This is a genomic window from Nostoc sp. DedQUE09 (assembly GCF_034530915.1).
Classification (GTDB): domain Bacteria; phylum Cyanobacteriota; class Cyanobacteriia; order Cyanobacteriales; family Nostocaceae; genus Nostoc.
In genome coordinates this window covers 1-54,417 of the sequence record NZ_JAVRCE010000054.1, presented here as the reverse complement: position 1 = coordinate 54,417, position 54,417 = coordinate 1, and the positions used below count along the sequence as shown (strand labels likewise).

Below are 54,417 nucleotides of genomic sequence, written 5' to 3'. Positions count from 1 at the left end.
CACTCAGCACTCAGCACTCAGCACTCAGCACTCAGCACTCAGCACTCAGCACTCACCACTCAGCACTCACCACTCAGCACTCACCACTCAGCACTCACCACTCAGCACTGAGTTGGTAAACCTTTAGAAGGTGAAAGTTGTTCTCAGCGTACCGATAATTGCATCATCGTTATTGCTGTTTTGACCAGGAGAGGTCAACCAGATTACACCGGGGGTAATCGAGATGTTATCTGACAAGCGATACTTGTAAAAGCCTTCAAAGTGATAAGGTATATCATTACCAGTACCAGCAAAAACTCCTCCTCGGTTAAACGCATAAGGTTCTGCACCAGCAAAAATCCCTAAAACGTTACCCTTTTTACCGAAGTCAGGTAAAGCTACCCCAAGACCGTAGCTCCAAGCTTGATAATCATCATCAGCACCAAAGCCTGTGACATCGTGGTAAGAAACGAAGCCACTGACTGACAGTTTATCACTGGGCCTGAAAGCTGCTGATATCCCATAAGAATTACTGGAAGATCCGTTTAGGGTAGTTAGAGTGTTAGCTTGACCAGTACCTACGACGCGGTTAGTACTACCCAAACCACCACCTAGATCGAATAAATTACCACCCCCAGCACCATGATAACCGTGAACGTAGGTAGCACCTATAGATAAGCGATCGCCAACACTAAAGTTCAATTGTCCCAAGGCTGCATAGTTACCCTCTAACAAACCTTGATTTGCCACAGGATTATTAGCATTTGATGCCAAGTAACCTATAGTCAGTGAACTTGGTTTGAAAAAACTGCCACCCTTACCAAAGGGTAAAGTCAGTGCCGCACCTGCACCACCACCAATGCGATAAATCGGACTTTCAGAAGCAAAGGTAGACAAAGCACCATTACCGCCATCAAAGTCCTCAAAGTAAGGGTTGTTAGTGGCAACATAATCGCTATGAATACCTCCGGTGCCCGCAAAGTAAACTTGGGCTGGGCCTATGGGTACGTAATAAGCTAGCCAGTCGATAATGACACTATTGTTAGTAGTACTGCCGATTTGAAATGTTTGCGTACCTTCAGCAGTATCAATCGCAACACCATTATCCCCTACTTGTGTAAAGGCTAGTGCGTTCCCGGCTGCAAGACGGGTGTGTAAAACGTCTTTACCTGTGAAGCTGGTTTGCAAGTCTAAACGTACCCTATCTTGGAAGACAGTATTATTCGCATCGCCAGTGTTATTGCCAAAAATATCAGTGACGGCAAAAATAGCTTCACCCACCAATTTTGTGGTGGTAGAAAACTGATTAGCTTCAAGTTCCGCAGTCCGTGCTTCTAGAGAATCTACTCGACCGCGTAGAGTTGCCAATTCTGCCGAGAATTCCTCCTGCAAACGCTGGAGAGTCGCCAAATCCTGTTTTGTCACCAAGTCAGCAGTTGCTGTGGCAATCAGTTCATTAACTCGATCTAAACAAGCATTCAAACCTGCGGCAAACTCATAACGAGTCAGTGCCCGATTGCCACGGTAAGTACTATTGGGGTATCCTGCAATACAACCATAGCGCTCAACCAAAGATTGCAAAGCTTGGAATGCCCAATCAGTCGGCTGTACATCAGAAAATTGAGAAACTGATGTGACTTGAGACAGTGAAGTTTGATTTTTGCCTTCGTTGCTGTAGCGATTAACCTCTTCTAAAACCTTATTTTCATCAGTCTTTTGGGCAACCAATTGCTGCTTAACTTTTGGTTGCTCTGTTTGACTGAATATTGAAGCATTAGCAGCTATTGGTGCTTCTGTCTGAGCAGTTTTTGCCTTTATATCTTCAGAAGAACTTGCTACTTCAGCAGCAGCCATAGCCTTAGCGGAAACCAACACCGTCACTCCCAAAACTACTGGACTTAGTACCAGAGTTTTCCACAATAAATGAGACATTTTTATTTTCCCTTCCCAAAAAATAACCAAAATCAGTTGGTTCAAGAAAAAGAGAATAAGTAATTATTCTGCTTCTTGGGAATCTTATCAGATTGCTGTTACGTAAGCTATATATCGAAGAAAATTTTTACAGATAAGGAATTGTCAAGTTTTGCAGATAAATTATTTGCGAAAGATTGAGTTTATAATAAGGGGATTTCAGTCGTTTTTGTGCTATTTTCGGACTTTAGCTTCTTGTTTTTAACCCTGATTTGCGGTAGTTGCTTTTTATCTTTAAATTTATTCCTAAATCAAGAAAGTGTATTTGTATATGAAGTTTTGATTATAAATTAGTAATCTTTAATAGTAGCCAGTTTTGTGTCGGGATAGGCTACCCCAAACACATTTCCATCCTTCTTTAAGCCCCTGATTTAGGCAGATAATTTTTCATAACTATCAGCAGTTGTTGCTTCTAAGCCCAGAATGGAATACACGTCTGGTTCAGATGTTCCGTGCATCGTCAGAAGCAAAGCGTCGATTAAGGCTTTAGCTTTAAGCAGCGTTTCCTGAAACTCCATCTCTGGCTCAGAAAGGGCTATAATTCCGCCACCGATACCAATGGAGGTTTGACTGGGAGTCAAAACAGCAGTCCGAATCACAATATTCAAATCGGCTGAACCATTCAAGCCTAAAAAACCGATCGCACCTGAATATACTCCCCGCGCTTCTTGTTCCAAGCGATCAATAATTTGCATGGTGCGGATTTTCGGCGCACCAGTCATCGATCCTCCAGGAAATGCAGCTTGCACGCAATCTACAGCATGTAAATCTGAACGTAACCGCCCGCGTATCGTTGTCACCAATTGATGTACTGTTGGGTATGTTTCCACATCCATTAATTTTGGTACGTGGATGGTACCAACTTCACAGACTCGCCCCAAATCATTGCGTAACAGATCGACAATCATCAGATTTTCAGCTCGGTCTTTTTCGCTGTTGCGTAGCTTCTCACGGAGGACGAAATCGGCTTCGGGGGTTTCTCCTCGTGGTAGGGTTCCCTTGATGGGTTTAGTTTCTACCCATCCTTGGCGATCGATTCTTAGAAACCTTTCTGGAGATGAGCAAGCGATAGCTACGCTCGCCGCAGGCATCGCAATTTCACCAAAGCGCAAAAATGCAGCGTAAGGAGCCGGATTAATTTTACGTAATGTGCGGTAGAACGTCAATGGATCGGGGGTAGCATTGGTGTACAGCTGATTAGTCAGGCAAACTTGATAGGTTTCGCCTTCGTGAATTTCGTCTAAGCATTGCTGAATATCTTGAATATAATTTTGGTAAGTGCGACTCAAGCGGAACTTAACAGGCTGACAATTTTCTTGGGGTACAAGAGAAAAAAGAGAATCTAGAGTTTCGAGTTGTTGCTGGATATTATCAAACCAAGTTTCTACTTGTTCTGTTTGTCCTTTTTTGATTAATTGCAGCAAATAAAGGCACTGTTCTTGATGATCGATCGCAATCATGCGATCGGCAAGCAAAAAAATTGCATCAGGTAATGGTGAAGAATGCGCCAATGACGCTCCACATTCTGCCTTAAGTTCATAGCCAAAATAGCCAATAAATCCACAGTTAAAATCAAAAGGTAACTCATCAGATTGACAAAATCGACAGTCTATTTCCCGCTTCAAATACTCAAAAATACTTTCGGTGCGATGAGTCACAGTATCTGACTGTGTGATGATGAGTTCTTGCGTTTGGGTATGATATCGCACCAATAGACTGTTTGCTCCGCTGCCATCACCCATAAACGAGAAGCGAGATAGACCAGGCTCTACACGGCTACTATCTAGCCAAAAAGCGTTTGCTCTATCTCCAAACAACTGTACAAATATTTGTTCTGTATCTGGGCAGATATCTAATTTACGTGTATGTAATTCAAACTTCTCTTCCTGTTTTTGGCGGGGTTTATCCATAACAGGAGTAACAGATCCATATCCAATCCAATATTGCTTTTGTGGACTTCTTGACTCTGCCAATAAGCTTTCAAGTCCCACCCCTCCTGCCTCACTTCGACTCCTTTCGACTTCGCTCAAGGCAAGCCGCTCAGTGACCACCTGTCTCCTTGACGATTTCTCTGTAAATTGCAGCGTAATATCTCGAAAGTTTGCTAGTAATTTTTGTCCATATTCTGTACAGATAGACTCTGGGTGAAACTGTACGCCCCAAAAAGGTAGATGGCGATGACGCAATCCCATCACCAGTCCTGCTTCAGTCCAAGCAATTTTTTCTAGACACTCAGGTAGTTCATTAGCAACTAATAACGAGTGATAGCGCACCACAGAAAAATTACTAGGAATACCTTGAAATAATTCCGAATTATTATGATAAATTTTACTGAGTCTACCGTGTCGAACTTCCGGTGCATGAATCACTCTTGCACCATGTAGATAGCCAAGTCCTTGATGCCCCAGACAGACTCCCAGCAAGGGCACATCCACATTCTCAATTATCTGTCGGCAGACTCCAAAATCTTCTGACCTTTCTGGACGACCGGGACCAGGTGAAATCACAATGTTGTCAAATGCAATTTCTTTCAATTCATCCCAGTTAAGGCGATCGTTATAAATTACCAGAGGTAGTTTACCATTTACCTCTGCAAGCATCTGGTAAAGATTAAAGGTATAAGAGTCATAATTATCAATAATTAATGTTTGCATACATACTTAATTAACGACTGTGTAGAACATTTTTGCAATTAGAATAGCACCTAGATAATTTATCTGCTACTTTAAATTTTTCGGTTCTATCTTTGTTAATAAGTTATGTTGTCATGCACTTTGCGGTTCTTGATTTTGGTTAAGCTTGTCCTGACTGCCTGTAAAGTATCCTAGCATAAGGTATTTCCAACAAATAAATTATCTAATCTTGTCGGGTGGGAAGTATTCGACTCAGCCCTCACCTCGAAGTCCTGCTCACCCTGAATATGGAACAGGTAAGGACACCCATATCACAAGAAAATTGGGAATATTTTTTTATTTGGAAGTCCCTAAATCTCGTGTGCAAAACTCATTAGAATTTTTCCGGTGTAAACATTACAAAAAATAAATAGATGAAAAGCCCTAGTGTCACCAGTCCTAACAGTCCCAACCCCCAAGCTTGACTGCGGGAAAGTTGTTCGCCAGTAGCTGCATAGACTACAGGTGAAACCACTAGGTTGAAACCCATCGCCAAGAACAGATACAATGGTAGCTTTTGTCTACGCCATTGACACCAGATTTCAGTTATTTCTTCTAATACTTGAGATGCAGCGATGCCTGCGGCGAGCTTCTCTACGAGACGCTCCGCGAATGCTAACGCACGTTGGATCTGAATATGTTTCATAGTAAATTAAGACAAAGGTAGGATAATATAGGTGTTTTATAAAACACCAAATTAACCTAAATATGGATATTTGGTAATATTACATTTTAATAATTGCATCCAATATTTTGTAGCATTTTTTTGAGTTATTTCTATATCGCGCAAATTATGACCTTTGCCTATATTTAACATATAATATGTTAATTGTAGAGCTATAAATAAATAAGTTAAACCCAAAGGTTTTAAATGTTGCAAAAATAGGTGATATATAACTTGAAGTTTCTGTCTATGGCGAAAATGCATCCACCATTTTGTTTGATGTTCGGCTATACTTTTTTGTAGGCCTAATATAGCTTCAATCTCTATAAATTTATCTCTTACTTGATTATAAAACTTTATTTCTTTTTCAATGTTTCCAGCCTTGTATGATAAATCAGCATCGTCAGATAACTGATAAGCTTCACTAATTAAATGACCAACATTTTCTGCTTTTTGTTGGTCATATCCAAGTTTAATATATATTTCAGTTGCTGCTTCTGCTAATTCAGCAAATTTTTCAGCATCATGTAGCCAATATATTTTTGTTTGTAGTTCTCCTAAAGTAGAGGCTAGAGTATAATTCATCAATTTGGCTTTAAATATGCTTTCGATTATCTAATATCATGTCCGTATAATTAGTTATGATTTCCACAGTCATTGCACCCCACCCCCAGCCCCTCCCCGCTCTTCGGGAGGGGAGACAAAGCATAGCTTTGGCGGGGTGGGGTTCTTCGGGTTTAATAAGCAATCAAGCGGACATGATATAACTTAAAATTAAACACTAAAATCTAGCTTTTTGAGCATCTGAACTCAACTCGATCCAAAATTAGAAAATTAAGATTACCTAATGCTACTTTGATGTATTAGATTTAGCCGATCTTTTTACCCACCAAACTCATTAACTGCTTATCCAGTTCGATGAGGTAATCTCTACCGTAAGCTCCATCCTCTAACCCTGTAACAAGATGATTGGGAATGTCTTGAGTATATTTCCTCGCTACAAGAACCAGCAGCCAAAGCGTAGGCGTAGCCCGTCGTAGACATCGCTGCTACTGTATCTACATCCCCAGTAAAAGCGATACAATCTTGTAAAAGTTTGCTCATGCTGTCATTTCGCATCACCGCAGTAATCGCTGCTCTGACACTCATCCAGCCTTTAGACTTGACTTCACCTTCCCACGGTTTATTCCATCCAGATACATAACCTTCCAGAAACCGTCCTAATTTGCGTTTTGCTCCCAGTCGATAGATAAAATAATGCGACATTAAGGCAGCCGCAACGGCAGCATTGATCCCATCAGGTGTATTGTGGGTAATTGCCGCTTGAATTGTTGCCGCCTCAATCACTTTTTCTGGTGTGGGATAGATGCCAATGGGTACTGCACGCATTGCACCCCCGCTTTTGTCACTATCAAGGTTAATTTTGGTTAAAAACTCTTCCCCATCCTGAATTTCTCCCAGAAAATGGTAGAAGTTTCGAGCATAACCTTCTCTTCGATCGCGTTTAAAAGCTCTAACAAAACTATCGGCTAAAACTTCTGATATCCACGGTGCTTGAGCGACAATCACTTCCGCAATGGCAATACTCATCTGGGTGTCGTCGGTGTAGCTGCCAAGATTGAGTCGAAACCGTGGATGTTCAATGTATCGACTCAAATCGTTGTTAGCGATGGTTTCGTCTGCATATTCAAAACCTGCACCGCAGGCATCTGCGTAGGCGTAGCCCGCCGAAGGCATCGCTAACTCTAGCAGCATAAGGATATTAAACTAAAAACGGACGCGCCAGAAAAAAGCTAGAAACTGATTTAGCATCTACCGGCTCTCCCTCCAGAATAGCTTTTTCTAATTCTTCAGGAGTCATAAATACAGTTTCGATATCTTCGTCTCCATCTTGTGGGGGTGGTGTCTCCAGCTTTTCTAAATCTCGCGCCAGAAAAGCATAGATAATTTCATCAGAATAGCCAGGAGCTAAGAAAAATTCGCCTAACTTATCCCATTTATGGGCACTATAGCCAGTTTCTTCGGCAATTTCACGCTGTATTGTTTCTAAAGGCTCTTCCTTTCCTTCCAATGTCCCCGCCGGAAATTCTAATATCCGTCCCTGAATCGCAAAACGGTACTGGCGTACCAATATAAGTTTACCTTCCGCTGTCACTGGTACAGCTAGGGCACCGCCAGGGTGACGAATACATTCCCATTCTCCTTCCGATTTATTCGGCAAACGCAAGCGATTAACTTCAAAATCAAACTTGCGTCCTTTATGAAACAGGCGTTGTCTTAGCAGTTGTGGTAATTCTCTACCTAATGGCATAGTTAAATCTGATTATCTGTGAATACAGAGGCAAAATCAGTGTTCTTCTGCTTTTAAGGATGGTAATTTTAATTGTCCATCCATAAATGTACATCAGAACAGTCTACCTCTTTCAGCAGCTCTTTAATGACACACCCGGAAACTGGTTCTATCCAATCTGGGGCAATTTCTGCCAGTGGGACTAATACAAAGGCGCGATCCCGCATTCGTGGATGGGGAATTTGGAGATTTAGTGTATCCAATTTAATGTCATCATATAATAACAAATCCAAATCTAGAATTCGTGGTCCCCAACGTTCCTGACGCACGCGCCCAAATTGTTGTTCAATTCCTAACAAAATTTCTAATAACTGTTGGGGGAGTATTTCTACCTGTAATGTCACGCAGCCATTGAGGTAATCTGGCTGTGGTGGGCCGACAGCTTTGGTTTGATACCAATGGGATCTGGCTTCTAAAACAATACCTGGCGTTTGGGCTAAAGTCTCTATAGCTGCTTCTAAAATTGTCTGGGAATCGCCGATATTACTACCAAGAGCAACGGCGCTTCGTCTTAGCTCTGCTTCGTCGTAGCCTGGTGTAGACATTATACTTTCCTAAAATAAGCCGTTTTTGGGCTGTCTTTGCGGATACTTGTTAATAGCTTTGATATTCGCAGTAGTTATCAAAATTGCGGCATTTTTTACAAAACTAAATTAACCAAATTTAAAAAACATTATTTTATAGTGAATTTAGTTAATTATTGATAGGATATTATACTAACACAATGGTAGTGCTATAACCCCAAAGTTAATTGATGGTGGTTATATAGTTGCTTACTAATTTGAGCGAGGAACTGACGTGGGGAAGCTTACCTCCTGGTTCAAGCGAAGACCAACTAATTTGAGTGACTCTGGACAAGGAGGAACGAATGAGAGCTTACCACCAAAACATCTGGCGCAGACGAGGCAGTTACTGAGCAAAATGAAAATTTTACCATCTAAGATCAGGGTCAATCGGGCAACTGGCGCTAAACCACTCCATCGCCGCTTATGGTTTTGGGCAGGTTTAGGTGTTAGTGGTGGGATAGTTGCCTCGATCTATGGCATCAGTTTAATAGATCGGACTTTGCCAGATCAGTCCGAGCTGAATGCTGTGTTTCGAGAGCAAACACTGACCATTAAAGCTGCTGATGGCACTATATTACAACAACAAGGTGAAGCGACCAGAGAACAGCTAAAACTAGAACAAATACCAGATAATTTAAAAAAAGCTTTCATCGCCTCAGAAGATAGAAGGTTTAGGCAACACAACGGAGTCGATCTGCAAGGGATTGTCAGAGCGGGTTTGAATAATTTGCGATCGCAAGGTGTGGTAGAAGGTGGTAGCACCATCACCCAACAGCTAACGCGGATTCTGTTTTTAAAACAAGAGCAGACAATCTGGCGCAAACTTAAGGAAGTCCGCCTTGCTCAAAAAATGGAGCAAGAATTAACCAAAGATCAGATTTTAGAGCGTTACCTAAATCTGGTTTATTTGGGAGGTGGAGCTTACGGTGTGGCAGATGCCGCCTGGGTATACTTTAGTAAGTCGCCAGATCAACTTTCTCTGGCGGAAATGGCAACGATTGCTGGATTAGCTCCTGCTCCTAGCTTATACGCCCCAGACAAAAATCCCGAAGCGGCAAAACGGCGGCGAAACCTAGTATTGCTACGGATGCAAGAAGATAAAATAATTACGTCAGAGCAAAGGCAAGCAGCCGTTCAGGAGCCATTAGCCCTCAAAAGCAGTTCACCCAAGCGAGTCCAAGTAGAATCACCCTACTTTACCAGCTACATCCAAAAAGAATTGCCCAAGTACGTTTCTCCTAATGTGCTAAAAAGTGGGGGTCTGGTAGTAGAAACCACGCTAAACCCAAGTTGGCAAAAAGTGGCAGAAGAGGCAGTTGCAAAAACATTGCGAAATCAAGGACGCTGGGAAAACTTTAAGCAAGCAGCAATGGTGGCCATAGACCCCCGCAACGGTGAAATTAAGGCCATGGTTGGGGGAAAAGACTTTGGTAAAAATCAGTTTAATCGAGTTACCCAGGCACAACGGCAGCCAGGATCGACATTTAAAGGGTTTGTATATGCAACTGCGATCGCTACTGGCAAAAGCCCCTACGATAGCTACGAGGATGCACCCTTTGTCGTAGACGGCTATGAACCGAAAAACTATAGTGAAAACTTCCGGGGTTCAATGAACATCCGAGATGCCCTCACCCGCTCTGTTAATATTGTTGCGGTCAAGGTGTTGATTGATGTGGGATTTACACCAACGATTAAACTAGCCCATGATATGGGGATAAAATCTGAACTCAAGCCCACCTACTCCTTGGCTCTTGGTTCAAATGAAGTCAATCTGCTAGAGTTGACGAGCGCCTATGGCAGTTTTGCGACTCAGGGATTGCACGCAGAACCTCATGGTATTACCCGCATCCTCAACCGCCAAGGCAAAGTCATCTGGTCAGCTAATTTCAAGTCAAAACGCGCCCTGGACGCTGACAGTGCCGCCATCATGACTTGGATGCTACGCAACGTCGTTCAAGCGGGAACTGGTGGTGCTGCCCAATTAGCTAATAGACAAGTTGCAGGCAAAACCGGCACCTCCGACGAAGCCCGCGATTTATGGTTTATTGGCTACATTCCTCAGATGGTGACAGGGGTATGGCTAGGTAACGATGACAACCGCCCTACTTATGGCAGTAGTAGTAGTGCCGCTTACACTTGGCGCGAATTTATGGAAAAAGCGGTAGAGGGGATGCCTGTAGAAAAGTTTCCCAAACGACCCAAGTTAGACGGTCGCAAAGGCACTATCAAAGCCCAGTCCATCAAGCCCAAACAAGTGCTGAATCGTTCTATTGCCTCTAAAGATGATGACTCAGAAGGGGAAAGTGCGAGAAATTCTGATGATAGTGGTTCATATAGGAGACGTAGAAGAAGGAGGAGCTATTCTCAAGAAACACAGCAATCCAGCGATTATACTCCAAGACGGAGAAGGCGCGATCGCAGCGAATCAAGTTCTAGTAACTCCTCCTCAGAATCATCTACTCCACGGCGACGTTATAGAAGAGTAGAATCTGATTCACCCCGGTCTAGAAGAAGTCGGCGAGAGTTGCCTCCCGCAAACAGTTCTGGTTCTTCAGGTTCTTCATCGTCACAACCATCTTGGCGGGATAGACTTAGACCTTCTAACCAGTAATGAGAAGTGGGCATTGTTGAGACTATGCACGACTTGGTAGGGAGCAGGGGAGCAGGGGAGCAGGGGAAACAAGGGGACAAGGGGACAAGGTGACTTAAGTCAGAATTTACAACAAGTCTTTACCCTTGTCCCCAATTCTCGTTGTCCTCAAGTCGTCTTTAGTCAATCAGACTCAATCTCAGAAGTCAAAAGATAAAAACGCCCAGTTAAAAGTACTGCACCCATAAGTAGCCCTAGTATTAAACCCAACCATAAACCTATAGCACCCCAGTCGAAAGTGAATGCCATCAAATAGCCCCCACCTAGACCTATTCCCCAGTAAGCAAATATAGTAATTAACGCTGGCACTTTGGTGTCTTCCAACCCGATTAAAGCACCAGCAGCAATAGTCTGAATAGAATAAAATATTTGGACTATTGCCCCCGCAGCCAGGAAAGAAGTTGCCGTTTTAACTATCTCGATATTATCTAAATTACTGGTGTCCAAATACATTGCCATAATATAGTTGGGAAACAGCCAAAAAATTAGTGCCACAATACTTACAAAAGGAGTAACAAGCGCAATGCAGACTAATCCCGCTGTGCTTGCACCTTTGAGATCGTTTTGTCCCCTCAACTGTCCTACTCTCATTGTGACGGCATAGGAAATACCTATAGATACCGTTTCGACAAAACTTTCTGTCTCGACGGTAATTTCATGTGCTGCTAACGTCTCTGTTCCAAACCACCCCATCAGTAAAGCAGTGGCAGTGAATACTCCAATTTCTGCTCCATACTGCAACCCCAAAAACCACCCAGTTTGGAAGATATCTATAAACATCTTCCTATCAAATTTATCTAAAGCGCTATTAAGTTGGTATTTTTTAAAGTAGTTATCAAAGCAAATCCAACTGGCGGCGGCAATAAAATTCAACCAAAAAATGAGTGTGCTTCCCCAACCGATACCGGCTAAACCAAGGGCTGGTAAACCAAATTTACCGAACATTAGCGCGTAATTAGCAACTGCATTTAATAATAGTCCCGTCACCGTAATTACTGTTAAAAATTGGGGACGATTGAGGGCAGAGCTAACTTCTTTTAAGATACAAAAACCGAGTGCAGCCGGAAAACCCCAAACAATAGACCGCAAATATGTTTGAGCTAATAACACATTGCTTTCTTCTTGACCAGTTAGTAGCAGGATATAGTCAAAATGCCAAATGATAAACATTATAGGTAAGCACATTGTCACGGCTAACCAAATTCCTTGACCGGTAGCACGGCTCACTTGGTCTATCTTTCCTGCACCAAAAGCATTGGCGACACTTACACCCGCGACTGAAAGAACAGAACGACAAACGGAAGCTAAAGTAGAAAAGGTCACAGCGCCTAAAGCACCCGCAGCTAAAGCTTGGCTGTTAAGTAAGCCCATCATTACCCCATCCAATAAAGGAATGCCCGCTTCTAATATTTGAGTAATTATCAAAGGAACTGCTAATTGCAAGCAAGCTTGGACTTCTAATATTAGTTCTGACTTAAATTCTTTTGAAGTTAACTCCATTGGGGCGCTAAAAAAGCAATACTAAATACATTAAGATATATTAACGCCATAGGTGTAATCAACTCAAGCTATTAGCGATCGCCTCTCCAAAAATTGTGTTTTATCACCCTCTTTTCAGCACAATTTCCAGTAGGGGCGCAAGTCCTTGCGCCCCTACCGCGTGGTGTTTTGTCCTTGGTAAACACAAATGACTAATGACTAATGACGGTCTACAGGGAAAATAGTGCAATATGTAGGCGCGTTAGCTTATCACTATGAGTTGTGAACTTTGAATTAAAAAATTGCTTGAACTCAACACTCACAACTCATAACTTTCTCAGATTATCGCGCTGGTAGTTGTGGGTGTGTGGTCGAGTACTTTGTCACTATGCCAGAAATCTCAGGGTTGTAAAGCCTTAGATAATTCCAGTAGTTGCCAAATACTTGCCGCACATAGTTTTTAGTTTCATCAAAGGGAATTTGTTCAACAAACTCATCTGGATCTTTTGTAGTTAGAGTTTGCAACCATTTGGAGACATTGCCGGGGCCAGCATTGTAACTAGCGATCGCCAGCAAGGAGTTATTGTTATATTGATCGTGGGTATGACCCAAATACCATGTACCCAGCATGATGTTATCGTTGGGATTTTCTAAACTTATTGTTTTGAAATCCACCTTGATTTGTGGCGCGATCCATTTAGCTGTACTCGGCAACACCTGCATTAAACCAGTAGCTTCAGCGACAGATTTGATTTTTGGTTCAAACCGTGACTCTTGACGCATCAAAGCAGTTACTAGCAAAGGATTAAGTTTACGGTCAATAGACCACTTTTCAATCTCTCGCTGATAAGGAAATGGATAACGCGCTTGCCAGTAGGTGATTTGTTTACTCAGAGTCTGATATTGGGCAAGTTCGGCTGGTATTTCCCGGTCTTCCAATTTAGAAATTTCATCAATTCCAATGAGATTTTCTCCTTTAGCCTGCCGCATTAACCCTTCGGTAAATTGCTCTGCTACCGTTGGCTGAATTTTGTTCTGAAATTCTGTTTGCCATTGTAACCAGGCATCGCGGTCTTGACCTAGCAGATACAATTCTTTGAAAGTTTCAGAACCAGCAGGCGGTAATGGACGCTGGGGGGCGATTACTTCTGGGTTCATGACGCGCACGTTGTCAAAATTGCCGACATTTAGCCCCAACATTGTCGCGGCTCGCCATGCATAGTAAGAGTAAGGAAACTGGCTAACCACATATTCATAAGCAGTTTTAGATTCTTGCTGTTTCCCTAGTGCAGCCGCCCATTTACCTACCCAAAAGCCCGCTCTTGGAGCCAAAATACTATTGGGGTTATTAGTGACGATTGGTTCTGCCCATTGCCAAGCACCGACATAATCTTTGGCTTCGGCTTTATCTTGGGCGATTTTCCAACGATACTCTGCTGCTTCGTCAGAGTTACCGTATTTACCTATGAGTAATTGCCACGCCGCGCTAGCTGACTTTTGATCCTTGAGAGTTTGGAGGGTTTTGGCTTTTTGTGCCAGTGCAGTACCAGCTTGTTTGGGAAATTTACTAATTACCTGATCAAGATAGGGTAAGCCGTCTTTAGGTGTTTTTGCGGTTTCTGCTAACCGCAGTAGTGCCGTCCCAGTTTCCTCACTATTGGGAAATTCCTGCACTAATTGTTTATAGGTAGCAATCGCTTTTTCTTTATCTTTGCCTCCTACCTGTAAACCCCGTGCAGTACGGTAGAGGTTGCGCGATGTTTTGGGTGCTTTGGCGTAAGCATTAGCCGCTTTCAGAAATTGACTATTTTCCCAATAGCTAGTACCAATGAGTTCCCAATCTTCAGGTTTGAGGGTAGTCTGTTTTACTAACTGATCCAAAACGCCCACTATGCCTGGTTGATCGTAGGCATACTTAGCCAAAATCAATTGTAATTGTGGCTGATTGGGATTTTCTTGCAAGCGTTTGCGGATAATTTCCCAAGTTAGAGGATTGGAAGGAAATTGAGCGATCGCAGTTTCTTGTTGCTTTGGTTGAGCAATCAGATATAACGCTTTCACGCTGGCAGCTTCTTTGGGATACTGTTTCAGCACCCTTTGCCTGAGATCCGAGGCTTTGCCGTCCTCGCCCAGCATATCCTCTGCTTGGGCTTGTTTGAGTAAAATATAGGGCGCGAGGATGGGATAGTCTTTCTCTAGTCCTTGGAGTAAAACTAGGGCTTTTTTCCCTTGGGTTCTTTCAATATAATCACTCGCCAAAAGATAACGAGCGCGATTCCGGTCTGGCGATCGCGATTCTTGAGCGATCGCTGCTAGTTTTGCCGCCCGTTCTGGCAGCGATTGCGATATCAGCCCAAAAACGGCTGATTGGGCAACACTACCGTCTGATTTTTGCTCTGCTTGATTCTGACTCAGTCTGAGCCATTTTCCCAGAGACTTGCCAATCTCAGGTGCTGATACCATTGCCCCAGTTAAAAAGGCAAAGAGTGCTGCACCCGCAATTATCGAAATTTGCTTTTTCTGTAGTTTCTTCAGCATGAATACCCGCTGAAAAGTTTCGGTGAATTTCTTGAAACTCTAACACTCCTAACCATCAGTGTTACCAATTTTTAATTTTAGATTTTTAATTTTATGTAGAAAAATACTAATTTTCAATCCTAGAGTTGGTAGTATTGAGTCTATAGCACATATTAGATACTATTACATCTATCTTAGGTATATCTTAAAGATCCTAGTAGGTAGCTCTTCTGCTGGGGATTCGGTTCCTACTGATTTAGAACCACTGAACTTTCCTACCCTACCAAAAGCTGACGCTACAAATCTAAAACTCTTCTCTCGATAGATAAAATTTATCGCCACCACCTGAGCGTTTTTCTGGGCCATTAGTTTTGTAATGGCGTGGCAACCCTAAAGTTGTGCATTAGGAAAAAGCAGAAAATATTGATTTATCTCCGTTTTTTCAAAAATCTACTTTCAACTTTTTACCCTTGCCACGCTACAACCAAATTAAAGCTAATGTGGAGCAGGTTTTTCAATTTGTGTCTACCCTGACTGTAGCCGAAACAGTCAGAGGAATGGCAGCGGGGTTTATTATTATACTTTCAAGCTTGCAAACATGCTCTAAATTCCCCATTCATGACATTCTGAATTCTGACTTCTTATTTAAGTTTTTCATGAGCAGCCAAAATAATTTTTTCGGTTTCTTCCCAGCTAATACATTTGTCGGTTACAGAAACACCATATTTTAATTCTTCTTTACCAGTAATCGGTTGACTACCTTCATACAAATGCGATTCCAGCATCATGCCAACAATTGATGTATTACCATCCACTATTTGCTGAATAATATTTTCTAAGACAGCACCTTGTAACTTGTAATCTTTATTGGTATTGCCGTGGCTACAGTCGATTACAATTCTCGGTGGTAAATTTGCCTGTTTTAATTTCTCTTCTACCAGTTTGACATTTGCTGGATCAAAATTAGGTTGACTACCACCCCTTAAAATTACGTGACCATAGCCATTACCTTTAGTTTGAAAGACGCTGACCTGACCGTTTTGATTAATTCCCAAAAAATTATGCGGATTTCCAGCTGATTGTAGGGCATTCAAAGCTACTTGAATATTGCCGTCAGTACCATTTTTAAAACCTACAGGCATCGAAAGCCCACTTGCCATTTCACGGTGAGTTTGTGATTCAGTTGTACGTGCGCCAATAGCAGACCATGTAATCAGTTCACTGATGTATTGAGGGATGATTGGGTCTAATGCTTCTGTGCCAGCAGGTAATCCCAACTCTGTAATTTTTAATAGTAGCTCCCGTGCAATTAATAAACCTTTCTCTACATGGAAAGAATCATCCATATCTGGATCGTTAATTAATCCTTTCCAGCCTACGGTTGTTCTTGGCTTTTCAAAATATACTCGCATAATTAGTAGCAACTTATCCTTGACTCGCTCGGCCAATATTTTCAATTTCTCAGAATATTCGAGCGCTGCTTTTGGGTCGTGGATTGAGCATGGGCCAACTACTATAAATTTTCTACGATCTTGAAAATCCAGGATATCTTCTATTTCCTGTCTATATGCTAAAACTCTTTGTTCGGCTAATCGTGTTAAAGGTAATTTTGACTTTACTTCGTTGGGAGTTAATAAAATGCGATCGTTCTCAATGTTAGCGTTGTCGATATTACTATTAAGTAATTTATTGTGCATGGGGATGCTCTGACAATTTTATATACGCACTTCAACTCAGAAGTGTAACACAAACTCATGAAATTTTAAAATAGCTTATTTTTTAATTGACAAATTTCTAATTAAACTGTAGTGAACTAAAATAATAACTGAAAAGGGGAAAAGATATTTCCCCTTTTCTTTGCTATTAGACTACTGATTCAGTGGTAGTGTATATAATTACTGCCATACAAACACTTTCGCTTCGTATGGTCCCAAGTCTGTGATGATGCCATCGTCACCAGATTCGACATCATAATTGCCTGTCCACTCGTGCCATGTACCAGCGCTAGGAAAGTTAGGAACATGATAGCCAGCTAGAAAATCTCCTGAGAAATTTGCTATTACAACTACACGAGAACCTTCATCATTCCAACGAGTATAAGCTAATACTTTCGCCTCTGCATTTTCGTGGATAAAATCAATATTTTCCGTGTAGAGAGCATGATTGCTTTTACGCAGGTTAGTTAAGCCTTTGTATGAATCAAATAAACTACGATTTAAATCATTACTTAACAGCGTCCAATCAATTTTGGATGATTCAGGTTGTTTAGGTTTATACTCGCCAAATTCTTCTCCCATCCAAATCAAAGGTACACCAACAGCAGTCATTAGGATGGCTACTCCTAATTTAACCCGCCGAAAGGCTTCTTCGTCAAAAATCTCACGGTTCCCCAGTTCAACCATGACATGATTATGGTCGTGGTTAGTGAGGTAATTTACCACATTGGTAGCACCCAAAAAGCCTTGGCGCTTGCAGTCAATGACATCTTTGAGACGTTCTAAATCAAATGTATCACCGCAAATGTGTTCTAGAATGCAGTGATAAAAACTGTCATGCCAGCAACCATCCATTGGCCCATCTACATTGGTAATGCTGGTAGTTTCAGGAATATGTTCAGCAACATTATAAAAAGGCTTCATGCTAGCAGTTTTTTTGGCTTCCTGAACAACCCAGTGCATGAAGTCGTAGTTAGCAATTTGCCGCGCTGCATCATAGCGAATACCATCAAGATGATATTCTGATATCCAAAAACGGATTGTCTCACCAATAAATTTCCAAGCTGGCTTAATATCTAATTTTTCATCATAATGTTCGTAATTAAACTCAGGCCCCCAATTATTATCAGGGTCACGAGGTTCGTGATGATACCAATAATCGTGGTCAATTTGTGTTAAGGGAGCAGATGCTTCTGAGTGGTTATAAATACCGTCAAGAATTACACGAATACCTTTGCCATGACACTCATCAATCAAATTTTTCAACTCAGCAGTTGAACCATAACTTGATTCTGTTGCAAAGAAGTGGCGCGGATTATAACCCCAACTATAATCACCAGGATATTCTTTAAGTGGCATCAATTCAATAGCGTTGATTCCTAGTTCACACAAATAATCTAACTTTTCAATAACGTGTTTATACTTGCCTCGTGCGTAAGGGTCATCCTCGCCACCAGAAAAGTCACCAACATGTAATTCATAAATTACCAATTCATGGTCAGCAGGTAAAGGTTTATCATCATGTTGCCAAACGTATGTATCGGTAATCCTTTCGCCATCTTTGACCCGGATAACACCATCATCTTTTCCACTTTGTTCATCTATATCAGTTGCACAGGGATCTGTAACATCAACCCATTGTTCTGGTTCAAAAAACCATGAATTTGATTGAACGCGAAATTTATATTTATAAACGCCGTCTTCTAGTTCAACACTTGTGCGGAAATAACCATCATCACCTTTTTCCATTGGAATTTCTTGCCAATCAGAAAAAGAACCAATTAATGCAGCTCCTTTGTTATAAGGTGCAAATAAATTAAATTCAATTGGCTTTGCCATAGAACGTGTTTGTAATATCAAGGGTTGATAGAAATATTCTCTGATGCTCAATTGAATTTGCAAATAGCTCTAGAGAAAGAATTATGCAACTAGCGCTTCTATCTTCAGGATGAATTTATCAAAAAAATTGTAAAGAATTACTGTTCTTAGCATTTTTTGACTGTGTATCATATTTTTTTACTAATATCAAAATTAAATTAAAGTAAGGCATTTTTAGCCCTTAATACTACTAAGCCTAAAATGTTATAGAATTCAAAGTATAAAATTCTAACGGATAAATAATGGCTATTTCTTAAGTTTTTCAATAACAGATATTCAGTAAAAATAAGATATTTTTTACTAAATATCTGCGGTATCAGATTACTCAATTTTGCCGTTAATTTGTTTGTTGTAGATAACTTAATAACCAATTTGCCGCCGTTGCTCTGCGGGTTTGCCGAGGCCCAAATTCCCCAATTTTATATCCTTTAAAACCTAGCTTTTCTTTTAGCATTTGTTTATTTTCAGCAGGAATGGAACGAGTCAACTTGACTATTGCGGGGCGAGATTCAATAAAATCTGGTGGTTGTGGGTAGTCATTCTGCCATCCTGGTGCAACTAGGCTAGTGTCCCATTGTGCAGTTGAGGAATCATACCGATAGCCTAAATAATGCCATAGCAACTGGTTGACTGTGGCATCATCAAGTTTATCATCAAGAATTGCCCAAATTGTTTCTGTACTGAGTGGTGGCAGGTTAGACATAAAAAAATCAAAATTCCAGGTTTAAAAACTGACTACTGTTGAATTAAATTCACAATATTTAGCAGGTAGTAAAAAATACTTTATCACTACTTTGCTACACTCCCAAAGATAGAGATAATTTTATTTTTATCTACACCTACTGGAAGATTGATCCGCTACAAGCATTAGACAAACTACTAAAGATAACCCGAATAAAGAGATTCGCTAACTCAGGAGGAAAATTATGGGAATAGGGGATATGTTCAGAAATATAATCGGTGACAAGCAGCAACAACGTGATGAAGAATGGGATAATCGCGATCGCCAGCATAGACATCGCCGTAATGATGACGACGACCGGGAGTACAGACATCGCGGCGACGATGATGACGACGACCGGGAGTACAGACATCGCGGCGACGATGATGACGACGACCGGGAGTACAGACATCGCGGCGACGATGATGACGATGATCGGGAGTACAGACATCGCGGCGACGATGACCGGAGGTATAGGCATCGCGGTGATGATGACGATGATCGGGAGTATAGACATCGCGGCGATGATGATGACGATGAGCGTGATTAATTTCGCCAGTTGAAATTAAAAACAGGTTGTGTATACACAAACTAGGTAGACTGGAAAACGTAAAGATTAGACCAGTCTATGCAGAATTCCACAGCACTGCCAAAGATCATCCGCGCCCATGTATTCATTTCTGGCCGAGTCCAAGGAGTGGGCTATCGCTATTCCACTGTGGATACAGCTAGCCAGTTGGGATTAACCGGTTGGGTGCGGAATCTCCCCGATAATCGAGTAGAGGCAGTTTTTGAAGGGGCGCGAGAGGTTGTGGATAACATGGTTCGCTGGTGTCACTCTGGGCCACCTGCTGCTGTAGTTAAAGATGTTGTGGTTGAATATGAAGTACCAGAAGGGTTACGGGGATTTGAAGTTAAGCGGGTTGAGTAAATAGTTAGTCATTCGTCAGTAGTAAGCACTTCAGTGCTTAGAAAATAAGGACTAAAGTCTTTAAGTAGGTAGGCGTAATTAAACATAAGATCAAACCTCACCCTCCTTACTAAGGAGAGGGAAGCCGGGGACAGGGTGAGATTTTATGTTTAATTTGATCCACTTGCTTACTACGAGCTTGTTTACCCATCAATTTAAACTTGACAAACCACTAGTTTACCGCCTGTGAAAAATTTTGATTACAATGCAGATGTCAACTAGGCGGCGTGCTGTCTATCCACGTAAATCCAGAAGATACTCAATGAGTAATCAATTAAAAGACTACAATCCCAGCGGCGTAGGTGAAATAAATGGCAACCTCTTAGGTTTGCCCTGCGATTATGAGTCTGCAAACTTGATTGTTTTTGGTGTGCCGTGGGAAGTCACTGTTTCCTATGGTGCTGGCACTGCTAATGGCCCACAGCGAATTCTAGATGCTTCGACTCAATTAGATTTGTTCGATTTTGATAACCCTGATGGTTGGAAGCAGGGAATTTTTATGGAAGAAATTCCCCAGGATATTTTAGAGAAGAACACATACTACCGTGCCTTGGCAGCAAAAATTATTGAACGATTAGCCCAAGGGAAACAACTCTCCGATACACCAGATTTAACATCTGTGTTGGCAGAAATTAATCAAGCTGGTCAACAGGTTAATCAATGGCTGTTTGAAAATTGTCAGGCAGCATTTAATAATGGTAAGCGAGTTGCAGTCATAGGTGGAGATCACAGTTCGCCTTTAGGTTATTTCCAAGCATTAGCAGCTAAATACCCAAACTATGGGATTTTGCACATTGATGCCCACGCAGATTTACGCGACGCTTATGAGGGATTTGAGTTTTCCCATGCGTCGATTATGTTTAATGCGATGAAAATACCGCAAATTTCTAAGTTAGTGCAGGTAGGTTTGCGTGATATTAGTCATGATGAAGTGCAAATGATTGACCAATCTGATCATCGCATTATTGCTTATTACGACCCAGCTATTAAGCAAAAGCTTTATTCTGGAACAACTTGGATTGATTTATGCCGAGAAATTATTAGTCATTTACCTGAATATGTTTATATTAGCTTTGATGTAGATGGTTTAGATCCAAAACTCTGTCCGAGTACGGGTACTCCTGTTCCAGGTGGGTTAGAATTAGAGCAAACTTTTTGTCTGTTCCGAGAATTGGTCAATAGTGGAAGAAAAATTATTGGCTTTGATATCTGCGAAGTCGGTGATGCGGAGTGGGATGGTAATGTGGGAGCGCGGGTAGTTTACAAGCTGGCAAATTTGATGGATTTATCAAATAGAATTCAGGAGTCAGGAGTCAGAATGGGCTAAACGCCCCGCTACCGCTAACAGAATTTATTCTGTCGGCTGGCGGATGAATAAGAGGATTTAAAATCCCCACTAAATCATTCACGTAACGTCTATGAAAGAGAAGATTTAGTGGTTTTCAATCAGTGGCGGTTCTGTAGCAAGATCCCGCAGGGTATCCACCACTGATTGTTCTGACTGCTGAATTCTTCAACCAGAATTTCTATAAGGAACAAACGATCAGTACATCAGCGTCTGTCTCTATATCTGTTTCAGAATCTAGAGACTAAACTAATTCCAGATAGTGAAGTTATGGAATTATATACTTTATTGTCTATTACTAGCTGAATACTATTTGTTTGTTCTATTTTACTATGAAAATCATGCGAAAAAACTACTTTAACACCAATCAAGGGCGAATTTTCACTGCTTTGATTTTGACTGGAATTTTATCTGTTGCTAGCGGTTTAACAGTTATCAAAAGTGCGACGGGCGCTTCTGCAAACTTCTCTCTAGAAACAAGCAATGAAGTTCTCAAAGATAATATTAAACGAAACCGCTTGCCACGTCCAGTAGCTAATGCAGTACTACGAGATTTAGCGCGTAGGCAGGGAATTCCTACTAGACAACTGCAAATTATTGACTATAATCAACAGACTTGGCGCAATGGTTGCTTGGAACTACCTCAAGCTGATGAATTCTGTAGCCAAGCCTTAGTTCCTGGTTGGCGGATTGTGGTATCTAATGGCAAACAAAACTGGGTTTATCATACCAATCATAATGGGCGATCGCTACGTTTAGCTTCGGCAAACACTCCCTCAGAAAATCTGCCAAATAAATTACCTACATCTGTACAAAATGCTGTTTTACAAGCTGCATCCAGACGTTTGCAACAGCCAATTTCTCAGTTAACCATTATTGAGGCTCAACAGCAAACTTGGAGAGATAGCTGTTTAGAATTAGCTAATCCTGATGAATTCTGTACCCAAGCTTTGGTATCAGGCTGGCGGGTGGTTGTCGGCGGAGTTGATCAAACCTTGGTTTATCATACTAATCAAAAAGGTTCCGCACTCAGGCTGAATCAAAAGCCTAACGAAACTACACTGGGGCCTGTGCAAATTCCAACTAGTGAGTTACCACCACCGTTAGATAGAGATATAGTGTTTCGCCAAATCTCCAGTGGGGGTTTTGCTGGCACAACCTATGAGACTGTTTTACTCCAAGATGGGCGACTCATTCGCGTGCGGATTGGTGATGCTAATGATTCTGAACGTAGTGTTCGCCGCGTTTCTGTGCAACAGGTACAACAATTTGTGCGATCGCTAAAACGTTCTCAGTTTAGTAAATTTCGGAATCTGAGTTACCCAGCCCCCAGTGGTGCTGCTGATTATATCACCTATACCCTCACCAGCCAAGAAGGTACGGTTCAGTACAATGATATTTCTCAAAATAACCTACCAAAAAATTTACAGACAGCAGTTAAAGCCTGGAATCAAATTGTAGCCAGCGCACAATCATAAACTTCATTGATGGAATTGAAGAATAAGAGAGTGGCGGGAACCTAGCTACAGAGTCGCCACTCTCTTATAAAGTGGCGGGTTTCAAATTTCCTAAATGCTGGCGATCGCGCTATCTTAAAAATTAACTTTCAAGATACGCGAAACTAATGAAAGGTGTTTACGCAATACGGTTCGGTTAAAGGTTTTTTCCCCTTTAACCCTTACCCTTTTCCCCAAACCCTATTCTGAGTTCAAAATGCTTATCCGAACCGTATTGGGTGTTTACGACCATATTTGGTTGAAATACTTATCTAATTCGCCGTTTTGTAAAATACCACATAGGATTAAAATTAAACATGAAGGCAACTGTTAACGATAAGCTACTCAAAGAGCAATATTATATTAAATTGTCAATACTCCAAAAGAAGTATATTAAAAATATTAATCAAGCCTATTTAGTTTAAATTGGGTAAGCAAGTTTGTAGTAAGGACTAAAGTGCTTATTACAAAACCTCTTGTACTAGCTTAGACATTACATTAGTACAGCACGACGGGAATCTAGCTACTATCTCAATTAACTAGATAAGTTGCTCTGAACAACTTGTTAAAGGTAGGCAAGTTTCCGCCACAGCGAACTAGTCGTTTTTGCTCAACTATACTCGATTGATGTAAAAATAGCACACTGAATTAAGTAATATAAACTTAATAAAAAAATGAGTAATAGTAAATTATATAAATTTTGGAAAAACAGGCTTGTATATTAATCAAACATTAATTACATGGAACAAGTCATTACTTCAATGGCAGATGCTTTGTTAGTCACCAGTAATTCAGGAAAAATAAAAAAAGTCAATCGTGCTGCTCAAGAATTATTTGGTTTTGAAGAAGAAGAATTAATAAATCAACCAATATCAGTAATCATTGATGAGGATCAACTTTTAATTAAAGCTATTTATCAACATTCTTATTTAAAGCCTAATTCCCAGAATCTAGAAGTAGTTTGCCGAACAAAAACTAGAGAAAAATTGTTGATTGCTTTTTCTTGCTCAGTGATTCCCAAAAAAACAGAAGGACTAGAAGATATTGTCTATATTGGTCGGGATATCACTGCTTGGCAACGCCGGGAACAGCGTACAAGTGCCCAGTATTCTATTACTCGTATATTATCCGAATCACAGAGCATAAGGCAGGCAATTCCACAAATTTTGCAGTCGATTTGTCAAAACTTGGGATGGGATTTAGGTGAACTTTGGACACCAAGCCAATATATTGGCACTTCGGTAGAAGGAGATAGTCTAAATGCAGTATTAAGGTGTGTGGAAATTTGGTCAAGTCGATTAGTTTCTGTGCGAGAGTTTAAAGCAATCACCTGGCAAACTACTTATACACCTAGTGTTGGCTTACCTGGTCGAATTTGGATCAGACGTTTGCCTTTGTGGATTAAAGATATCACAGTAGATGGAGATCAAAGGCGATCGCGACCGGCTGCGGAGGCTGGATTACACGCAGCTTTTGGCTTCCCTATTTTAGATGATAGTGAAATCTTAGGAGTAATGGTTTTTTTTAGCCGGGACTTACTACCAAAAGATAAAGACCTATTGCAAATGATGGGTTCTATTGGTAGCCAAATTGCCCAATTTATTAAACGCAAACAAGCAGAAGATGCTCTTGTGGAAAGTGAAGAACGATATCGAGATTTATTTGAAAATGCTAATGACTTGATTCAATGTGTTAATCCATCTGGTCGTTTTTTGTATGTCAATCGTGCATGGCGAGAAACTTTGGGATATAGCGAAGCTGAAATCGCAAATATGAGTGTTTTCGATATTATACATCCAGACTTTAAACAACACTGTTTGCAAAGGTTTTATCGTGTTTTATCAGGAGAAAAGCTTGGGCAAGTAACCGCCACATTCGTTACTAAAGACGGTCAAACAATCTTTCTAGAAGGTAATATTAATTGTAAATTTGTCGAAGGTCATCCAACTGCGATTCGCGGCATTTTTCGCAATGTCACCCAACGACTAGCAGCAGAAAAAGCGCTGCGCCATCAGCAGGAAGAAACCGAACGTTTATTGCTGAATATTTTACCAGCCGCAATTTCTAAAGAACTGAAAGAACAACCAGCTAGTATTGCCCAAGACTTTGCTGATGTCACAGTTTTATTTGCAGATATCGTTGGCTTTAGCGAAATTGCTACTTCTATGAGTGCAATTCAACTGCTGAACCTACTCAGCTCAATTTTCTCAGCTTTCGATCGCCTCACCGAACGATATAGTTTAGAGAGAATCAGAACCATTAATGATGCTTATGTAGTGGTTGGTGGCTTACCTACACGCCGCCAAGATCGTGCTCAAGCGATCGCTCTGATGGCATTGGATATGCAAACTGCGATCGCTCTATTTAATATTGAGAATAACCAAAATTTCAACATCCGTATCGGCATCCATAGCGGTTCGGTAGTCGGGGAAGTCATCGATCTGAATAAGTTTACTTATGAACTCTGTAAAGACACGGTAAACATAGCTAACTGCATGGAATCTCAAGGTATTGCTGGTAAAATCCAGGTTACAGAAAATACTTATAAGTGCTTGTGTGATGAATTTGTATTTGAAAAACGAGGCGAAATCGAAGTTAAAGGCAAAGGCAAGATGACAACTTATTTGTTGATTGGACGGAAGGAATGAGGGCATTGAGCATGGAAAGAGGCAGGGGAGCAGAGGGGCAGAGGAGAAAAACTTACTATAACTTCTCCCCTGCTCCCCTGCTCCCTACCTATCCCCTTAGTGAGTATTCGGAATCAGCCGTCCACAGGGATAAGTTGCTGTTTGCTGTGAAGCACTTTCAGCAACTGCTGCTGGAACCTGATCTGATGGTTGGGTTTTAGCTGCTAGATAGTCTTTTTGCAGTTTCTCTAAAATGGCTTCTCGCCTGTCGTATATACGCTTCAGGGGACGAGGCTGGCATTTGTTTAACACATACGCACTCACCAGTGGTAGAGCGATCGTGCTATCGGTATAACAAACGATTGTGTTAGGTAACTCATCCGGGTCAATTTTACCCCAACTGACAGCTTCCGATGGGGTCGCCCCAGATAAACCGCCTGTATCTGGACGTGCATCGGTAAATTGCACAAAGTAATCGTGTCCTCGTTCTTCTAACCCCAAAACCTCATGAAGTTGCGGTTGGGTTTGTAGCAAAAAGTTTTTAGGACTACCGCCACCAAGAATTACAGCCGCACTTTTACCTCCTGATTCACGGGCATTATATGCGATCGCTGCTGTCTCATTCACGTCAATTGATGGATCTATTACCAACTGCGAACCTTCCAATGCTAAAGCCGCCACGTTCATCCCAATTGAGCTATCTCCTGGAGAAGACGTATAAATCGGTACTCCATATTCATAAGCTGTAGCTAGCAAGCAGGAATGCTGCACACCCAATTGCTTTTCTACTTCTCGGACATATTTACCTAATAAATGGTGAAATTCAGCCGTTCCCATCCGCTTTTGAAACGCTTCTCCTTGGAGAATTTTGCGGATGAATGCATCAGTTTCTAGCAGCACATCATAACCAAAAATAATGTCATAAATCCGGATCGTGCCTTCTTGGCGCAGTTTCACATCATCCAAAAACGGATTACCAGCAAAGAGTTCAAAACCCAAACCGTAGTGCATATCGTGATAAAGATTTGCACCAGTGCTAATCATCCAGTCAATAAAGCCGTTGCGAATTAAGGGTGCAAGCGCTGAAACCCCAAAACCTGCTGGCGTCATCGCACCGGAAAGGCTAACTCCCACGGTGACACCTTCCGTTAGCACATCGCGACTCAGTAGTTGGCAAATTTCCCGTAACCGCGCTGAGTTGTAAGCGGTGAAGTATTGATCGATCAAATCCACCACACTAATATCATTTGATATAGGTGTGGGTGCAATTTTTTGACCCAGCTGTTTAGACATTTTGGCACTCCCTAACAGTAAACACGCCGAATCTAATGGTATCTAGCTTTCAGCCAAAGTAACAGCAATACTTTTTTACTACTAGCTTGAAAAAGCAAGTGAGGAGTAGGAGAAGAAACCTTTTTCAGCCCTTTTGGGATTTTCCTATAATTATCTGTCTTGAAACTTTATAAGCATTTCACAGACGCATTAGTCACATTGCTGCGAAATTGCACCATAACTTTACCAGCACTGGGTTGTAATCGAGTGTGTGCGATCGCTTATAATCGCTCCTGACCATTCATTGCTAGCAAGTAGCAGTGTTACTTGCTCTGGCTCTAAATTTGGAAGCTGATCGGGCGTAAAAAGTGTTGCCCCTAACTTGGCTGCTAGAGTGTCTACGGCTAACGGCTCAAACGATCGCACTCGAAGTAAGCTTCGTTGTTCAGTAGCGATCGCTTCACAGCGTTGTCTAAATTCAGGCGATAGATTTTGAATTAATGACATATCTTTAAGGATCTTGCTTCAATTCGCCATCACTTTGAGACAGATCGCGATACGCCTTCTGTTTTCAGATTTGCTAGTTTTCACGTTGGTAATGCCCACGTTGTTTTGATGCCATAACAGCAAGCGAGAGAAGTGATCGCCTTCTTTTACTAGTCAACTCCTACGTTCAAGCTCGTAGGTCAGCAAACGAAATTCGCAATTGCTGGTGAAGTATGCAGGACTTTATTTATCACCTAGTCCCTGACAATACAGATACTTACACAGAAGATGACTTTGATGAGCTAGCGAAATTTGTCAAACCACCTAATAAGGTTGCGCTCAATCGTACAGATATTGAAACTTTTGGGCAAACCGGGGGAAAGATTCTTGTTGCTCCGATGAATGCGATCGGGCGTGGTTTCAATATTTTGAATGCCAATGGTAAAGCCGCATTTGGTGCTATTTACTGCAAGTTCCAACACCTGAGCAAATACATGAGTTAGTGATTATTTGGGCGCAGGAGTGAACAAAGCGATTTGACGGTAAAGGAAAAGCAGATCAGGTGAATAGTGTTTGCGATCACTATCATTGATGGTGGCTTTAGCGGTTCTCTGGTTGCAGCGAATCTTTTACGCAACGCAACCATGTTGTTATATCATGTCCGCTAGATTACTTATTAAACCTGAAGAACCCCACCCCGCCAAAGCTATGCTTTGTCTTCCCTCTCGAAAAGCGGGGAGGGGCTGGGGGTAGGGTGCAATGACTGTGTAAATCATAACTAATTCTACGGACATGATATTAATCGCGACTTATAGAAGGTGATAGAACATTATGGATTGGACTAGGCTTCATTATCTTGAAAACTTGCTTTGCCCACCTAGTTTTCTCTGTTCTACATTACCTTGAGTTTTATTCATGGAGAGTAGTTTTTGTACAAAGCTATGGGGGTTAATCCAGATTTTGTCCTTATCCCCGACGCACTTGGCATCCTTGAAGATGTGGAAATCGGTTTGTAACTTTTTTGAGTGGAATATGAGTCAATTTTGCTAAACTTTCAGTTACCCTGAAACTCATAACTCACCACTCAGGACTGATGCAAGATAGGCAAGAACAAATTTCGCAAGTGGTAGTGACTGCTGGGCAGATGCACGATATTGAAAAGCGGATCTTTGCAGCGGGAATGCCTGTAGTTGCTTTGATGGAAAAGGTAGCGGGATTAATTGCTCGTCGCATTCCAGAGATTCCTGCAAACACCCCTTTGTTAAGGGGATCTCGTGTGGGAATTCTTGTCGGCCCCGGTCATAATGGTGGCGATGCTTTAGTCGTAGCTCGTGAATTATACTTTCGTGAGTATAAAGTTTGGATTTATTCTCCTTTTTCTAAGCTTAAAGAATTAACTTCGCAGCACTTGCAATATGCCCAGAGTTTGGGCATTCCAATTTATCAAACAATTGAGCAACTGCCAGATTCTGATTTGTTGATTGATGGCTTGTTTGGATTTGGTTTAGAAAGAAACCTGACCGATCCCATTGCCTCTGCAATTAATCAGCTAAATGAATTATCTATACCGATTTATAGTATCGATTTACCTTCAGGTTTACACACTGACACTGGCGAAGTATTGGGAACTGCCATTCGCGCTACTCACACATTTTGCTTAGGTTTATGGAAACTTGCTTTCTTCCAAGATCGAGCGTTGGAATATCTTGGTAAAGTTGAGTTAATCGATTTCGATATTCCTTTAGCTGATGTAGAAGCTGTTCTCAAAGATGCACCTAAAATTAAACTTATTACACGAGCAAAGGCACTTGCTACTTTACCTTTACCCCGGCCAGCAGTTACTCACAAATATAAGGAAGGACATTTACTGCTCATTTGCGGTTCGCGGCGCTATGCCGGTGGGGCAATTTTAACTGGTTTGGGTGCTAGGGCTAGTGGTGTCGGGATGCTTTCGATTGCCGTACCTGAATCCTTGAAATCTATTTTGGTGTCACACTTGCCAGAAGCACTAATTGTCGGTTGTCCAGAGACGGAAAGTGGAGCGATCGCCCACCTACAATTACCACAAAACACCGATCTGAGTTCCTTTAATGCGATCGCTTGTGGCCCCGGTTTAACACGAGATGCTACGCCCATTGTCCAAGAAGCGATCGATAGCAATCGCCCTTTGCTTCTCGATGCCGATGGTTTAAATATCTTGGCACAAATGGGAGCGATCGCCACATTAAAAAAACGCCAAGCAGTAACCGTACTCACACCCCACACTGGCGAATTTGAACGATTGTTTCCTGATGTCGCCGATGCCAAACATGACAAAGTGAAAGCAGTACAGGAAGCTGCCGCCGAAAGTGGGGCGATAGTATTGTTGAAAGGGGCAAGAACTGCGATCGCCAACCCTCAAGGTGCTGTTTGGATTGTTCCTGAAAGCACACCCGCCTTAGCCCGTGGCGGTAGCGGCGACGTGTTAACTGGGCTACTGGGTGGATTGTTAGCGCAAGCAGCAACTAAACAGATTCCCGTAGAAGATATTGTGGCAACTGCTGCATGGTGGCATTCCCAAGCAGGTATAATAGCCGCCCAAGAGCGTACCGAATTAGGTGTAGATGCGTTTACATTGACACAATATTTGATGAAAGCTCTAACTTAGTCAATTTCCTCGTTCCTAATCTCCAATTGGGAACGAGGAAACGAGGAATGAGGAATTTGGATCAGGGATTTACCAAATACCAACGCTGTAACGCCAAACGCTGAATTTCGCGCCAGGGAATATTATGTTTTCGGGCTAAGTCTGCACAATCTTCATATTCTGGCTGCACATTTGCAATAACTTTTTCTGGTGATTGTCCTTTCCATGCTACTTTGATATGCACTTTGCCATATTCGGTTTCCACTTCTTGAATTTCCCGTTGTAAAATGGCGCGTTGCTGAGTTGTCCGCCGAATACCTAAAGTTGTAGTTTCGCGGAAGATGACAGCTTCACAACTGAGTAAATTTTCTGGATGACAAATCACAGTTAGCAAAATTCCCGGACGGGACTTTTTCATACCGATCGCTTGGGTAAAAACATCCAGCGCACCAGCAGCAAACAACGCCTCAAACGCATAGCCAATAGCTTGTGGACTTAAATCATCAATTTGGGTTTCTAATACCGAGATAGTTTCCAAATTTGAGCTAGTATCTTCAGAATCACTGAAATTTGACTGCAAACTTGTGCTTTCACCCAACCAGAGGCGTAAAATATTGGGAATGGGTAAATTGATGGTTCCTGCTCCCAATCCTATCTGCTTGATAGCGATCGCAGGTGGTGAACCAAAATCTCTTGCCAAAGTAGTGGCGATCGCGGCTCCTGTTGGTGTTACTAATTCTCTGTCAATGCCATTACTATAAACTGGACAACCCCGCATTTCCCACAGCTTTAATACCGCTGGTACTGGTACTGCCATCTGACCATGTGCAGCCCGAACAGTGCCGCCACCAGTCGGAAACGCCGAGCAGTAAAGTAGGGGCAATCCTTCGTTATTGGTTTCAATCCCCAACCAATCCAACCCCAGGCAAGTACCCACAATATCTACGATCGCATCTATAGCACCAACCTCATGAAAATGAACTTTTTCAGGTGAAATGCCATGCACCGCCCCTTCTGCCACCGCTAGCTGCCGAAATACCGCCAAACTCCAAGCTTCTGCCCTTGATGGCAACTGAGCTTTGAGAATCATCTGCTCTATTTCTGGCAAGTGGCGTGTGTGATGGTGACTGTGTTCGTGGTCGTGGTGATGGTGGTGATGGCGATCGTGTACTAAATCCACATGGACTTTAGTCGCCTGTTGACCATTCCGTTGGACAAGTTCTGCCCTTAACTGATATTCCTGTTCAATACCCAATCCATTAAGTTTTTCAATTAAATACTCCACAGGAACACCCAAACTTACCAAAGCACCCAGGCACATATCACCAGAAATTCCTGTCGGACATTGAAGATAAGCGATTTTATTCATAATAAATTTGTCATTAGTCATTAGTCATTAGTCATTAGTCATGGAGCATTGGGCATTGGGAATTGGGAATTGATCAATAATTAATAGTTCTTCTTCCCCTGCTCCCCTGCTTCCCTGCTCCCCTGCTCCCCTGCTCCCCTGCTCCCCTGCTCCCCCTACTCCCTCTCCCCGTCCTATGGCAAAAATTTTCCCAGTTCATCCGGATAATCCTCAAATTCGCCGAATAGAGGAAATAAAGTCGGCGCTCTCTAGTGGCGCAGTCATGCTTTACCCTACTGATACAGTCTATGCGATCGGTTGTGATTTGAATGCTAAGTCGGCGGTAGAACGAGTGCGGCAAATTAAACAGCTAGCAAACGATAAACCATTGACATTTTTATGTCCCTCGCTTTCAAATGTGGCAACTTATGCCTTCGTAAGTGACACAGCCTATCGGATTATGAAACGCCTGATTCCAGGGCCATACACGTTTTTGCTCCCAGCTACGAAGTTAGTACCGCGATTGGTGCAAAGCCCCAAGCGGAAAACTACTGGAATTAGAGTACCAAACCATACTGTGTGTTTGGAGTTGCTGGCAGCCTTGGGCAATCCGATTATTTCAACTTCAGCACATCTGCCACCAGATGAAGCAGATAATGGCATGATTCGGATAGATCCTGAAACGATTCAGTCGCGGGTAGACCTATTCGATCGTTTGGACAAGTTAGTAGACATAATTGTAGACACTGGCGAGGAACCTACATTTGAAGTATCCACCATCTTGGATATGACCGGAGACGAAGCAGCAATTATACGGAGGGGTTTAGGTTGGGAAGCAGCAGCAGCATGGGTATAAAAATTCCACTTCACAGGCGCACCTCTCGGTTTCGGAAATTGTGATAAAAATAACTCCAGTTTTAAAATTGTCATATTTAAAAGCGATGTCTAGGATGGGCTGTTCCGTGAGGCAGTGGATATAAGAGGATGGGGGCAAAACTTGGCATAGTAAGGTATTTGACAACTTTCAGAAAATGGCGGGTACTCGTGTGCCAGCGTTGAGATGGTGGCTTGTGAAGAAAACCGACACATTGCCATAACTGTAACTCTTTCGTATTTCCTATAGTTTTGATATATGAGCTTTAGATGTGAGCATTATATACGACAAGTCTTGATGGATGAATGCCTTAAGATTCACAAGCCTTGGACGGTCTTGATTGCTGTGTCTGCGTTGTAATTACGGTGCAATACTACTGGAAAAGTCATGAAAGCTAACGTCGTCAATCTACCAAACTCTACACCAATTTTTGAGAACCACGTTTCAACTGAAGAATTTTCAAATAGCAGCAGCGATCGCTTGATTCAATTGCTGTCTGAAGAAATGCAAGCGCAAGTGAAAGCAACACCCAAGTGTGTAGAAGCTTTAGCAAAGCGCATAGCCGTAGAAGTAGAACGCATTTGCGATAAAAGCTCCCGTATTCAAACATCTGGGGAAATTAAGTCCTGGCAGATGACTTTGGGAAGGCATCGGATGCAAAAGTGCTTACGTTACTACCAACTAGGTTCCAAGCAAGGGCGGGTGGAATTACATAGCAACTTGGGTGCTATGGTTTACCGCCATGTAACTATGTCCGGCTCTGAGTTGGGCTTTGATGCTCGTTACAGCCTGATTGAAGATTTTTTACAAGCATTTTATATCGAAGCGATTAAAGCTTTCCGTAGAGAAAACGAACTACCAGAGAATCACACGCCACGTACTCAGCTGCAATTAGCTGAATACATGGCTTTTACAGAACAGTATGCCAAACGCCGGATCAATTTACCTGGCGGTGCAAATCAGCAATTGATTATCTTGCGCGCCCAAGGTTTTGCTCGTCGTCAGCCCCAAGAAACTACCGTGGATATTGAAATGGCGGTAGAGTCTGCTAAGGGTGAAGAAGCAGAATCTTACCAGCGTAACTCGGCGGTGCAGCAGCTGCGATCGCAAATGATCGCCCAAACTAATTTCGATCCATCTGAAGAATCAGAACGCGATCGCGTCATCGCTGAATTGATGAAATACCTGGAATCTCAAGGTCAATCTGATTGTATGAACTACCTCAGCTTGAAACTTCAAGACCTCTCAGCCCCAGAAATTGACCAAATTCTCGGTTTAACCAGCCGTCAGCGCGATTATCTCCAACAGCGCTTTAAATACCACGTAGAAAAGTTTGCCAAGCAACACCATTGGCAATTAGTACATCAATGGTTAGGCGCGGGTTTAGAGCAAAAGTTGGGTTTATCTTCTCAGCAGTGGGAAATCTTTGTAAATCAACTCACAGAACAGCAACAGCAAATATTAGAGTTAAAAACTGCACGGGAAAACGACGTTGCGATCGCCAAAACCATCAAATGCACCCCCAAACAGTTACAAAAGCGCTGGACTCAACTTTTAGAAATCGCATGGTCTATCCGCAACGGTCATACTGAAGCCCAGACAGGTTGAAGTCAAGGCAAAATAACTAAAATTTATCCAAGCTAAATTTCAGTTATTAGAGAGGTTGTTGAAGACGTAAAAGCTAGAATATCTCAACGTCATGGCTAGACAAGTCAACTATCCTTATAGCCGCAGAACTAGACATTATTGAGGCTTCTGACTGGTAAAAGGGGCACGAATTTGGGGTAGGCGCTGAGTTCCTACGCTGTATTGATACCTGCCTAAATTTAATTTAGCTTCACCCCAACACATACCAGATTGTTCATGAAACCTATCGCCGCGCTACAATTAGGCATTTTCCCTACGTCGTTTTGTAAGAGTTAATGAACAGGAGATTATTATCTACGATGTTTTCTATTGTTCCCAAGACCCAGAAAAATGGTGTAGTCGCTTGCAATAGTTGGCCTTTGAGACTAAAGATAAATCCATTATTTTAACTATTACCTGAATTAATAACTCGTTACCAATCAAAATTATTAATACATTTGTATTTGTTTAGTACAAAAATACCAATAAATTCGGATTTTTTACCTATTAATCCAACTACGTTTAACCAAAATCAAAAATTCATATTAAGCAACTGAACCTTTTTTACTACTTCTGTGAAATCCTATAATAAGCAGGACTTTTGGCAGAGGGATTGAAGATGGCTCTGACTCAAGGCGGACGGGCAAATAAGTCTGGGAATATTTTAGAAGCAAATGTAGAAGCAATCTTGCATGGGCATAATTATTTCCAAGTAGGGAACTATGTCCAAAAAGAATTTATACTAAATGCGACTTTATTGCCAAAACGTTATGGCAAAGAAGTTTATATTGGAACTGGAATTTATCATACCTATCTGAAGGTTGATTTTTATGTTGTTGGCTCATCTGTAATGCCATCTGGTTTAATTTTTGAGTGCAAATGGCAAGAAAGCCCCGGTTCAGTTGATGAAAAATTTCCTTACTTGAACATGAATATTCAGCACTATTACCCGGCACCAACTATCGTAGTTTTAGGCGGTGAAGGTATGCGAGAAGGGGCAAGCAAATGGCTGAAAGCAAGAGTTAATGATAACCATAATTTATTAGCAGTTTATAGCTTAGATAGATTTATTGCTTGGGCAAATAAAAATCTTTAAAAGATGTAATTAGTAGTTCGTTAATAACGCCTCTATTTTTTATTTTCGAATTAATTGAACGCGCTGCTTTAATTTTATAGGTTTCAAAATTGATATCAGTATAAATTTTTTGAATAAATTCACTATCAGAATTGCATACCATAACTTTGACACCACGACTTGCTAACTCTGCACAAGTATCTCTTAAAAGTTCTTGGTCTTTTTGACTAAAACAATTTTGACTATAAGCAGTGAAATAACTAGTGTTACTGATAGGATGGTAGGGCGGATCAAAAAATACAAAGTCATCGCTGCTAGTCGCATAATTTAGGACTTCTGTAAAATCGGCTTGTTTAATTTCTGCATGAGAAAGTGCTTCGGAGGCTGCTTTTAGTAAAACTTCAGCACAAATATTGGGATTGTCATATCTGCCTAATGGCACATTGAATTTTCCCTGTGAGTTGACTCGATAAAGACCATTAAAACAAGTTTTATTAAGATAAATTAGACGAGCGGCTTTTTCTATATCAGTACCAGTAGATTTGTTTCTGACACTATAGTAATAATCTTTATCATGTCGAATTTTATGCTCTTTTAATAGAGAGATTAATTCCTCAACCCGATCTTTAACACAACAATAAGTATTAATTAATTCGCCATTAATATCAGTTAGAATGGCTGCGCTTGGTTGGAGATAGAAAAAAACAGCACCACCACCTAAAAATGGCTCATAGTAATTTTTATAACTCTTGGGAAAATAAGGAATATATTGCTGTATTAACCGACTTTTACCCCCCGCCCACTTCAAAAATGGACGTGGGCTAGTTTCCTTCGAGACTTGAATTACCATTTACTTACAATTTAACTGACAATAATTATGACTAAATAAAGCCAATATAACCGACAAGCCGAATTTTATATTAACTGGCTAATTTTCCAGCCGCATATATTACAATTGAGTAGATAAAGCATATCAAAACAAACGTAAGTATATAACAAGGCACTTTACATTCAGATGTTTGACGGATTTTGGGATAACGTCTTTCGCTACCCCCGGTACTTAATTACGATCGTCTTAGGCTTGTTTCTGAACACCTTTGGGTCATTAATACCATTGTTGAAACGCCCTGTCACCTCGATCGCTATTTTGGGTTTACTTGTGAGCAGCCTAGTTTTCCTGACTTTCACCCTACGGGCAATGCTGGGTTTGAGTCCAATCTAGACTAGTGTTATATCGGGGCTGTGCCCCACAGACGGTTGCTTTTGGCGTTGCTCCCCCTAAGTACTGTCTATTCTGCATCTATTTTTGTTGTACAACCTCTGTAATGAGGCGAAATTTTTATGGCTACAAATCGTCGGGTTTCCCGCGTTGCTGAACTGATCAAACGGGAAGTTAGCCAAATGCTGCTTAACGGAATTAAGGATGACCGTGTGGGTACCGGAATGGTCAGTGTAACTGATGTTGATGTTTCCGGCGATCTCCAACACGCCAAAATCTACGTCAGCATCTATGGTACGGATGAAGCTAAGGTAGAAACAATGGCCGGTTTAAAGTCGGCCACGGGTTACGTCCGCAGCGAACTGGGGGCGCGAGTACGGCTACGTCGTACACCAGAGGTAATATTCCTCGAAGATCGCTCTATAGAACGCGGTAATAAGGTATTAGCACTACTAAACCAACTTAACCACGATCGCCCGCCAGAAAATCTGGTAGCAGTAGAAGACAGCACCGATCAAAACGATGAGGAATTCTCCGAATAAGTAACTAAAACAACAATGTAACTTCAGAACAATTAATCTCAGCAAATCCGCCAAACAGTTTACAGACGTGACTAGATCGCGTCTGTTTTAATGTAAACATAACCCAATTCAGCAAGACACTTCTCTTCTTGTAGGCGAAACAAGGTTTAAACATTCTTCCTTGCTAAAACTCCATTCCTTAATGGGTGGAATATTCACTAATTCTGAAATTCTGACTCCTGTTTATGTGTGTCCTGATTACAAATTAGAGTATTACTCGACCCTTTTACAGATGTTTTTCCAAACAAAACTGGATGGCGTTAGTGCTGAAATTAACTAAGAAATTCTAGGCTTACTTAAGAAATTGTTAACAGATACTATGGTTAAAGCCTTCGTAGTATACTTTAGCCGTGATGTTTTGCAACAGTTTATACCTTATAAACTGACAAATATTATTGTGTTGTTTACCTTAGATAAATACCCGCAGTTATAAATCCAGGTTTTAAGGTGATTATTTGATATGTAAGCGATCTCGATATAAACTCTTCCCACCCCCAAATCTTGCCTAAATACAGTAATGGTAAGACTTTCAGACTTGTGGCATCAAAGTCATATAGTTACATAAGCAGGTTAAGTTAACTACTCGGAATTTTTTTTGTAAAGCGGATTTTTGCCAAATGTCAGGATTCGTTGACTTTCTTAACATTTCTTGAAATAATTTTAGGAGATGTAGCGTCAAAATAAAAATAGTTCCGTATAGCAAACTACAAAATCCTAGCCACAAGTCTAATTTCTGTAATGTTTGTTCCTAATTATTAACGGGAACACTATCGTAAGTGTTAATTTGTGAGTAAAAAACATGAGTGTGAATACGGTGCCTTCTATCAATTACTACTCTCTAGATGTGATTCAAGACGAAGCACGCCGACTGGTGCAAAAGGGAATGGTTAGCCGACAACAGCCAATATATAGCCTCTGCCAATACATTCCAGCGAGAGAGTGGGTTTGCGTTGAATGTGAATTAGAAAAATGTGACTTTTTGTTACGCGATCGCATTGGCGACCTAATTGGTCGCGAACAGTGGGATAACGACTAATCAATGTTTTATTTCGGGTTTGTGATTGGGGATTTGTTTTTGATGTGTGTATGTCATCATTAGCGATTCATCGCTCAATCAGGGGAATAAACTCTGGTTTTTGATGAGCATTGCCCTATACAGAATCTTGCGTTTTTGATTAATACAGAAGCATTTGAGTCTGAATTTATACAACTTTTCAAGTTAAAGAAGGCGTAAAAACCATTTGTTCTGTACATCTGGTGTCACGGCTTGAGTTTAGTATGTAGATTCTGCGAAGTTCCTACATCGATCTGATAGAAGTGTAGGAACTTCACTCTTGACTCCCAATTTATGGCATCGCTTCCCTCAAATAAGTGATAACCTGCTTGCTGTTCAAAGTCAAAATCCGTCTAGAAAAGTTTGCTAAGTCGGGCTAACCGACACCAGTTGCAACAACAAAGGGAAACTCCGCCAGCAACTGGCTCAACTTTCACAAAATCCAAAATTTTTATAGTATTTTTTCTGAAAAAATCTCGAAAAGCACAGAAAAATTGGATGAACTATTATCCTACTTGCTCTAAATATTGATTAATGTCTTCAATGATGCGAGTAAGTTCAGCCTCAGTAGTCAAGCGGATGTTGGCGTTGCGGACAGTCAGCAAAACTTTGGCTGCGAAGGGTGTTGGCCAGATATTAGGATTACAAAAAACTTCTAAAAATACTTCACCTGTATAACGATATTCCAAAGGAGGCTGGGGAGCGACTCTACCACCGCCAGGAGTGGGTTTAGCGGCGATCGCTTTTAGGCGTTCCATCAGTTGATCTGTCGCTGTCTTTAATTCTCGTGCTGCTTCGGGTGAAAAACTGAAGGAGACTGAACCTTCAATTAAATTCAATGTTAGAGGAATTGAAGACATATTTTTTTTATTAAAACTTCTTGATAAGTACTTATATTACCGGAAGAAGGGGTCTGAATCCCACTTTGAGAGTTCCCCATGTCTTCTTCAAAGACCATTAGTACAGCTTGGCGTAATTCGTTAGTCTGTCAAGACAAGTATTTTTGCTGGCTAAATAAGTTTGTAGTAAGCACTTCAGTGCTTAATACGTAGCAGGTTGTCATCAATTTGCAATCACAGTATTATCGGGTCGTTCTGTTACCGCCGAATCAGGCTGCGAAGCCGCCATCAATTTTCAGACTCGCACCAGTCATGAAGCCAGCTTCCGCACTGGCAAGATAGGAAACCATATCGGCGGCTTGATAGGAGTTTGGCTAGGTTATCAATGGATGGATTTGGTGTTAGCTTTTCCTGTCGCCTTGTTGATATTTTGGAGTGGCTGGTCAGTTTTAAAAGAGAATTTGCCTTGGCTTGTAGATCAAATGGCGATCGCACCAGAAGCAATACACGCGATCGCAACTTCTGTTCTAGGTGTAATTAACTGTCACGCGATCGCTTCTCGCGGTCTTCTTGGTCGTCAAGTGTTCATTGAAATGCATTTAATAGTGGATGCATCAGACGTAGAAACTGCCCACCACATCACCGAAGAAGTAGAAAGCCGATTAGAAGAACGATTTCGTCCAGTGAGAATTTTAATTCACGTCGAGCCACCAGCGTATAAGTCTGAGGAAATTAGCTTTGAAACTGGAGCAATGTAGTCTCAGCTAATTCTAAATCACGTCTTAGACTATGCGGGTTCCCCTTAAAAAGGCTTGCTTTAATTTTTTCATTAAAAGGGCAGTTAGGGGGAATCAAGCCTGAACCTAAGTATATTGTCTTATTGGCAACATTTTTTTCCAAGCCAATACTTTACCAAAAGTAGTGTTCCATAACCTTGATTTCTTCGTTTAAAAATATACTCAAGAAAATAACAAATAATGACCAACAAATAACTGTATCTTGGTATTAACTCTTATAAGAAGCAACCAAATCTGCGACGATCGCAACTAGTTCTCCGGGATCGACTGGTTTAGGCACATGAGTCTGAAAACCCGCTTCCAGAGCACGGCTACGATACTCGCTATCGCCATAAGCAGTTAAAGCGATCGCCGGAAGTTTTTCATAAATATCAGGCTTCAGTGACCGGATCTTGCGGATGAAGGTGTAGCCATCTTCATCAGGCATCGCAATATCACAAATCAAGACATCTGGTTGCAACTCAGGTAATACTTTCAATGCTACCGCCGCCGATGCAACTGCCATAATGGTGGCTCCATCAGCTTCCAACACAGTAGTAATGTAAAAACGGCTATCATCATCATCATCAACTACGAGGATGTTTAAGCCAGCAAGGGGAAGAGCAGGTTCCATAACATCTCCATTAACGTTGATCGAATGAAATGTATTTCCAATCAGCTGCTTGTTTTTATCTCTGTCACCATACCATTGGTAATTTTACTGCGATCGCGCCGATTTTCCTAGAAAATAACTCAATTTGTCTAGTCAACATCCAATTGATGCTTAGTTATTCACTGGCATTTATAATTATTGACTGGATAAAATTATGTTAGTGTTTAAATCACTTTACATTTAAAAATTAACTTTAACCAATAGTTTGTTTAAGTTCAAAAATAATCTTACTAGCTACTGACTGCTTTATTACTAACAGGTTTGGATTTTGATGAAGCTATTTAAAAATCAAAATAGTAGTACCAATCCTCCGTAAGCTTGTACTTAATTTTTACTTTTTCTACTTAGCGTACTGGGCAGCTGCTTTAATAAAGAAGTGCATCTTCATAGCCAATTGGGATAAGGTTACTTAAAATTTAGCAAATACGGTAATTTGCGGCATTCTTACTCTTATAAACCAAAAGTCAAAAAAAATAGACAATGCCGAGTCTTAAAACTAGTCAGGTCGGCATTATCATTTTTCAATACAGTAGAAGCAAAGCCGAAAACGCTCCGCCTCAGGTCAGGAATTAGGAGCCAGAAGTAATATATCTGACTATCAACTTGCAAACTGCGATATGTGAATTTAAACTCCTGCAAGTAATCTCAAGCGTAGTAAAGAGTAATGAGCCTTTAGTTAAGTCAACTCAAAACTTGATTACTCCCATTCAATGGTTCCAGGTGGCTTAGAGGTGATGTCATAAACCACTCTATTCACCCCTTTCACCTCATTCACAATTCGAGTAGAAATCACTTCCAGGACATCATAAGGTACTCTCGCCCAATCAGCAGTCATGCCATCTTCACTGGTAACAATCCGCAAAACAATGGGGTAAGCGTAAGTACGTTGATCTCCCATAACGCCAACACTACGAATTGGCAGCAATACAGCAAATGCTTGCCAGAAATCATGATACATACCGCGTTGGTTAATTTCTTGCCGCACAATCAAATCAGCATCGCGCAAAATATTTAACCGCTCAGATGTAACTTCCCCCAGAATCCGAATTGCTAAACCAGGCCCAGGAAAAGGTTGCCGTTGAACAATTTCTTCTGGTAAACCAATGGAACGCCCAAGTTTGCGGACTTCATCTTTAAATAGTTTCCGCAGTGGTTCAACCAATTTAAATCTTAGGTCTTTGGGCAAACCGCCAACATTGTGATGACTCTTAATTTTCACCGCTACCCGCTCACCACTTTGGGGATCTACATTGGTGTCAGCAGATTCGATCACATCTGGATAAAGAGTTCCTTGAGCTAGATAGTCAAAGTGACCGAGGCGCTTGGATGTTTCTTCAAATACACTGATAAATTCGTGTCCGATGCGGCGGCGTTTTTCTTCAGGATCAGTGATCCCAGCAACTTTAGCCAAAAAGCGATCGCGAGCGTTAACATACTCTACAGGAATGTGAAACTGCTCTTGGAATAGCTTTACCAATCGCTCTGGTTCATACTTTCGCATAAAGCCTTGGTCGATAAACACGCAAGTCAGTTGCTCACCAATTGCTTTGTATAGCAAGAAAGCCAGGGTAGAAGAATCTACTCCCCCAGACAGCGCCAACAGCACCCGCTTTTCACCAACTCTGGCGCGAATTTCTCGAATTGCTTCTTCAACAAAAGCCGCTGTTGTCCAAGTGGGTTCGCAATCGCAGATATGGTAGACAAAATTACGGATTAATGCTATACCACCGACAGAATGCACTACCTCTGGATGGAACTGAACGCCGTAAAGTTTCTTTTCGTGGTCAGCAATAGCAGCACAGGGAGTATTTTCTGTATGTGCCAGCAATTCAAACCCTGATGGCATTTGGATAACTGAGTCTCCATGACTCATCCACATAGTAGTGCCATCTTCAACATTAGTAAGCAAATCTGTGGGATCATCAATATATAATAAGGCTTTGCCGTATTCACCTCGATCGGCCTTTGCCACTTCCCCACCAAGTTGGTTTACCATCAACTGCATCCCATAGCAAACACCCAAAATGGGTATTCCCAAATTCCAAATTTCTGGGTCACAATGGGGAGCGTTATCACTATAAACTGAACTTGGGCCACCTGAGAGGATGATTCCCTTGGGATTGAGTTGGCGCAAATGTTCAGAACTAGTGCGATAGGATAAAACTTCGGAGTATACTTGAGTTTCGCGGATGCGACGCGCAATCAACTCAGAATATTGAGAGCCAAAATCCAGAATTACAATTAATTGGCGATCAAGCCGCCCAAAATTTTCCAATGTTTGGGGCGCTTGTTCTGTTGGTAGAGTCACCGCTGTATTCATGACGGAAGTGTTATATCTGTTAAGGATAAATAGATGCTTTGTGGTCTATGGTGATGCTATTATCCAGCCTGGATAGGCTGATAATGGTATAAAAAGCCTTGACAAACGCTATTTTAGGTGCATTTGTCAAACCCCGGAGTTGGAGATGGTATTAAAACGATAAATCTACCCTAGAGTGGTTACTTAAAGGATTATTTTTTTGGATTGTTTACGATTATTCATAATAAATTAACATAATTTTCCTATTAACAGACCAGCAGTTTTACTCTTCACGATAATTTTGCGATCGCGATCAAAGAGAATAGAGCCACAGATTGTTGCTTTTGTGCCGCTTTCGCTATGACTTTGAATGTATTCTTGTGAACGAACATCGATAGTTTCGGCGATCGCACTGTAAACTTTATTTACCCAATCACTACCAGTTGCAGCATCTAGCGATTTTAAGTGTGTTAATGCTGCTTCAGCAGTAGCACTATTAAACACAGCCTGGATATCTGGTGATTTTAAACCTGCGATCGCACAGTGCGCAGCTAAAATTTCCCGCCGTCCATCAGCCAAGTAGTGGTGAGTGTGAAAAATCCCGCCAGCCAGCTTCATCAGCTTCCCGTGATAGCCAAATAATAAGATTTCTTTTACACCCAGCAGATCAGCTTCTACTAACATTGGGCCCAGCCAGTTAGCAGTTTTGACCAATTGATCAGGATTAATCCCTAGTTTACGCGCCAAATCTAGGCCATTCTCCCCAATACAAAATACTAAACTCTCAAAACGACTGGCTTTATTTTGTAATTCTGCCCGAAAAACTGCAAGCTGATCTGGTGTACTTAAGGGTTGAGAAATGCCAGTTGTACCTAAAAGAGAAAGTCCTTCAACCACACCAAAGGCAGAATTTGAAGTGCGAACAGCAAGCGATCGCCCTTCAGGTAGAATAATCGTCACCGTGATTTTTTCCCCCGGTGCTAGTATCCGTTGCAAATTCTCTTGTAACAGTCTTTGAGCATAAGCATAAATAGCCGGCTTGTCATCAGCGTTTAATTGCCTACCAATCCCTTCTCCACCTTTAATAGTTACTGCATCATCACCCTGTTCTCGCCATTCCACCAATGCCCAAATCGGTGTATCTTTAGTCAAATCGAGATTATCGCCGGGATCGCTGCGAGTTATTGCTAAAGCTGTATTCTCAGATAATCCTGCTACCTGTTCAATGGGGATTTCAGCAATTTGAGCTGGTTCAATCAAATCTATAGAGGCTAAAGTTAGAGGTTTGCGATCGTGTAACCAGTGTAAAGCTGCAATAGCAGCAGCACAGGCAAAGACGGGAAGTGTGTATCCAGAACGGGACATTTTTTAAATTTAAAAGTCAAAATAATTCTTCAAAAATAAAGACAGTTTTAGACGGCAATTTAGATCTGAACTGTAGCTTACTTCCTTCATGGTAATGCCAATAATCGTAGCGTGTAACCTCGACAACGCTACTGGCAGCTTTCGTCCGTCCTCTGCCGTGAAGTGTTAGGTGACTAGCTCAATTATTTTTCATTTTCTTCTTCCCTGAATAATTCTATCAATCCAATTCAACAAATCACTTTTGTCAACTTTACCAAGAATGTAAGTATCTCTTTCCACCCGCTCAAGAGCACCTTTTGTAAGATATGTTGAAGTCACTAAAATACCTTTGCTTGCTTTATGTTCGCTACGGGTACCTGCCAACTCTCGTATCACCTCTATCCCCACTTTGTTCTCAGCCTTGGCTTCTTATGTTTAGCTTGCCAAACAGCCTTAAACAGTCCACTCTCGCCTAAATCCTTAGTTGCAATCAAATCTTTACCACCATCATTGAGACAAATTCTTAACTATGCCATTACCAAAACATAAAGCAGCACAACGCCACAGTTGAGCCACCACAAATAACCTTTGACTCTCACAGATCACTCTTGATCGGTCGACTCCAAGGCAGTGTTAGTCTGCTGGCTACTACTTCTTGCTGCTTCTAGCTTTTGGCGAATCGCTGCTTGAACCTTCTCATCAAAATCGGGATCGTTAGGGCTTGCAACAATCCTACGCGGACGCTGGTTAATCCTGTCCAAGTATGCTTGAAAAGCAGCTTGATCCCCGCGATGCTTGAGAAAATACTGTTTCAATTCAACATCAGACATTGAATCGTAATTAATTCGGCTCATCAGACAACTCTCCGTTGGGTAAAATTTGGAATTCAATCTCTTCGTCATACCCAGCAAGGATGTATACATTACGAGTCCGATTATCAACACAAATGAGGTATATGGGTTGAAGCATAATATACGTCAGTTGATAGCTAATACGATACAAACTTGCTACTTGAGCAGCAGTAGGCATTTTACTTAATTACACTAAAATTACGAACGAATTACGAATTAGTAATTAGTCAAACACCTACTTCTAATAATAAAGCTTCCATAGCTTCCCAAGAAATTCCTTGTTGAATATAACGGGGTGCTTCAGGATTGTAAGGACTGGCTACTCGGTCAATATTGAGGATGTTTGCCCCATCTGGTAGGACTGGTACATCTGCATCAAATGCCGTTGGACGCATTAAAGAACTGGAAAAGCCTTTGAAAATAGCAATTGTATCTTGCTCATCAGCAATTTCCACCGTTACAATTAGGACTTCTTTAGTGCGTTTAGCGGTGTATTGTTCCAGTCGCTTACCAATGGAATTCATTGTTTTAATAGTAAAAGTAAAGTGGCGCAGCGAGGGTTACTGTGGTGTAGCCGAGCGTCCCTGTTTGCCCAGCTTAATCAGAACAAAATAGCTCAAGTAAAGCACATAAATTACTAAACTAGTTATGCCAAGAAAACCTAAGAACTCAGCCTTACTGTTAGCATGAAAATATTCTTTGAATAGTAACGGAGCCTCGAACCAGACACGACAATAGGGAGTCTTCAACATATTGCCAGAAAAAGCACAACCCAAAAAAGGTATAAATGCTAGTGCGCCCAAAAAACAATAAACAGTTGTCGCCCAGCGCCAAGAAGTAAAAATCAATTTCAAAGCGCCACTGGTTTGATACTCAATTTCATCGTTGATATCTACCCAGAACCACAACGAAATCGGGATCAAAATCTGAGCTATTAATCCAGAGATAAAGCTAACTGGATACTGGGCAATCATTAAGTAAATCGTGATTGCCACCAAGCTTGATACTCGCCAGTATATAGCCAATAAGCGTTGTATGCCTTCTGCTTTTTGTACAAATGCCCAAATTAGAAGAATTAACGGAATAATTACTAGGAATAATACTGCCAGTCGGTAATCAATCCAGATGAAAGGTCGAAACCAAATATCATAGTCCATATTTTTTCTCAAACAATAGATAAAAAAGAAGTCAGGAGTCAAAATAATCAATCAAGTGTGATTTTATACTCCAACCTGATTGTAGACTGCTAAATAAGGCAGGGGTATTAAACCCTTTTATTCAGGAGTCAGTGAAACTCCAATTCATCCTGAATTCTTCTTGATAATAGTTTATTGAACCTCGGATGACTAGAAGTCACGAGTATTAAAAAAAATAAATTTATAGGGGCGTACATCTGTACGCCCCTAGTGCCAATTAATTGGTTGTTTAATTTATGAAAATCGCAACTTATCCCTTTGGAAGAAGCCTATTGATTCAAATAAGGAATTTATTTTTTGTTTCCACGGCTAAAATCGGTAGTTCTAAGAAAAACGCTTGCGAGTGGAGGGCATTAGTGAGTTCCCACGTCCTCCACTCTAGGCGTCTTCTTTATTCAATGCTGGTTATTTGCTCACCAAACAACAGAAAATCCAGTTACCTCAATTTCTAGTCATCGTAAACCCGGCATTCAATTGCTTCTGGATTGTCATCACAATACTGTTCTAGAGAATTTTTTGGCTTGCTTTGGCGTTTGTGCGAAGCTTCGGCTTGCAATTCTTCTACTGCATCCCAAGCAGCAGCACACTCTGGTGAGTTGCTACCGTTAATATCACAGACAGTACGCGCTTGTTCCACTTCTTCTTGGATTTTCTCTTGGATGTCGCCTTTTGCTGTTTCTTGGATGTTGGTCATTAGCTTTAGTCTCGTTGTGTGTTGTTAATACTAGTATAGAAAATGTTCAGAAATGGCAGTTTTTCGCTTGATTAATAACCATTCTAACCATTTAGTCGATCATAAGTTAGTGTTTTAGCTTATTGATTTATAACCAATACAGCAAGCTACCGTATCTATAGTACATTTACCTTTATTTTTTAAGATTTTGTGGAATTAGTAGCATAGATAAATAATCATACAATATATTTAGATGCCTATATTAGGGAATGACAACCCCAGTTTCTTGGGATGGAGGAGACAAAGGGCTGGCATCAATTCTTGTAAGATGCAATTCTTCCCAAAATAAAAAGTCAAAATCTACTAGCCTAAAAAGAGAAAGAAGCTCAAAACTCATGGCAGACCAAATGCAGTGGGCAAATGCCCTATCAACCCGTCATTCTCTGGAAGCCGCTGTTACAGATGTGGTAGAACGAGCTGTTTCATCGTTAACAGCACCTGCGGATCTAGGACTGGTATTCATTTCGTCTGCTTTTGCGAGTGAGTATTCCCGACTGTTACCCTTGTTAGCTGAAAAACTTTCTGTGCCTGTGCTAATTGGCTGTAGTGGTGGTGGTGTAATTGGGACGACAGTGAGCGGAGAAACCCAAGAATTAGAAGCTGAACCAGCTATTAGCTTGACTTTAGCACACCTTCCAGGAGTAAAAATTCAAGTTTTTCATATTGCTGCTGAAGAATTACCTGATTTAGACAGTTCACCAGATGCTTGGCTTGATTTGATCGGTGTACCATCATCACCGACACCGCAGTTCATCTTGCTGTCTAGTTCTTTCGCCTCTGGAATCAACGATTTGTTGCAGGGACTGGATTTTGCTTATCCAGGATCGACGATTGTGGGGGGACAGGCTAGTGGTGGAGGTATGGGTGGTCGTGTTGCCCTTTTTTGTAATGATACTAATGGTGAGGAACAGCAAAACTTGTATCGTGAAGGCACTGTTGGTATAGCTTTGACTGGCAATATTGTTTTGGAAACGATTGTCGCCCAAGGATGCCGACCAATTGGCAAGCCATTACAAGTTACAAAAGCCGATCGCAATATTATTTTAGAGTTAGATGAGAAAGTACCTTTGGTGGTATTGCGAGATTTGATAGCTAGTCTCAGCGAACAAGAACGGATTTTAGCACAGCATTCTCTGTTTGTTGGTGTGGCAATGGATGAATTTAAGCTGGCTTTGCAGCAAGGCGACTTTTTAATACGTGGTATTCTTGGGGTCGATCCAAATGCTGGGGCGATCGCAATTGGCGATCGCGTTCGTCCTGGACAAAGGCTGCAATTCCACCTCCGCGATGCCCAAGCCTCTGCTGAAGACTTAGAATTACTCCTCCAAAGTTATCAACATCAACGAGAATCTGAACCCTCTGCTGTAGCTGCTTTAATGTTTTCTTGTCTGGGACGAGGCGAAGGACTTTATGGTAAACCCAACTTCGATTCTGAACTATTTCAGCGCTACCTCAACGATATTCCTGTAGGTGGTTTTTTCTGTGGCGGTGAAATCGGCCCTGTTGGTGGCAGAACCTTTTTACACGCCTACACTTCAGCATTTGGAATTTGTCGCCAAAATCAGTAATGAGTGCTGAGTGCTGAGTGCTGAGTGCTGAGTGCTGAGTGCTGAGTGATGATCACCTTCTAACTCCTATTCAGCAAAAGTGTGCTGTTATTATCAATCATTGTCAAATTTCCAGCAGTAGCGATCGCTGAGTTAGACTGTGATGCACTATATGTCTGAATATAGCGCCGCACTTCTGGGGGAAAATGAGGGTAATCTAACACTGCATCCCCATCGGCAATAGTTGCCCAGAAATCGCGCAAACCAGGAGCTATTTTTTTTGCCTGTGATAACGGTAAGTTTAACGGAGAATGAGTTAGTAGCTTGATTAGGAAAGGAAAAGAGCGATCGCCCATCCACTGTCGCGATGAGTGTTGCAAGTCGGGAAACTCAGGCACTGACTCTACACGATGGGATAAAATTTGCAACGATTCTTTACCTTGGTTATCCCGATGAAACTCTAGCACTCGGTAAGGATGAGGATAGCTCACTAAAGAGCCAGTGGTAATATCGTATACTCCATCAGAGTAAGCAATATCCTGAACGTGCAAATGCCCAGTAAACACTAGCTTGACTCCGTAGCGCCTCAGCAGCTGCAATAGTTCTGCTGAATTGGACAACATATAACGATTTGCTAGTGGATGGTTCGATTGATTGGGCAAATGCTCCACCACATTATGATGTACCATCACCAAAACTAATTCATCACCAGATGCCGCCAGCGCCTCTTCTAGCCACCGTAGCTGTTTGGCATCCAAAGACCCTACCTGCTCCCCCTGATCATTAAAAGAATTAGAATTCAGTCCAATCAGCTTAACTCCAGGCAGCAATTGACGAATGTAGTACATTTGCTGGGGATCGTCATAGCCAAACTTCGTGTAATAGTAGGGAAAATCCGCAAAAGCAATTGATTGCTGATCGGCCAACAGCACAGGAACGTCATGATTGCCAGGTACAACATAGACGGGAAAAGGTAGCTGGGCTAGACATTGTTGCAACCAGGCGTGATTCTCTGGTTCGCCGTGCTGGGTTAAATCTCCTGGCAACAACAAGAAATCTAAATCGAGTTGTGTTAAATGTTCTAGTACACTTTTAAATGCTGAGATACTTACTTCTACCAGATGAAAGCGGCTAGGGTGATCCCAGATTGTGTGAGGAAGTGCCAGGTGTAAGTCGCTAACTACCGCAAAGCGAAAATTGAGAGTCATTGATTTATGAAAATGTTAAAAGCAGGGATTAAAATAAGCCTTTTTCCAAAAGTATAACGCTTGCTTTGTTTCCGTGCGTAGGAGTGTCTTTAATTAACATTTGTATACACAAAGCATCGATTATACACTATGGTGACAATTGACTTAAGGGTTAATCATAAGCATTTAATTTCCAAAAATTATCGGAAATTTGATTGCTAAAAATTATTAATTAATGCTCAAATAATTGGGCATCGCTGCTATCCGTAACTGAATAAATAATGAATGGGTAATAATTCACTAGTGTTAGCGGCATGAAATGCGATGTCTACGATGGTCACTGAGCTTGCCGAAGTGCGGGCTACGCCTACGCATATCTCATCGTAGACATTGCTTTGTTTTCTGCTACTCCCCTTTTCGATAAAATAACTGAGCAGATTAGCAAAGAACAGGTTCAGAATCATGGCTCAAGCTAGTATTGGGATTATTGGTGGTAGCGGTCTTTACAAAATGGATGCCCTCAAAGATGTCGAAGAGGTGCGAGTCGAGACTCCTTTTGGTTCACCATCTGATGCTTTGATTCTGGGGACTTTGGATGGTACACGAGTAGCTTTTTTAGCGCGTCATGGGCGCAATCACACGCTGTTACCCTCTGAGTTACCGTTTCGCGCTAATATCTATGCGATGAAGCAATTGGGTGTAAAGTATTTAATTTCAGCTAGTGCTGTGGGTTCCTTGAAAGAAGAGGCGAAACCACTGGATATGGTGGTGCCAGATCAGTTTATTGACAGAACGAAAAATCGAATTTCAACGTTTTTCGGTGAGGGAATTGTTGCTCACATTGCCTTTGGCGATCCGATTTGTAAGAATTTGGCTGCTGTATTGGCAGATGCGATCACATCCCTCAATTTACCAGAAGTTACTCTCCATCGCGGCGGCACTTATGTGTGCATGGAAGGCCCGGCTTTTTCCACTAAGGCAGAATCGAATCTTTACCGCAGTTGGGGTGCAACAATCATTGGGATGACGAATTTACCAGAGGCGAAGTTGGCAAGGGAAGCGGAAATTGCTTATGCAACTTTAGCGCTGGTGACAGATTATGATTGTTGGCATCCAGACCATGACAGTGTAACGGTGGAATTGGTAATTGGCAATTTGCTGCGGAATGCTGTGAATGCTCAAAAGGTGATTCAAGAAACTGTGCGGCGCTTGAGTGAAAATCCGCCTTTGAGTGAGGCGCATTCGGCGTTGCAGTATGCGATTTTGACTCAGTTGGATAAAGCACCAGCAGCGACGAAGGAAAAGTTAGGGTTATTGTTGCAGAAGTATTTGTAGTATTGCTGATGAATGAGCGATGTTGATGACGGGCTGTTCGGTAACGCACTTTCTCAGATTACAGCAAGAGCGAAGACATCGCACCATCATCATAAAATCATACAGGCGATCGCTCTTTCTCAGATTGGGGTTAATGTTGAGATGATGGGATGCGTAGGCGTAGCCCGTTGTAGACATCGCTCATTTGATGAATTAACCGTGCAAAAGCCATCAAACTTCAGGAGCTTTCCTTTGTGAAGTCACAACGCCCATCACCACCGCCAAAGGCACTAAGACTACTGCGTTAAGCGTCAAAATCGCTCTTTGAACTACTTTTGCCTGCTCAACAGCTTTTTGCCTTTCTTGCTCTTGTTCTTCAGCAGTTTGCAGGATGTTAGTCAAGCTTTGAGAAAGCTGATCTAACCGAATGGCTGTTTCACCACGCATAATTGTCAATAACTGCGATCGGGCAGAGGAAATCTGCTGAGGCTGCACTTGCTGGGAGTCAATTTTCTGTAATACGGCCTCGATTTGGTCAATGTAAGCTTTTAAATTAATCTTGTAATCCAGCAATAACGTTTGTAAAGTCGAACTTGTTGCTGCTAGTCTTCGGGGTTTACTTTCGATAAATCCGCCAATTTTTGACTCTAGTTGTTTAGCTTTTTCAACATTATTCAGAAAATCGGCTTTTTTGCTTTGTAGCTGTTGTGAATTTTCCAATACAGCAACTAGGTTAGAGCTATGTAATTGCGCTCCTACTACTGCATCTTTATAATTACTCAGTAGTTGTGCTTGTTCATAGCCTTGATTGAATTGCCTCACTTCCCTTTCCTGGTAGAAGTTGGCTAGCTCCAAAACAGTAAGTGAGCCAAACACGCCAATTCCAATTCCCACAGAGCAGGCATAGAAAATCTTTTGATAGATGCGCCAATAATTAGGTGGCAAATTCTTGATGATCCACTGTTCATCAAAAACTCTACTGTAGATCAGATTGCGTACCAACAACTTACCGTTCTCACGACGTACAACACCTGAGAGTTTGAGGTGGGACTTGACTAATGATTGCTCCTCATCCAGAACAGGGAGCTTACTCCGGTAAATCTCGCGGTAGGTAGTCAAAACTTCTTGGTCTGGTGAGCGTTTAGTCAACATATCGCGCACAAACTGTAAATTATTGTCTTGCTCGCTCATCGCACCGAAGAACGTGCTATGTACTACACCCTCAATATAAACTTTAGACCAACTGCTGTTACCTTGGTCTGTTATGGCGTTGCAAAGACGTTGAGTTAGATAGGGGTGTCCCTCTGTCCATTGCAGCACCCACATCAAGACCAGTTGAGCTTTATCCATTGGTAGCCTTAGTCCATTAGCCAGGGGTAAAGCTTCCTCAAAAGTAAAATCAGTTAAATCTACACGCTGTCCGATATTAAACGGTGTGCGCTTGGCATCACGAATTAAATCACCGGGAGTTGCTACCCCAATCAAGACAAATGAGAGACGGTGAAACTCAGGATTAGTAGCACGGGCTACATAGAGATAACGAATTGCGATAAAAAAATCATCAGTAAAATCCAGGCTGAGGGTAGAGTCAATTTCATCCACGAAAATCACAACTTGCCCCTCAACCTCAGCCAGCAAAACCCTCTCAAAAAACAGAGTTAGCCGTTGCGATACTCCCAGATGCTGGTGTTCTTGCCACCAACTCACCACATCTGTATCAAACATGAGTTGGTCATCCAGTTTGACTAAAAAGCCAAAATACCACTGTTCGGCTGTGACATTTGCCCCCAATTCTTGAAGGTCAACAATTACCGAGCGAATCCCCTCCTCCCTTAATGTTTCCGCCGTACGTACCATCAGGCTAGACTTGCCCATTTGGCGCGGCGTGAGGACGTAAGCGAAAGTTGCCGACCGACATAAACCGAGTAATTCCTCATCGGCTTGACGAGGAATGTAAATGCCACCGCCAGCTTGTACCGTCCCGCCAACGGTGTAAATGCTTGGATTAGCCACGCAAATGCTCCCGGAAATAATCGGTGTAAAGTTGACAACGGGGAAATACTACACGCCCTTGCCGACGCACTAAACCCGCACCCCGCAAGCGGAAAAAGATGCGCTCATCTACACAGGTGTTCTGGTGAATTACTTGGAACATACCGTGAACTAACTCCTGTTTGTTATGCAACCGGAAGAGGTGGTTACGTAAATGATTGCCAAAGGGGCCATTATCTGCGATCGCATTGGCAAATAGTTCGGTAGGATAGAGGCGATCGCTAGCAACTGAGTAAAGTGCAAGCCTTACTAAATAAGGATGTCCACCCAGTAACGCTATTAATTGCTTTTCTTCGCTAGCGTTAAAAGGTGAACCATGACGGCGGTTTAAATCAGCAACCTGTGCTGCTGTAAAGTCTTCTAAATCAATTACTAGCCCAACATTAAAGGGAGATTGGTTGAGATTATCAATTAACTGGTAGGGTTCGGTGGAAGTAACCAGTGCTAAATCCAATTGCTTCCAGATGGGAGTAGTGGCGCGGCTATTGTGCCAGCTTCGCAGCATACCAAAGAAATCAGAGCGAAAATCAGTATCAAAGACTCTTTCAACTTCATCCATCGCTAAGACAATGGGGTTGCCAAACTCCTTCAGCAAATAGCGGCCGACATAGCGAGTGCAACGCTGACTATTACCCAAAGGCATATTCCAATACTCATCAACTTTGTCAGTCATTTCCAGTTCATCGGTTAACCAAGTACAGAACTGGCGAAAGAAAAGGTCAGCATTAGTTAAGGCGGCTTTATCAAACAATTGGAAATCCAGCAAAGCAACCCGCTTCCCTGCATTTACAGCAGCATGAATTGTGCGGATTAACAAGGAACTTTTGCCCATTTGTCGGGGGCCTTTAATTGTAATTGTCACACCCTGCCGCTCAATGGTCTGCAAAGTAAGTGCATCAGATGAGCGTTCCACGTAAAAAGCGGATTGCGATTCCATTGTCCCTTCCGGCATTTCTAGCGAAACTGGCTGTGCTGAAGGAAAGGGATGGGGTAGGAGTGACGGCTGACTTATTTGGAGTAAGTCTGCTTTCGATTTTTCTTCACTGATAGCCAATGCACCGCCAGAGACAGCCTGCAATAACTCTGCAATCAGACGCGGCGTATCTTCTGCATTTTTCCAGAAGGCCCAATTAATCCCATTTAAGTAAGCACTCAAGGGATACAAGAACGGTTCTTGATAAGCCAGACGCACCGGGAGAATTATCGGGCGCCCTGATTGCGATTTTGCCAAGTGGTGTGCTGTCTCTATTTCTGCCACCACCATCTCGCTGCTGGTTGACAAGCCTGAAAGGAAAGTAATCAGAAAATCAGCTTGGCGGATTTCTGCTTCAATACATTCAGCCCAGCGTGTGCCAACGGACATGGTTTGGTCGATAAAAACTTTGTGCTGCTGCGATAGCGCCTGGAAGACTTGCAGCGCTACTGGTTCATCGGGGCTAGCATTACGCTTGTAGCTGATGAAGATGCGTTTAGCCTGTGAGTTTAACATTACTATTAACCTTGTCTTCCTTCAGCTTTTTGAGTGGAAAAGCTCATCTAGTTGTGAGTCAGTTTTGTACAAAAGTTGGGTAATTCTGTGCCTCGTCATCCAAGGGCGGTTTTTCCCTATTTTGAGGATTAGCTGAACAAATTAAGATTTTATTTACAGTGCTATCAATTAGTTACACTCTACTACAGCGCAGTTGCAGGCAATTACCGACAGCACAAAAAAATCGCTCACGGAGCTAAAAGACTCATTAACGGAGCTAAAAGACTCATTAACGGAGCTAAAAGACTCATTAACGGAGTTCAAAGACTCATTAACGGAGCTAAAAGACTCATTAACGGAGCTAAAAGACTCATTAA

Annotated in this window: 45 protein-coding genes and 2 pseudogenes; 16 read left to right on the top strand and 31 right to left on the bottom strand. The window is 41.8% G+C overall.

The features are described from left to right. Positions 1-123 precede the first annotated feature (123 nt). From RMY27_RS26555 to folK, 7 genes are all read right to left on the bottom strand, one after another. Positions 124-1,911: an iron uptake porin gene (locus tag RMY27_RS26555; protein WP_322667860.1), complete on the bottom strand. Its 1,788-nt coding sequence runs from the start codon at positions 1,909-1,911 to the stop codon at positions 124-126. Positions 1,912-2,321: 410 nt separating this feature from the next. Continuing rightward, complete coding sequence (pabB, locus tag RMY27_RS26550; RefSeq protein WP_322667859.1) at positions 2,322-4,604, bottom strand: aminodeoxychorismate synthase component I; 2,283 nt, start codon at positions 4,602-4,604, stop codon at positions 2,322-2,324. A gap of 352 nt (positions 4,605-4,956) precedes the next feature. Next, positions 4,957-5,268 (bottom strand): K(+)-transporting ATPase subunit F, encoded by a 312-nt coding sequence (kdpF, locus tag RMY27_RS26545; RefSeq protein WP_322667858.1) that lies wholly within the window; start codon positions 5,266-5,268, stop codon positions 4,957-4,959. A gap of 51 nt (positions 5,269-5,319) precedes the next feature. Continuing rightward, positions 5,320-5,871 carry a hypothetical protein gene (locus tag RMY27_RS26540; RefSeq protein WP_322667857.1) on the bottom strand — a complete coding sequence of 184 codons (552 nt, stop codon included), beginning with the start codon at positions 5,869-5,871 and terminating at the stop codon, positions 5,320-5,322. Between the two features lie 345 nt (positions 5,872-6,216). Next, positions 6,217-7,041 (bottom strand): ADP-ribosylglycohydrolase family protein, encoded by an 825-nt coding sequence (locus tag RMY27_RS26535; RefSeq protein ID WP_322667856.1) that lies wholly within the window; start codon positions 7,039-7,041, stop codon positions 6,217-6,219. Positions 7,042-7,048: 7 nt separating this feature from the next. Then, on the bottom strand, positions 7,049-7,597 hold the full coding sequence (locus tag RMY27_RS26530; protein ID WP_322667855.1) for an NUDIX hydrolase: 549 nt from the start codon (positions 7,595-7,597) through the stop codon (positions 7,049-7,051). Between the two features lie 68 nt (positions 7,598-7,665). Further along, the gene (gene folK, locus RMY27_RS26525) at positions 7,666-8,181 is read right to left on the bottom strand and encodes a 2-amino-4-hydroxy-6-hydroxymethyldihydropteridine diphosphokinase (protein WP_322667854.1); all 516 of its coding nucleotides are present in this window, start codon (positions 8,179-8,181) and stop codon (positions 7,666-7,668) included. 253 nt (positions 8,182-8,434) lie between these two features. Between folK and RMY27_RS26520 the strand changes: the two genes are divergently transcribed. After that, on the top strand, positions 8,435-10,813 hold the full coding sequence (locus tag RMY27_RS26520) for a penicillin-binding protein 1A (RefSeq protein WP_322667853.1): 2,379 nt from the start codon (positions 8,435-8,437) through the stop codon (positions 10,811-10,813). A gap of 162 nt (positions 10,814-10,975) precedes the next feature. Here the strand turns inward: RMY27_RS26520 and RMY27_RS26515 are convergent, their stop codons facing one another. The 6 genes from RMY27_RS26515 to RMY27_RS26490 all read right to left on the bottom strand — a co-directional run bounded on the left by RMY27_RS26515 (position 10,976) and on the right by RMY27_RS26490 (position 19,752). Further along, entirely contained in the window at positions 10,976-12,352 is a 1,377-nt protein-coding gene (locus RMY27_RS26515) for an MATE family efflux transporter (protein ID WP_322667852.1), read from the bottom strand. Positions 12,353-12,673: 321 nt separating this feature from the next. Next, complete coding sequence (locus tag RMY27_RS26510; RefSeq protein WP_322667851.1) at positions 12,674-14,869, bottom strand: transglycosylase SLT domain-containing protein; 2,196 nt, start codon at positions 14,867-14,869, stop codon at positions 12,674-12,676. A gap of 620 nt (positions 14,870-15,489) precedes the next feature. Beyond that, entirely contained in the window at positions 15,490-16,545 is a 1,056-nt protein-coding gene (locus tag RMY27_RS26505; RefSeq protein ID WP_322667850.1) for a 3-deoxy-7-phosphoheptulonate synthase, read from the bottom strand. A gap of 198 nt (positions 16,546-16,743) precedes the next feature. Further along, the gene (locus RMY27_RS26500) at positions 16,744-18,402 is read right to left on the bottom strand and encodes an alpha-amylase family glycosyl hydrolase (RefSeq protein ID WP_322667849.1); all 1,659 of its coding nucleotides are present in this window, start codon (positions 18,400-18,402) and stop codon (positions 16,744-16,746) included. 376 nt (positions 18,403-18,778) lie between these two features. After that, positions 18,779-19,144: a DUF1823 family protein gene (locus RMY27_RS26495; RefSeq protein WP_322667848.1), complete on the bottom strand. Its 366-nt coding sequence runs from the start codon at positions 19,142-19,144 to the stop codon at positions 18,779-18,781. A 242-nt stretch (positions 19,145-19,386) separates the two neighbouring features. Next, positions 19,387-19,752, bottom strand: a complete 366-nt coding sequence (locus tag RMY27_RS26490; protein ID WP_322667847.1) for a hypothetical protein — start codon at positions 19,750-19,752, stop codon at positions 19,387-19,389. 38 nt (positions 19,753-19,790) lie between these two features. On the opposite strand from RMY27_RS26490, the gene RMY27_RS26485 reads away from it, so the two are divergent. From RMY27_RS26485 to RMY27_RS26470, 4 genes are all read left to right on the top strand, one after another. Next, positions 19,791-20,093 (top strand): acylphosphatase, encoded by a 303-nt coding sequence (locus RMY27_RS26485; protein ID WP_322667846.1) that lies wholly within the window; start codon positions 19,791-19,793, stop codon positions 20,091-20,093. Between the two features lie 301 nt (positions 20,094-20,394). Then, positions 20,395-21,459 carry an agmatinase SpeB gene (gene speB, locus RMY27_RS26480; RefSeq protein WP_322667845.1) on the top strand — a complete coding sequence of 355 codons (1,065 nt, stop codon included), beginning with the start codon at positions 20,395-20,397 and terminating at the stop codon, positions 21,457-21,459. Between the two features lie 350 nt (positions 21,460-21,809). Continuing rightward, positions 21,810-22,955, top strand: coding sequence for a hypothetical protein (locus RMY27_RS26475; RefSeq protein ID WP_322667844.1), 1,146 nt, complete (start codon positions 21,810-21,812; stop codon positions 22,953-22,955). Between the two features lie 758 nt (positions 22,956-23,713). After that, positions 23,714-25,621 (top strand): adenylate/guanylate cyclase domain-containing protein, encoded by a 1,908-nt coding sequence (locus RMY27_RS26470; protein ID WP_322667843.1) that lies wholly within the window; start codon positions 23,714-23,716, stop codon positions 25,619-25,621. Between the two features lie 96 nt (positions 25,622-25,717). Here RMY27_RS26470 and RMY27_RS26465 read toward each other — a convergent pair whose 3' ends face one another. Both RMY27_RS26465 and RMY27_RS26460 read right to left on the bottom strand, forming a co-directional pair. Beyond that, entirely contained in the window at positions 25,718-26,893 is a 1,176-nt protein-coding gene (locus RMY27_RS26465) for a homospermidine biosynthesis protein (RefSeq protein WP_322667842.1), read from the bottom strand. A gap of 222 nt (positions 26,894-27,115) precedes the next feature. Further along, the gene (locus RMY27_RS26460) at positions 27,116-27,379 is read right to left on the bottom strand and encodes a hypothetical protein (protein WP_322667841.1); all 264 of its coding nucleotides are present in this window, start codon (positions 27,377-27,379) and stop codon (positions 27,116-27,118) included. 212 nt (positions 27,380-27,591) lie between these two features. Between RMY27_RS26460 and RMY27_RS26455 the strand changes: the two genes are divergently transcribed. Together RMY27_RS26455 and RMY27_RS26450 are read left to right on the top strand one after the other, a co-directional pair. Then, positions 27,592-27,861, top strand: coding sequence for a hypothetical protein (locus RMY27_RS26455; protein ID WP_322667840.1), 270 nt, complete (start codon positions 27,592-27,594; stop codon positions 27,859-27,861). 590 nt (positions 27,862-28,451) lie between these two features. Continuing rightward, the gene (locus RMY27_RS26450) at positions 28,452-30,005 is read left to right on the top strand and encodes an NAD(P)H-hydrate dehydratase (protein ID WP_322667839.1); all 1,554 of its coding nucleotides are present in this window, start codon (positions 28,452-28,454) and stop codon (positions 30,003-30,005) included. A gap of 61 nt (positions 30,006-30,066) precedes the next feature. Here the strand turns inward: RMY27_RS26450 and larC are convergent, their stop codons facing one another. After that, the gene (gene larC / locus RMY27_RS26445) at positions 30,067-31,353 is read right to left on the bottom strand and encodes a nickel pincer cofactor biosynthesis protein LarC (protein WP_322667861.1); all 1,287 of its coding nucleotides are present in this window, start codon (positions 31,351-31,353) and stop codon (positions 30,067-30,069) included. Between the two features lie 175 nt (positions 31,354-31,528). Between larC and RMY27_RS26440 the strand changes: the two genes are divergently transcribed. From RMY27_RS26440 to RMY27_RS26430, 3 genes are all read left to right on the top strand, one after another. Further along, a complete protein-coding gene (locus tag RMY27_RS26440; RefSeq protein ID WP_322667838.1) occupies positions 31,529-32,188 on the top strand; it encodes an L-threonylcarbamoyladenylate synthase in 660 nt (219 codons plus the stop codon). Positions 32,189-32,593: 405 nt separating this feature from the next. Beyond that, the gene (locus RMY27_RS26435) at positions 32,594-33,814 is read left to right on the top strand and encodes a HetZ-related protein (RefSeq protein WP_322667837.1); all 1,221 of its coding nucleotides are present in this window, start codon (positions 32,594-32,596) and stop codon (positions 33,812-33,814) included. 637 nt (positions 33,815-34,451) lie between these two features. After that, positions 34,452-34,928 (top strand): PD-(D/E)XK nuclease superfamily protein, encoded by a 477-nt coding sequence (locus tag RMY27_RS26430; RefSeq protein WP_322667836.1) that lies wholly within the window; start codon positions 34,452-34,454, stop codon positions 34,926-34,928. Here the strand turns inward: RMY27_RS26430 and RMY27_RS26425 are convergent. Beyond that, the gene (locus RMY27_RS26425; RefSeq protein ID WP_322667835.1) at positions 34,900-35,757 is read right to left on the bottom strand and encodes a DNA adenine methylase; all 858 of its coding nucleotides are present in this window, start codon (positions 35,755-35,757) and stop codon (positions 34,900-34,902) included. The genes RMY27_RS26430 and RMY27_RS26425 overlap by 29 nt on opposite strands. A 165-nt stretch (positions 35,758-35,922) precedes the next feature. Here RMY27_RS26425 and RMY27_RS26420 point away from each other — a divergent pair, with 165 nt between their 5' ends. The 3 genes from RMY27_RS26420 to RMY27_RS26410 all read left to right on the top strand — a co-directional run bounded on the left by RMY27_RS26420 (position 35,923) and on the right by RMY27_RS26410 (position 37,743). Then, positions 35,923-36,129, top strand: a complete 207-nt coding sequence (locus RMY27_RS26420) for a DUF751 family protein (RefSeq protein ID WP_322667834.1) — start codon at positions 35,923-35,925, stop codon at positions 36,127-36,129. A gap of 119 nt (positions 36,130-36,248) precedes the next feature. Next, the gene (rbfA, locus tag RMY27_RS26415) at positions 36,249-36,668 is read left to right on the top strand and encodes a 30S ribosome-binding factor RbfA (protein ID WP_322667833.1); all 420 of its coding nucleotides are present in this window, start codon (positions 36,249-36,251) and stop codon (positions 36,666-36,668) included. An 838-nt stretch (positions 36,669-37,506) separates the two neighbouring features. Further along, a complete protein-coding gene (locus tag RMY27_RS26410) occupies positions 37,507-37,743 on the top strand; it encodes a DUF4327 family protein (RefSeq protein WP_094347157.1) in 237 nt (78 codons plus the stop codon). Between the two features lie 524 nt (positions 37,744-38,267). On the opposite strand, the gene RMY27_RS26405 is transcribed toward RMY27_RS26410, so the two are convergent. Beyond that, the gene (locus RMY27_RS26405; RefSeq protein WP_322667832.1) at positions 38,268-38,621 is read right to left on the bottom strand and encodes a hypothetical protein; all 354 of its coding nucleotides are present in this window, start codon (positions 38,619-38,621) and stop codon (positions 38,268-38,270) included. Positions 38,622-38,950: 329 nt separating this feature from the next. Here RMY27_RS26405 and RMY27_RS26400 point away from each other — a divergent pair. After that, positions 38,951-39,358 (top strand): annotated as a pseudogene (locus RMY27_RS26400) (cation diffusion facilitator family transporter); the annotation flags it as partial. A gap of 247 nt (positions 39,359-39,605) precedes the next feature. Here the strand turns inward: RMY27_RS26400 and RMY27_RS26395 are convergent. The 9 genes and pseudogenes from RMY27_RS26395 to RMY27_RS26355 form a co-directional block, all read right to left on the bottom strand. Then, positions 39,606-40,010 carry a response regulator gene (locus RMY27_RS26395; RefSeq protein WP_322667831.1) on the bottom strand — a complete coding sequence of 135 codons (405 nt, stop codon included), beginning with the start codon at positions 40,008-40,010 and terminating at the stop codon, positions 39,606-39,608. A 736-nt stretch (positions 40,011-40,746) separates the two neighbouring features. Then, complete coding sequence (gene guaA / locus RMY27_RS26390) at positions 40,747-42,369, bottom strand: glutamine-hydrolyzing GMP synthase (RefSeq protein ID WP_322667830.1); 1,623 nt, start codon at positions 42,367-42,369, stop codon at positions 40,747-40,749. A gap of 228 nt (positions 42,370-42,597) precedes the next feature. Beyond that, positions 42,598-43,713: a cobalt-precorrin-5B (C(1))-methyltransferase CbiD gene (gene cbiD / locus RMY27_RS26385; RefSeq protein ID WP_322667829.1), complete on the bottom strand. Its 1,116-nt coding sequence runs from the start codon at positions 43,711-43,713 to the stop codon at positions 42,598-42,600. Between the two features lie 189 nt (positions 43,714-43,902). After that, positions 43,903-44,103: pseudogene (locus RMY27_RS26380) on the bottom strand (restriction endonuclease); the annotation flags it as partial. Between the two features lie 191 nt (positions 44,104-44,294). Beyond that, positions 44,295-44,546, bottom strand: a complete 252-nt coding sequence (locus RMY27_RS26375) for a DUF6887 family protein (RefSeq protein ID WP_322667828.1) — start codon at positions 44,544-44,546, stop codon at positions 44,295-44,297. Beyond that, a complete protein-coding gene (locus RMY27_RS26370; protein ID WP_099099501.1) occupies positions 44,533-44,721 on the bottom strand; it encodes a DUF6888 family protein in 189 nt (62 codons plus the stop codon). The genes RMY27_RS26375 and RMY27_RS26370 overlap by 14 nt, the downstream gene beginning before the upstream one ends. Before the next feature lie 49 nt (positions 44,722-44,770). Beyond that, on the bottom strand, positions 44,771-45,067 hold the full coding sequence (locus RMY27_RS26365; protein WP_322667827.1) for a hypothetical protein: 297 nt from the start codon (positions 45,065-45,067) through the stop codon (positions 44,771-44,773). Between the two features lie 36 nt (positions 45,068-45,103). Continuing rightward, complete coding sequence (locus tag RMY27_RS26360; protein WP_322667826.1) at positions 45,104-45,700, bottom strand: DUF3177 family protein; 597 nt, start codon at positions 45,698-45,700, stop codon at positions 45,104-45,106. Positions 45,701-46,187: 487 nt separating this feature from the next. After that, positions 46,188-46,433 carry a Calvin cycle protein CP12 gene (locus RMY27_RS26355; RefSeq protein WP_322667825.1) on the bottom strand — a complete coding sequence of 82 codons (246 nt, stop codon included), beginning with the start codon at positions 46,431-46,433 and terminating at the stop codon, positions 46,188-46,190. A 374-nt stretch (positions 46,434-46,807) separates the two neighbouring features. On the opposite strand from RMY27_RS26355, the gene RMY27_RS26350 reads away from it, so the two are divergent. After that, positions 46,808-48,040, top strand: coding sequence for an FIST signal transduction protein (locus RMY27_RS26350; RefSeq protein WP_322667824.1), 1,233 nt, complete (start codon positions 46,808-46,810; stop codon positions 48,038-48,040). A gap of 59 nt (positions 48,041-48,099) precedes the next feature. Here RMY27_RS26350 and RMY27_RS26345 read toward each other — a convergent pair whose 3' ends face one another. Continuing rightward, positions 48,100-49,227 carry a metallophosphoesterase family protein gene (locus RMY27_RS26345; RefSeq protein ID WP_322667823.1) on the bottom strand — a complete coding sequence of 376 codons (1,128 nt, stop codon included), beginning with the start codon at positions 49,225-49,227 and terminating at the stop codon, positions 48,100-48,102. A 441-nt stretch (positions 49,228-49,668) separates the two neighbouring features. Between RMY27_RS26345 and RMY27_RS26340 the strand changes: the two genes are divergently transcribed. Further along, entirely contained in the window at positions 49,669-50,541 is an 873-nt protein-coding gene (locus tag RMY27_RS26340; protein WP_322667822.1) for an S-methyl-5'-thioadenosine phosphorylase, read from the top strand. On the opposite strand, the gene RMY27_RS26335 is transcribed toward RMY27_RS26340, so the two are convergent. From RMY27_RS26335 to RMY27_RS26325, 3 genes are read right to left on the bottom strand one after another with little or no spacing between them, the layout of a single operon-like run. Next, entirely contained in the window at positions 50,518-50,718 is a 201-nt protein-coding gene (locus RMY27_RS26335; protein ID WP_322667821.1) for a hypothetical protein, read from the bottom strand. The two genes, RMY27_RS26340 and RMY27_RS26335, sit on opposite strands and share 24 nt — an antisense overlap. A 33-nt stretch (positions 50,719-50,751) precedes the next feature. Then, positions 50,752-52,533, bottom strand: a complete 1,782-nt coding sequence (locus RMY27_RS26330; protein WP_322667820.1) for an AAA-like domain-containing protein — start codon at positions 52,531-52,533, stop codon at positions 50,752-50,754. Continuing rightward, entirely contained in the window at positions 52,526-54,061 is a 1,536-nt protein-coding gene (locus tag RMY27_RS26325) for an AAA-like domain-containing protein (RefSeq protein ID WP_322667819.1), read from the bottom strand. Before RMY27_RS26325 ends, RMY27_RS26330 begins: the two co-directional genes overlap by 8 nt. Positions 54,062-54,417: the final 356 nt, after the last annotated feature.

Excerpts from the sequence above, each read along its gene's own strand:
- pabB (WP_322667859.1), bottom strand. The coding sequence starts at position 4,604 with ATGCAAACATTAATTATTGATAATTATGACTCTTATACCTTTAATCTT.
- RMY27_RS26395 (WP_322667831.1), bottom strand. The coding sequence starts at position 40,010 with ATGGAACCTGCTCTTCCCCTTGCTGGCTTAAACATCCTCGTAGTTGAT.
- RMY27_RS26470 (WP_322667843.1), top strand. The coding sequence starts at position 23,714 with ATGGAACAAGTCATTACTTCAATGGCAGATGCTTTGTTAGTCACCAGT.
- RMY27_RS26535 (WP_322667856.1), bottom strand. The coding sequence starts at position 7,041 with ATGCTGCTAGAGTTAGCGATGCCTTCGGCGGGCTACGCCTACGCAGAT.
- RMY27_RS26365 (WP_322667827.1), bottom strand. The coding sequence starts at position 45,067 with ATGAATTCCATTGGTAAGCGACTGGAACAATACACCGCTAAACGCACT.
- RMY27_RS26340 (WP_322667822.1), top strand. The coding sequence starts at position 49,669 with ATGGCTCAAGCTAGTATTGGGATTATTGGTGGTAGCGGTCTTTACAAA.
- RMY27_RS26475 (WP_322667844.1), top strand. The coding sequence starts at position 21,810 with ATGAAAATCATGCGAAAAAACTACTTTAACACCAATCAAGGGCGAATT.
- RMY27_RS26495 (WP_322667848.1), bottom strand. The coding sequence starts at position 19,144 with ATGTCTAACCTGCCACCACTCAGTACAGAAACAATTTGGGCAATTCTT.
- larC (WP_322667861.1), bottom strand. The coding sequence starts at position 31,353 with ATGAATAAAATCGCTTATCTTCAATGTCCGACAGGAATTTCTGGTGAT.
- RMY27_RS26375 (WP_322667828.1), bottom strand. The coding sequence starts at position 44,546 with ATGAGCCGAATTAATTACGATTCAATGTCTGATGTTGAATTGAAACAG.
- RMY27_RS26510 (WP_322667851.1), bottom strand. The coding sequence starts at position 14,869 with ATGCTGAAGAAACTACAGAAAAAGCAAATTTCGATAATTGCGGGTGCA.
- RMY27_RS26345 (WP_322667823.1), bottom strand. The coding sequence starts at position 49,227 with ATGACTCTCAATTTTCGCTTTGCGGTAGTTAGCGACTTACACCTGGCA.
- RMY27_RS26485 (WP_322667846.1), top strand. The coding sequence starts at position 19,791 with ATGCAGAATTCCACAGCACTGCCAAAGATCATCCGCGCCCATGTATTC.
- RMY27_RS26500 (WP_322667849.1), bottom strand. The coding sequence starts at position 18,402 with ATGGCAAAGCCAATTGAATTTAATTTATTTGCACCTTATAACAAAGGA.
- cbiD (WP_322667829.1), bottom strand. The coding sequence starts at position 43,713 with ATGTCCCGTTCTGGATACACACTTCCCGTCTTTGCCTGTGCTGCTGCT.
- RMY27_RS26420 (WP_322667834.1), top strand. The coding sequence starts at position 35,923 with ATGTTTGACGGATTTTGGGATAACGTCTTTCGCTACCCCCGGTACTTA.
- RMY27_RS26425 (WP_322667835.1), bottom strand. The coding sequence starts at position 35,757 with ATGGTAATTCAAGTCTCGAAGGAAACTAGCCCACGTCCATTTTTGAAG.
- RMY27_RS26515 (WP_322667852.1), bottom strand. The coding sequence starts at position 12,352 with ATGGAGTTAACTTCAAAAGAATTTAAGTCAGAACTAATATTAGAAGTC.
- RMY27_RS26325 (WP_322667819.1), bottom strand. The coding sequence starts at position 54,061 with ATGTTAAACTCACAGGCTAAACGCATCTTCATCAGCTACAAGCGTAAT.
- RMY27_RS26435 (WP_322667837.1), top strand. The coding sequence starts at position 32,594 with ATGAAAGCTAACGTCGTCAATCTACCAAACTCTACACCAATTTTTGAG.
- RMY27_RS26355 (WP_322667825.1), bottom strand. The coding sequence starts at position 46,433 with ATGACCAACATCCAAGAAACAGCAAAAGGCGACATCCAAGAGAAAATC.
- speB (WP_322667845.1), top strand. The coding sequence starts at position 20,395 with ATGAGTAATCAATTAAAAGACTACAATCCCAGCGGCGTAGGTGAAATA.
- folK (WP_322667854.1), bottom strand. The coding sequence starts at position 8,181 with ATGTCTACACCAGGCTACGACGAAGCAGAGCTAAGACGAAGCGCCGTT.
- RMY27_RS26460 (WP_322667841.1), bottom strand. The coding sequence starts at position 27,379 with ATGTCATTAATTCAAAATCTATCGCCTGAATTTAGACAACGCTGTGAA.
- RMY27_RS26455 (WP_322667840.1), top strand. The coding sequence starts at position 27,592 with ATGCAGGACTTTATTTATCACCTAGTCCCTGACAATACAGATACTTAC.
- RMY27_RS26430 (WP_322667836.1), top strand. The coding sequence starts at position 34,452 with ATGGCTCTGACTCAAGGCGGACGGGCAAATAAGTCTGGGAATATTTTA.
- RMY27_RS26530 (WP_322667855.1), bottom strand. The coding sequence starts at position 7,597 with ATGCCATTAGGTAGAGAATTACCACAACTGCTAAGACAACGCCTGTTT.
- RMY27_RS26505 (WP_322667850.1), bottom strand. The coding sequence starts at position 16,545 with ATGCACAATAAATTACTTAATAGTAATATCGACAACGCTAACATTGAG.
- RMY27_RS26370 (WP_099099501.1), bottom strand. The coding sequence starts at position 44,721 with ATGCCTACTGCTGCTCAAGTAGCAAGTTTGTATCGTATTAGCTATCAA.
- RMY27_RS26410 (WP_094347157.1), top strand. The coding sequence starts at position 37,507 with ATGAGTGTGAATACGGTGCCTTCTATCAATTACTACTCTCTAGATGTG.
- RMY27_RS26335 (WP_322667821.1), bottom strand. The coding sequence starts at position 50,718 with ATGTCTACAACGGGCTACGCCTACGCATCCCATCATCTCAACATTAAC.
- RMY27_RS26540 (WP_322667857.1), bottom strand. The coding sequence starts at position 5,871 with ATGAATTATACTCTAGCCTCTACTTTAGGAGAACTACAAACAAAAATA.
- kdpF (WP_322667858.1), bottom strand. The coding sequence starts at position 5,268 with ATGAAACATATTCAGATCCAACGTGCGTTAGCATTCGCGGAGCGTCTC.
- RMY27_RS26405 (WP_322667832.1), bottom strand. The coding sequence starts at position 38,621 with ATGTCTTCAATTCCTCTAACATTGAATTTAATTGAAGGTTCAGTCTCC.
- RMY27_RS26450 (WP_322667839.1), top strand. The coding sequence starts at position 28,452 with ATGCAAGATAGGCAAGAACAAATTTCGCAAGTGGTAGTGACTGCTGGG.
- RMY27_RS26465 (WP_322667842.1), bottom strand. The coding sequence starts at position 26,893 with ATGTCTAAACAGCTGGGTCAAAAAATTGCACCCACACCTATATCAAAT.
- RMY27_RS26360 (WP_322667826.1), bottom strand. The coding sequence starts at position 45,700 with ATGGACTATGATATTTGGTTTCGACCTTTCATCTGGATTGATTACCGA.
- RMY27_RS26555 (WP_322667860.1), bottom strand. The coding sequence starts at position 1,911 with ATGTCTCATTTATTGTGGAAAACTCTGGTACTAAGTCCAGTAGTTTTG.
- RMY27_RS26440 (WP_322667838.1), top strand. The coding sequence starts at position 31,529 with ATGGCAAAAATTTTCCCAGTTCATCCGGATAATCCTCAAATTCGCCGA.
- guaA (WP_322667830.1), bottom strand. The coding sequence starts at position 42,369 with ATGAATACAGCGGTGACTCTACCAACAGAACAAGCGCCCCAAACATTG.
- RMY27_RS26350 (WP_322667824.1), top strand. The coding sequence starts at position 46,808 with ATGGCAGACCAAATGCAGTGGGCAAATGCCCTATCAACCCGTCATTCT.
- rbfA (WP_322667833.1), top strand. The coding sequence starts at position 36,249 with ATGGCTACAAATCGTCGGGTTTCCCGCGTTGCTGAACTGATCAAACGG.